Here is a 41,971-nt window from a genome sequence, read left to right on the forward strand (position 1 = left end):
GAGCTCGCTGGTTTCCAGCACGAACCCCATGTTACTGGAGGTGGTAAAGCAGCTGTAGAGCATCCATCCTTCAAATGGGTCAATATAATACTTGGTAACTTAAAAAATGCGCTCAAAGGTACTTATCATGCAATTAATCGCAAGCATGTTCCGCGGTACCTGGCAGAATTTCAGTACAGATTCAATCGCCGATATGATCTGCCGTCCATGATTCACAGACTGATTTATGTTGCTCTTAGGACTCCACCCATGCCATCAACCATGCTTTCTATGGCTGAAGCAGAGTGGTAATCAGAAAAAATATTGTTTGAAGTCTAAATCATCCCTTGCTTTTTTCTTGAACAGCCACTGCCACGGCTAATTGATAGGCATAAAGAGCATAATATCTTTTCTTTGAGAAAAAAATGGTGTACTTTGGGTAGCTGATAATGAATGGCTTTTATTATATAACTATTTAAAATTTATACTAATAATGGCGGAAGTGCATGGGAATCGAACCCACCCGGGACGGTTTTAACGCCCCACACCGGATTTGAAGTCCGGGAGCCCCACCAGTGAGCTGTGCACTTCCATATGAGAAGTATGGATATCCTTAAGAAGTGGCTATTAAGGTTATTTCCTTTTTTTGTCAATTCATTTTAGTTTTTTATGACTCATAAAGGTGAATGATGATAAATGCAGAAAGATTGTGCAGGGTCTTTGAAGAACTTGTTGTTATCGACAGCCCTTCAATGGAAGAGGGAGCTGTCTGTTTAAGGCTTCAGACCATTTTTTCAGAACTTGGCGCCCAGGTGTACGTCGATGAGACAAGAGAAAAAACCGGCAGCCAGACAGGTAATCTCATAGCTTTTTTCATGGGAGATGTTGATGCTGAACCAATTATGCTTAGCGGCCATATGGATACAGTTGAGCCGGGCAGGGGGATAAATCCGGTTTTAAGGGATGGTGTTTATGTAAGCGCCGGAGAAACAATCCTTGGAGCTGATGATAAGAGTGCTATTGCTATTATTATTGAAGTTATGAGGACTGTCAGGGAGAAAAATCTTAAGATTTGTCCGGTGGAAGTTGTTTTGACCACCTGTGAGGAAAAAGGACTCCTTGGGGCTAAGGCACTTGATATTTCAAAGCTCAGAAGCAGGTTCGGCTTAATTCTGGACTCGACTGATGTTGAAGGAATCGTGACAAAGGCCCCGGCCGCGAACCGTTTTACATTCAGGATATATGGCAAGGCGGCACATGCTGGCGCCCAGCCTGAAAAAGGGTTAAGTGCGATCCAGGTCGCCTCTTCTGCTATTTCTGCAATTAAGCTTGGAAGAATTGATGATGAAACAACATGTAACATCGGTATTTTTCATGCTGGAACCGCCACCAATATTATTCCTGACCTAGCATTGATTGAAGGTGAGGTCAGAAGCCACAATCTCGCAAGGCTTGAAGAAGTGACTCTTGAAATAGTTAGTGCATTTGAAAGATCTGTTAAGACAGCAAGAGATTCATCTCCTGATCCGGATTTTCCGTTTTTTGAGAAAGAATTGATAAGAGATTTCCCTAATACAGATATCAAACATGATCATCGTGTCGTAAAACTGGTTCAGAAGGCTGCGTATAATCAGAATAGAAGTATGGATACTGTCACTGTTGGAGGCGGATCTGATGCCAATATTTTTTTTGAAAAGGGTATAGCAGCAGGAGTCATAGGTACAGGCATGAAGGATCTGCACACCACCTCAGAAAATGTTAGTATATCTGACATGGTCTCGGCCGCAGAATTAATTATTGAGGTGTTGAAAATACATTCATCAGGTGAGCCCTTGTATTGATTATGAGTAATTATGGAAAAGGGTCATGACTGACGACGTGGTTTAATGAAATTGAAAAAATAAAAAACTGGCAGGTACATGACCTGCCAGTTTTGATATAAAAAAAAGAAGTAATTCTTTGGCGAACTTATTTCCCGCCGCGCTTTGAAGCCTTGAGAGGGTTGACTTTCTTGCCCTGGCCCTTATCAGTGCTTTCTGTTACAATATGTGTACCCATATTGCATGATCCTATTTTCCATTTACTTTCAGGATCAGGACTTACAGAGCAGAATCTTCCGGTCGGATATTCTGAAATTTTAGCGCATCCTTCACATTTATCTATAACAGAGAGGCATGAACCATCTTTATAGGAACAGCCGTTTTTTGTCATAAACATGCATTCTTCATTTTGTCTTACGGTAGTGCAAATCATTTCGACACCTCTTTAATTAAGCTATTTTCATCACCACAGGGTGAAATCTATACAAACAAACTTTATAAATATATTTAAATTGATTTATTTTGTCAAATTAAATTGCTTGGAATTATTTGTGTCTAATATTTATAATATGATAAATTAAGAATATTATAGAGTTTTAGTATCAAGATTAAATGCTTGCACCGTTTTTTGCGGTGATCTTCAAAATTCTGCTGGCAAGATCTGAAAGCCTGTAAGGTTTCTGGATAAAACCTGAGTAGCCGGTGTTTTTGAATTTTGCTTCAAGTTCGTATTCCGAATACCCGCTTGAAAGAACAACCACGGCATCTTTTTTAATATTTTTAATTCTTTCAAAAGCTTCTGCACCGTCCATCTTCGGCATTGCGTGATCCAGCAGAATACATTGGATTTCATCCTTGAAATTACTAAACAAATCTATTGCCTCTCGGCCATCACAGGCTGTAATTACTCTGAAGCCTATTGTTTCAAGCATTTCTTTGGCGACAGCCAGAACGTTTTCGTCATCATCCACAAGTAGAACCATACCTTTTCCGGCTTTATGGAGCAGATGAGCCTGCCTTGAGTTGCCCTTATCATCTGTTATGTCAATGTATTTGGGGAAATATATTATAACAGTCGTCCCTTTATTAACTTCGCTTATTAATTTTATTCCCCCATTGTGAGCCTTCACAATTCCTAATAAAGCAGCCAGCCCCAGTCCCCGCCCTGCAAATTTTGTTGAAAAAAAAGGATCAAAGATTCGTTTTTTCGTATCTTCATCCATGCCGCAGCCATTGTCATTAATCTTGAGATATACATATTCTCCCGGAGCGATCGTGTCTCCAAGCCAAATATCCTCAAGATCCATGATTGCCAGTTCTACGGTTCCAACTTCTATGCATATCAGTCCTGGTGAGTCGCCAATCGCCTCGGATGAATTTACCACCAGATTCATGATAATCTGTTTAATTTGACTTGAATCAGCGTCAATTATGGCGCTGCTCTCGTTTAAATCGTGAATAACCCTTATTTTTTTTGAAACAGCTGCATCTATCATCATTGCCATATCACTTACAGTGTTGCTAAGATTTAAGGCATGAGCAACCATCTTGCCCTTACCGGCGTAAGCAAGCATCTGATTACATAGCTCACCTGCCCGCAACGAAGCTTTTTCAATTTCAAGGAGATTTTTCATAATATGAGAATCTGCTGGCAGCTTTGCCATTGCAAGTCCTGCATGACCAATGATTGCCATCAGAAGATTATTGAAATCATGCGCTATCCCTCCGGCTAGGACGCCTAAGCTTTCAAGCTTTTGCATGTTCTGGATTCTTATCTCAAGCTTTTGTCTGTCAGCTTCCTCCTTTTTCTTTTCAATTATGTCTATTACAACATCAAGTCTTGCATAGACCTCCCCGGAGTGGTCATATAAGGGATAGCTTGTCAGAAGACACGGGACGTTTTCTCCTGATTTTCTGGCCATTGAGATTTCAATTTTGCGTTCTTTCCCCTGGTTGTTCGAATACAGCTTTTCGTAAATCAAATTTTTGCCGGATTTGCATTCCTGATGACTGTATAATTTTGAGACAGGCATACCTATCATTTCTGATCTGCTATAACCAAAAATGATTTCTGCCCCAAGGCTGAGGTCTATTATATTATGAGAAGAGTCTGTTAAATCACTAATGATAAAGGCAATTCCGGTTGCTGCTTCAAAAACAGTTTTAAGGAGATTTTCCCTTTCCTTGATTTCAACCCTCATTTCTATAAGAGTATTTTCATTCTCTATCTCCTTCAGAACCCTCGTTGTTACGGCAGGAAGCATATCAAAAAACAAATAATCCTTTATGATGTAATCCCTCGCGTTTTTTTTCATCATTTCAACAGCAATTTTTTCATCTCCAGCTCCGGTAGTAACTATGAACGGAGGTACATCATCAAATTGTTTATGGATTTCATCGACGAGGTCTCCGGCTGTCATGTCAGGAAGTGAATAATCAAGTATCATCAGGGTCGGATAGTTGGACTTTATTCTTTCTATAGCCGCTGTTCCGCAGTCAATGTGGGTTACATTCAATCCCATCGTTGATAATGATTCAAGCATGAGATCCGCTATCCCTGGGTCATCTTCAACAACCAGTATTTCTTTATTGTAAATAGAATGATTGTTCATTGGGTTTCCCCGCCGTTATTTATTCCAGCCACTTCTATAACCATGATAAACAATCCAAGCCGTCTTAAGATTTCGGAAAATTTTATAAAATCGACTGGTTTGGTAATATAGAAATTACAGCCTAGTCTGTAACATTCTTCTATTTCGACTGGATCGTCAGTGGTTGTCAGCATTATTACCGGAATTTTTTTTAAATTCTGGTCAGACTTGATTCGTTTAAGCACTTCGATCCCGTCCAGCCTTGGCATTCTGATATCAAGAAGAAGAAGGAAAGGCTTGTTTTTATCCATTTTTTCGTTCTGATTTTCACCCGAAATAAAATCCCAGACTTCCTTGCCGTCTTTGAATCTGATTTGCCTGTTCATTACACCAGCATCAACCAGATGTTCATTAATTAGCTCCGCATGTCCATCGTCATCTTCTGCAATGAGAATAGTCACTTCGTTTTTATAATCAGAATCGGACATATTTCCTCGCTGGATTGAATAATTTCAGGGATCAGATTGATTTATAAAGAGTATCTATCTGCTATAATTATATTTTTTAGGTTAAATATAGCATGTAATAGCAGTCTATTTCCATTGATAAAATGCAAAAAATTCAGGCTGCCCATCACCAGACTCCAAAAAATCTTGACAGCCCACCCATTAATTCAGTAATTCCTTACCTAATGCTATAACTTATCAATTTTTCCGGGGTTAAAACCGGCTTGTCTTATTTGCTGTATATTGCATTTTAGTGTTAAAGTAATTCAGAAAAAATCCCACAATATAGATATTCCTAAGAAGGAGGAAGAGCCATGAATAAAGGGGACCTTGTTAATGAAGTTGCCAAAGTTCTTAGTACAAAAAAAGATGCCCAGGCTGCAGTTGATGCGGTTCTTCAGGCTATCACATCGGCGCTTACAAGTGGCGATGCTGTTACCCTGGTAGGCTTTGGCACTTTCAAAACGGTTGAGCGTCAGGCGAGAAAAGGCAGAAACCCGCAGACAGGAGCAGAAATGGAAATTGCAGGGAAAAAAGTCCCTAAGTTTATTGCAGGCAAAAATCTTAAAGACGCAATTGGCGGATAGAGATAGCATCCTATGAAGTGGAGGAATTTCACTTCATACATTTCTTTCCCGTAATTATCGTATTCCAAATTAAGAAGGGACTTTTCCCTTCTTTTTTTGTTTGCATATATTTTCAAATCCCTGTCTATATAAATATCAATTGACCGCATCCCAGGTTCCCATAGAAATCATGTTTTGGCAAAGTCGCAAAAAGTCCGATTACTGTCATTATGGCGAAGGCCGGAATCAGGAAGTATCTTAAAATACAAAGATACCTGATCAAGTCCGGCATGATGCCGAACCCTTTTTGACTTTTTGCGGACAATCATGTTCTTATGTCTTATTTCCTAATCATTTTTGTGGATTTTTTTTAAGCGGCTTGCCGGGGCAAAAGTTAACCATTCATTTAGATGATTTTGGCATATGATTCCGGCGAAACTCAAAATATCAGTGGTGCAGAATGGACAATAAAAGAATTATATCCAAGGCGATATATTCAGCCAAAAAAATTTGGCTTCATATGACAGCAGGTATTATTTGGAGCGCAGTTTTAATTTTTTTATACCAGGATTTCAAAAAAGATTCCCTCGATGATTATTCCCATCTGTTTTTAAATAGTGCATGGATTGCTGAAAACTTGATTGATTATGAAATATCAAAAATAAATGATGCAATAGGATCGTCAAAAAGGTTTTTTGAGTCTTCTGAGTCCGTAACAAAAGAAGAATTTATGAAGTTCATTGGTCCTATGATAACGGAAAATCAGAATATCATTTCAGCCTCTTGGATCCCTGAAATAGATATTAGGAATAAAGAACTTTTTGAAAGAAAAGCCCTGGAATATGGCCTCAATGATTTTATTTTAAGTGAGATTAGCTCAACAGGAGAATATGCTCCTGCCAAAATAAGACAAAAATACTATCCCGTTTTTTACTCAGAAGGCCTTACCCCGAATCAGGGCAAGGTTGGTTTGGATCTTGGAAGCAGAGCAGATCTCGCAAAATTGATTGAAAAGGCAATATCGTCCGGGCAAACATCCTCCGGCAGCATTTTCAGGATGAATGAACCTCAAAAAATTCATGGTGAAAACGGCTTAAATATTTTCTCTCCTGTCTATAAAACAAACAAAAACTCTGATGAAAACCTGTCCGCAAAAGGTCTTCTGTATTTTATTATAAAAATAGAAGATATTATAAAATCGGCTAAAATCCACGCAGACCAGGAAGGACTTTTATTTTCGTTCACTGAGATTGATCCCCAAAATGATGCCGATAATAATTCAAAATCAGCTCATGGGACATACTCTAAAAGATCTTATCAATCCTCTTCATTTTACAATTCAGGTGAACTGACCCATACCCACGAAGTTATCTTTGCTGATAAAAAGTATATTTTTACTTTTTCATCGACCTCGGCAAATGTTTCATCTCATATGCAGAAGAAGTTTTTGCTGATCAGTCTTCTTGGAATTACAGGATTTTTATTGTTCTTTTTTTACATAAAAAGTGTTCTTTCAGGAATGCACAAAAAAGATGAATTCGAATATCGGAAAGCTGCTGAAAATTTACGGGCAAAAAGTCTTATCAGGTCAATAATCGACTCTATTCCCCAGGGCATATGCTGGAAAGATGTGGAACTGACTTATCTTGGCTGCAATTATTCGTTTGCAGTCTCAGCTAATTTAGAATCTCCTGATGAAATTCTCCTGATGAAAAATTCAGAAATAGAACTCTTGTTTGATATATCAGACTCTGAACAGATCGAAAAAAATATACTCCTGACCGGTAAGCCTGTCCTGCATGAAAAAGTTGAAACCTGTCTGCCCAATGGTGATTCAAAATGGATTGATATATGCAGGATCCCAATAATAGCCGAAGACAATTCCATTACCGGAATTCTTTGTATATATGATGACATAACAAATGCAAAAACAGCAGAGAAAGAGTTGTCTCGAACCAGATTGCTATTGGAAGCTGCTTTTGATCAGAACCCGGCAGGTATGATTCTTATCACTTCAGGGGATAACAGGGTTAAACTTACAAATAAATCGGCTTTCAGATTTTTAGGTTTTAATGACGAAGACGCTGTGGATTCTTTAAAGAAGCATGATTATGTCATAGAATTAAACAAAATGCTGAAAACATATGACCGGAATGGCAGCCAGTTAGACACTGATGATGGCACTCCTTTGTTCAGGGCTTTGCATGGTGAAAAGATAATCAATGAGGAGCGCAGGGTAATAAAGAAAAATGGAGAGGTTGCATGGTGCATTATTAACGGGACTCCAATATACGACGAAAAAGGCAAAGTCGTTGCCGCGCTTGTTGTTTTTCCTGATATTACATCAAGAAAGGAAATGGAGGACAGACTAAAAATCAATGAAGAAAAATACAGGGCTCTTTTTGAACAATCAGGTATGGGTGTTTTTCTTTATAATCACCAATTTGAGATTATTGACTGCAATGAACAGTTCGCACTCACCATAGGCGCACCAAAAGAAAGAATGATAGGGTTGGCATTAAGAAAACTCAAAGACCAAAGAGTGATGCCTGTACTTGAAAAAGCCATGCTCGGAGAAAAAGCTTATTATGAAGGTGATTATGTCACCACAACCAGCGGTTTATGTATCAGGGTTTCATTTGTAGCTCTTCCGATAATGAATTCAATAAACGAAATAGCTTTTGGTTGCGCAGTTGTTGAAAATATCACTGAAAAATGGCTGATCCAAAAAGCGCTGCTTGAGAAAAATGAAGAATTGGACAAGTTCTTTTCAAATAGCCTGGATCTCCTTTGCATAGCAGGATTTGACGGCCATTTTAAGAGGCTTAACCCTCAGTGGACTATTACCCTCGGATATTCGATGGAACACCTGATCGGAAAATCATTCTGGGATTTTGTTCATCCTGAAGATATCGTGAGCACCAAAGAAGCAGTTTCAAAGCTTGTCACATCAAAAAAAGTCGTTGATTTTGTAAACAGATACAGATGTAGTGACGGATCATATAAGTGGATAGAATGGAGATCCTATCCCTCGGGAAATACAATATATGCAGCGGCCAGAGATATTACGGCAAGAAAAAATACTGAAGATGAAATCCGCATGAGGGAGGAGCTTTTCAGGACTCTAAGTGAAATGGCCCCTGTTGGGATTTTTCTGGCCAATGAAATTGGCGAAATTATTCTCACGAACAGAAAATGGATTGAAATTACAGGTGTCACAGCAGAAGAAACACTTGGAAATGGGTGGATAAGGTATGTCTATCATGACGATGCTGCCCTGATTAATAGTGTTCTGGATAATTCGATCCGCTCGATATGTGATACAGAAACTGTATTCAGATTCGTCCGACCTGATGGGAAGATGAAAAATATAATGATTAAGGCTACGCCAATAATAAAGGAAGATGGTTTCCTGAACGGTTTTGTCGGAACAATAGAAGACATAACCGAAAGGAAAAAAAATGAATCGGAAAGAGAACATCTTCTTTATGAAATCAGTCAGAAGAATACTGAGCTTGAGGGAATTGTTTACGCGGCGTCCCATGATCTCAGAGCGCCATTGGTAAATATTCAGGGATTCAGTATTAGAATTGAAAAACTTACGGACGAGCTTTCCCGTCTGATAAAAATAGAATCAGATAAAGAAAAATGTATTGAGATAATTGAATCAAAAATTCCTAATGCGACCAATTATATAAAAATAAGTGCATCAAAAATGGACACGCTTATAAAAGGTTTGTTGCAGGTCGCAAGAATTGGAAGGCGTCCACTGATTTCAGAGACTATAGACATGAATGTCATGATAGAGAATATATTGCAGACAATGGCATTTCAGATCCAGGAATCAGGGGCTAAAATCACCTGTCATAAGCTTCCTGAGTGTAAAGGAGATATATCCCAGCTTAATCAAGCTTTCTCAAACATTATTGATAATGCTTTGAAATATCAGAATCCTGAAAAAAAGCTTGAAATAATTATTTCAGGTTTCAGAAAAGAAGACAAAAATATTTATACTGTTGAAGACACCGGAATTGGAATAAGTGAAGGCCAGAAGGATAAAATATGGACCATGTTTTACAGATTGTCGCCGTCAGGACCAGTATCCGGAGAGGGCTTAGGGCTTACAGTTGTTAAAAAAATAATTGAGATGCACGGAGGAAAGGTCTGGGCGGAGCCTGGTAAGGATGGTTCTATATTTTTTATTGAACTGAAGGGCGCATATTGAATTCGGTTTCATGATCCTGGGAAAGCATGTGGGCATCTATTGGGTATCTGGTTAATGATCCAATTCAACCGGGAATTGGCACAATGATCATTTTAATGGTTTTTCTATTTTGATGGACTTGCAAAAAGTCCGATTGCCATCATTCCTGCGGAGCCTGTCCCGGTGAAAACCGGGAGCCGGAATCCAGAAGTGTTTGAAAATACAAAGATGCCGGATCGAGTCCGGCATGACGCCGCCGATTTTTTTGACTTTTTGCGACCTTGTCTATTTTAAATGCAGTGGAGAGTTAAGTTCAATAAAATCAACTCCTGAACTTTTCAGGTCTTTCAAAGTTTCAATATATTGGGTGATATTTTTCAGTTTATTGATTTTTTTACATATCTCCGAACCGTTTTTTAATGAAATGCAGAAATATCTCCATAAACCCTTCATTTTGTCCAGTAGATGAGCCGGCCCATGAAATTTTTCACTGTAAGCCGTGTAAAGCTCATCATGAAATCTGAAAAATCTTTTTTGGGCGTTTTCAGGAACAGGCGAATTATTCAGGATCATTTCTGGGAGAAAAGGATTGGATATGGCTGCTCGTCCGATCATCCATCTGTCAATATCAGGAATTTTGATTTTGAGATCATTGAAAAAAGAACGACCGCAGATGTCTCCATTATAAACAAGCTTGTGACCGGAAAGCTCAACAACCTTAATAAAGGCATCAATGCTTGCCCTGCCCGAGTACATCTGACTTGCTACCCTCGGATGAATTATAAGTTCTGACATTGGATAACGATTATAAATTTCTACAAGCTTAAGTATTTCAGAGGGATTTTCAAAACCTATCCTGGTTTTTATGGAAAGACGGATATTAATTTTCGTAAAAATATCATCAAGAAGCCGGTCAAGATTGTCAGTATCCCTCAGAAGACCTGCTCCCCGGTTTTTTTTAGTAACCATGGGATATGGGCAGCCAAGGTTAAGGTTAGCTTCTTCATAACCCAATTCCTTCATGGCATTAGCCGTTCCGATGATAGATGTGGCTGAATTACCAAGTATCTGTGGGATCACCTTGTTCCCTGCGTTGTTTTCAGGAAGAATATCCTTAAAAAGTTTTCTGCTGACTTTTTCCTCAGCGACAGCACTCACAAAAGGTGCCATGCAGCAATCAATACCAGCGAAGCTGGAGCAGTAAATATTCCTGAAACTACTGTCAGTAATGCCTTGTATAGGCGCAAGATAAAAAAACAAACTTCCTCCTGACAAAATCATAAAATGAACATGGCATAAAAACTGGCTGATATTATGGGCAGTATTTTAAACGGTTAAAAAGATCAATTAATATTAATGGCTATGTACTATTTTCAGTATGATTGTCTGGTCTGAAAAAAGTGATTTACAAAAATATCGAAAGTATTGTTTTCCAAGCATCTGACATAATCATAAAGTTTTTGCGGAGCTTTTTACAAAAGCGACTCGCCGAAGGCGCTCAAGCTGAAAATAAGACAGAGCCACATTAATATTTGCATATTGATTGACAAGGTCGCAAAAAGTCAAAAAAATGCGTCGGCGTCATGCCGGAGTCGATCCTCCATCTTTGTATTTTCAGATACTTCTGGATTTCGGCTTCCGGTTTTCACTGGGACAGGCTCCGCAGGAATGACGGTAATCGGACTTTTTGAGAGACCATCTTGATTGAAGTCTTGATGAAGCAGAAAAAGGCGGATAGATTCTGTCTGAGCTATAGTTCCATAAGATGAAGTAAGCAATCACCTGATTTGACTGTGGCTGATGGTTGATGATTGGCAGTTGGCTCTTAAGTCAAGCTGAGTAAAACGGTCTTTTTTCATCGGCAATTGCCGCTTTTTGGCTTCCAAGACTATTGAAGTATGCGCTAAAGCCTGATATGGAATTTAAAAAACCGATCAGCTTGGCATGTCTATGCTTTCATTTGTTTTCTTCAGATTTCTTCTTTGGGATATTCAGTATGAGCGAGCTTCACGGAAAGTATAACGAAATTATTTCAGCCCTTGTTGGCGAAGGGATTTTGACAGATGAGAAGGTCCATTATGCTGAGAGGGTATTGTCCAAACTTAAAGGTGAGTACAAGCTGCTGGATGTGCTGAAAAAGCTTCAGTATATAACAGATGATGATATCTGGAATGCTGTACAGAAAAAGAGGGTTTCAACAAGGCTTGGAAATCTTCTTGTAGAACTTGGATATATTTCACAGCAGCAGCTTGAGTCCGCAATCGAAGTCCAGAAAAAGGAACGTGAGAATAAGATCGCAGTAAGTCTCGTAAGCGGCTATGAAAATATTTCGGAATTTGAGTTTGCCCAGTCCAAGGCTCTTGAACTTGGATATCAGTACATGGAACCTGATTTTGATTCAATTCCTCCTGAACTCATAACCAAATGCAGGCCTGAATGGTATGAGACTCACAGGTTTTTTCCAGTATCCATTGACGGAAAAATAATTACTGTTGGATTTACTGACCCGTCTGAGCCTAATTGTCTTGATGCGGCAAAAGAATTTTTTGGCGAAGACCTGTCGCCTGTTCTTGTACGCTCTGATTTTATCCATAATTTTATTTCAAGATATAAATCCTTTGTTCAGTCAGGAACAATTTTTACAGGGTCAGTGTCGGTTGGCAAGGGTACTTTCCAGTCAATTATTTCTGAAGCCATAGAACGAGAAGGCGTTACAGATATTTATATAGAGCCTATGAGAGACAGGCTATTAATCAAATTCAGGCAACACTGTGCTGTAAGGAAACATCAGGAACTGCCTCCACAGATCAAATCATCACTCTTTAATTATATTCGCGAATCATGTCTCGATGATTTTGAGGCGGATGGCTTAAAAATCAGCCATGAGTTTCATCATGAAAAAGGGCTGTTTGTTTTATCAGGAAGAATACTTCATACAAGATTTGGTGATTCCGCAATAATCAGTTTAAGAAAACAGGAGGCAGATCCCGTTAGCCTGATTGACATGCCAATCAGCAAATATGTTGCGGAGCGTCTGAGAAATGATATTGTCGATAATAATCTGGGGCTTTTTTTGATCTGCGGAACAGAATCGTCTGCCAAAACCTCACTCCTTTTTTCTCTTTTGAAGCATAAAAAGAGAACCCAACCTGATTCAAGAATAGCCGTGCTTGAGGATAAACCTTCTTTTTATCTGGATGATGCCGCATTTTTTCAAGCAGACCCAATTGGATATGAGCATCAAATTAAGGCAATTTCAGATTTTGCTCCTGACATTATGGGCATATCAGGAGTTACTCCTGGGAAAGCCTGCTTTGCGTTGCTTGATTCAGTCGCAAAAGGCATTCAAACCATAGCGACCCAGAGATGCACAGGTATAACCGAGGCTCTCCATTTTTTCATGGATTCCGGAACCGCATCTCTCCTTGCTTCTTCCCTGTCCGGAGTAATTGTGCAGAAAGTAATGAGACGCATATGTCCTATTTGCGTTACTCCAATATCTTTGCAGATAGAACTTGTCAGGAAGATTGGCCTGAGTCCAAACGATCTTGCCGGTCTTAAGCCTATGAAGGGAGTTGGATGCAAGGCCTGCGGCAATACCGGCTATAATGGCCAGCTGATTGCAACAGAACTTTTGATTGCAGATGAAAGATTGAGGGATGCCATCTGCGAAGTTAGATCATCCTATGCTTTAAAAAGATATATTACGGCCACGCCGGGCTTTATTAATCTTGTTGAGGACGCTATAATCTGGGCAGGTGATGGTCAGACCACTATAGATGAGATTGCCAGGGTTTTTCCAAAGAATAACAAAACCAGGCCTTTTTCCGAGCTTCAAAAAATCAGGGGGGCATAACTATGGATTTGGTTGCTCAGCTTACCCAGCTGATCAATGAAAATATTGGTACAGGCAGAACTTCTCTTCCTGTATTTAATAAGATAGCCCTGAAGCTTCAGCAGGAACTATCTAAATCAGAGCCTGATCAACATATTATCAAAAAAATGATAAGTAATGATCCGTCTTTGACCGGGCAGCTTCTTAAGGTCGCCAATTCGGCATATTACAAGGGCATGGAAGATGTGACCACTGTCCAGGAGGCAATTTTCCGTCTTGGAACAGCTGAAGTTGGTAATATTGTTCTTCTTATAACCCAGAAATCCAATTTCCAGTCCAAAGATGCTTATATCCAGGAAATCATGAACAGGCTTTGGAAACATTCTGTCGGATGTGCCATCGGAGCAAAGTGGGTCGCAAACAAGTGCGGGTGTTCTGATCTTTCAAATCAGGCATTTACTGCCGGTCTGCTTCATGATGTTGGGAAACTTTTCATCCTCACCGTTATTGATTCCCTTGTCTTGTCCGGGCATGAGGAAATCAAGGCTCCTTTAAAAACTCTTAACAGAATTATGGCCGAGCTTCATCTTGTTCACGGATATTCCCTTATGAAGATATGGGCATTGCCAGAGATATATTGTGAGGTGGTGAGGGATCATCACAAGGAAAAAATAGATTCGAAGAACATTTTACTTCCGATAATCAAGCTGGTTGATATGGTTTGCAACAAAATCGGTCTTGGTATTGCTCCTGACAGCGGATATGTACCTGAAGAGACCGGCGAGGCAAAGATTCTGGGACTTGGCGATATAGATATCGCCGAGCTTGAAATTAAGCTTGAAGATGCGAAGTTTTTATTTTAAGACTGTCATCAATATGGTGGATATTAAGTGAAATACTATTCAATCCATTTCTTGGCGGATGTTTTTTTTAGCTTCTTATATTTGATGGTCTCGCAAAAATCCGGAAAATGGCATCAGTGTCATGCCGGACTTGACCCGGCATCTTTCGTATTATCAAATACTTCTGGATTCCGGCCTGCGCCGGAATGACGGCAACCGGACTTTTTGCGACTTTGTCATATTTAATGTATTGTTCAGATATTTGTAAAATCTTAAAAGAAGCAGCTTTTTTGTCAGGAGACCTAAACCACGGAGCTTTTTGTCTCGTCCATCGTTATTCATTGATGACAATTTTCTGTCCTGATTTAAAGCGTTTGTTGTCAGTAATTGAATCCAGAAGCTTTATGAAAAGCATATGCAACTATTCACCAAGCGTGCAAAGCAGGCCGTCTGCACTGTAAAGCCTCTTTTTTGAAAAAAGCTCCTCAAAAACTTTTCAGTGATATAAATTAAGATGGCCCGCAAAAATTAAGAAAATGGCTTCATTATCATGCCTGACTTGATCCGGCATCCGTGTATTTTTAATTATTTCTGGATTCCGGCTCCCGGTTTTCATAGGGACAGGCCTTCGCCGGAATGACTGAAATTGGGCTTTTGTGACCTTGTCATTCCTATATAAAAGCCTTTGACCCGCGTCTTTAAGAATTTTCAAAAATTCAGCGGGACTTTTTTCTATTTTTTTTCTCACCCCGGAGTTTTTTGTATTCATGGAAGACCATGTTTTGGAATCTCAATTTAGAATTGAAAGAATAAAACATCTTTATTCCTATGGGCCGATGCTTTTTGCGGCAAATATTTTTGTCGGAGTTACTTTCATAGTATTCCAGAAGCCCTTTTATGGACTGACAGAGCTTTTGACCTGGTTTGCAGGTCTTCTGGTTGTTAATCTCTGGCGTTTTAAATGCTATAAGGATTCTCTTTTCGAAGGAATAAATGAAATAAATGTTGGCGGCTATGAAAAGAAAAATCTTGTAGGAATAGTTTCCACTTCTTTTTTCTGGGGCATCGCAGGGATTTTCTTTTTCTCTTCACAAGCGCCTCTGTCGCAGCTGATGACTTGTCTGACAGTTGCAGGTGTGATTTCATCCGCTGTAGTTACTTTGTCCTCAAACCTTTTTTTCATGATTTCATTTATACTTATAGGATCTGTGCCTCTGGTCGTAAACTCGGCAATAATGAGTAATTATTATATAACAGTAATCGTTTGTCTTTATATATCAGGGCTTTTAATGGCTGGCAGAAAAGCCGGAATCCTGGTCAGGGAAACTCTCTGGCTCAGAATCAGGCTTATGAAGAATGAATACGAACTTAGAAATACGGAAGAAAAATACAGATCCCTTGTAGAGAATATGCCTATTGCCATGTTTCGCAGCTCGATCAGCGACGGAAGCCCTATTGTCATGATTAACCCTGCCATGAAGCGTATGCTTGAGCTTGATGACTCAGATTTCCACAATTCACGGTTAGAGGATTTTTTCTGTGATACAGCCGAAGGCAAGGATTTTTTACTGAAAATATTCAGATATGGCAATGCGTCCGGTGATGATATTCGTCTGAAAACAATGCATGGGCGGGAAATATGGGGCAGTATGAGTGCCCGTCTCAATAGATGCGATGGCTCATCAGATATTTACATCGACGGAATGATAGAAGATATAACAGAAAAAAAGAGTGTTCAAAAAGCATTGGGCGAAAGCGACGAAAAATTCAGGAACCTTGCTGAAACTTCTCCGATGGGTATTTTTTTGTATCAGGATGACGTCATGATTTACGTTAATCCTGCCGGGGAAAAAATTACAGGGTATGATCGGGACGAGCTTTTTCAAATAAGACCGCTGTGGAATATTGTTCACCCTGATTACGTGGATGACATGAGCAAAAGGGCGCAGGCCAGGCAGAGTGGTGACGGCACAATCAAACAAAGCGAATGCCTTATCATTACAAAGCAAAAAACTGAAAAATGGGTGGTTCTGGCAGGAACCTCCATTGTTGTAAACGGGAAGCCAGCCGGTATTATTTCGGCAATGGATATAACGGATATTAAAAATGCTGAAGCCACCCTGCATCAGGCAAAAGAGACCGCCGAGACTGCAAATAGGGCAAAAAGCGAATTTTTAGCCAATATGAGTCATGAAATAAGAACTCCGATGAATGGAATTATCGGAATGACAGAACTCATTCTCGATACTGAGCTTACAAAGGATCAGAGAGATTTTGCCGAAACAATAAGAAATAGCTCGGAGGCACTTCTGTCACTCATAAATGACATACTTGATGTTTCCAAGATAGAGGCAGGGAAACTACAGCTTGAAAATATTTCATTTGATATTAACGAGCTTGTTGAAAATGTTGCAAGTCTTATTTCAATCAGATCAAGGGAAAAAGGTGTTGAAATAGTCTGCCTTATTGACCCCGGAATACCTGCTTTTCTTAATGGCGATCCATTGAGGATAAGACAGATTCTTTTGAATCTTATGGGGAATGCAGTTAAATTTACCCCCAAAGGTTTTGTCGAGCTCAGGCTTGAGCTTGTTGAGAGAACGATGGGGCAGTGTCTGATTGGCTTTGAGGTTATTGATACTGGTATAGGAATAAATGAAGCAGAGCACGAAAACCTCTTTGCCCCTTTTATGCAGGCTGACGGTTCCATCACAAGAAAATTCGGTGGCACAGGCCTTGGTCTGACCATTTCGAAAAGACTGGTTGAAATGATGGGCGGGGAAATAGGTTTCAGAAGTCGTGAGGGCGGAGGCACAGTTTTTTGGTTCCGGGCAAAATTTGGTGAAGTCCCTTCTGATGAGATCATCGCAGTGAATGAAGGAGGCGAACAGTCTGTGTTTTATGACCTTACTGATCTCAGAGTTCTTATCGTTGATGATAATCCGGTAAACCTTCATGTCCTTGAAGGCATGCTTAATACATGGAAGTGTCTTGTTAGCCGTGCCGGATCAGCTGTGGACGCACTTGAAAAAATAGAATCATCCATTAATATGGGCCATGGTTTTGATCTTGCCATCCTGGACATGCAGATGCCTGAAACAGATGGGTTGACTCTCGCCAAGAAAATTGTGTCAGATGAAAGGTTTGCGGGGATAAAACTTCTTTTGCTGACGTCCTCTCCCATTGACAAAGATCAGAAGAGTGACATGGATTCTGTTTTTAATGCCTGCCTTGAGAAGCCGGTTCGAAAAGCAAGGCTCTATAAAAGTATCGCAGGCATGTTCGGCAAACCATATACTTTTATGTCTGCTGACGATCAATCTGTTTTTTCAAGAATTCCGAAGCTTAAAAATGCTGGGAGCAGAACGATTCTTGTTGTTGAGGATAATCCTGTCAATCAGCAGGTCATAATCAAATTCCTTGAGAAAATGGGACTCGGCAGTGAAGTGGCTGGCAGTGGTCTTGAGGCTGTTTCAAAACTGGAAAAAAGTTCATACGATATCATACTTATGGATATTCAGATGCCGGAACTTGACGGCTATACTTTAACAAATATGATAAGAAACTGGAAAAATGGACCGTTGGATAATGATGTGAGTAATATCATGAGGAAAAAGGCTGCCGACACTCCAGTCATAGCGCTTACGGCTCATGCCATGCCTGGTGACAGGGAGAAATGCCTTGCCTCAGGTATGGATGATTATGTTGTCAAGCCGATCAGGCCCGTTGACCTGTCCTTGGTTGTAGGGAAATGGCTTGAAAGAGATCATTTCCATATGATGTGAGGACAATATGAACAGTATTTTTGAAAAAATAATCAGTCAGGTCGGTCAGGTCATTTATGGAAAAGACGAGGAGATAAAGCTTTGTCTTACCTGCCTTTTTGCTAGGGGCCATCTGCTGATAGAAGATATTCCCGGAATTGGTAAAACCACACTTGCCAAAACCCTTTCAAGATGTCTTGGCCTGAATTTCAGGAGAATTCAGTGCACCAATGATATGCTTCCAGGAGATATTCTGGGCATTTCTGTTTTTGATCTGCAGAGCGGTTCTTTTACCTTTCATCCAGGCCCTGTTTTCACAAATATTCTTTTATCAGATGAAATAAACAGATCAACACCAAAGACCCAGAGCGCCCTGCTTGAATCCATGGAGGAGCAACAGGTGACTGTCGAGGGATATTCCAGAACCCTTGATAAACCTTTTTTTGTGATTGCCACCCAGAACCCGCTCGAGCAGGCCGGCACATTCCCTTTGCCAGAATCCCAGCTTGACAGGTTTTTGATGAGAATAAGTATTGGGTATCCTGACAGAAAGGCCGAAATGAGTCTTCTTAAAACAGGAGATACTTCAAAGGCCGCCGATTCCTTTGAACCCTTGATGGATACAGAAAGGGTGCTCAGGATTCAGGGAATGGTCGATAATGTTTTCATATCTGACGCTTTAATTGAGTATGTTCAGGATATACTTGTTTTTACACGCAGATCTCCTTCATTTTATACTGGCCTTTCACCAAGGGCAGGTCTTTCGATAATAAGGGCCGCAAAGTCATGGGCATTTATCCACGGCCGTGACTATGGACTTCCGGAAGACATAAAAAAGGTTATCATTCCTGTTGCTGCGCACAGGTTAAGGGCTTCATCGGGATATAAAGAGCTTTCAGCAGCAGAATTATGGGAGCTTCTGAAAGAAGTTCATGTTCCATAATGTGGGATATGAATCTTTCTTTAATCGTTAAAAATTTTATAAAGAAAAAATTTATTCTGAAAAGAAAACAGGATAGTTTTCCCGTAATCATATTGTCAAAACGTTTATATATTTTCCCCAACGGATTTGGCCTCTTTTTTTTATTCATCCTTCTTGTAATGCTTGCTGGATCTGTGAATTATCACAATAACCTCGGATATATGATGAGTTTTCTTCTTGGAGGAATATATCTGATGTCATTTCACCTTACCCATCGCAACCTCAGAGGTCTTAAAATTTCTGATGTTGAGATCAAACCCGTTTTTGCAGGAGATGATCTTGTTATAGCTGTCAGCGTTTATAATCCTGATATGGTCAGAAATAATGTCGTTTTTGAGGTGGATGGGTTTGGAGAATATAACGCTCAGAATGTTGAAAAAGGGTATTCAGTTTATAAAATCAGAGTCAAAACTGAGAAAAGGGGAATAACAAGAATAAGGGATATTAGCATTTCAAGTGATTATCCAATTGGTTTGACAAGAACATGGACATATATAATTCCTGAGAATCTTGAAATAATAATATATCCAAGACCAATTGTTGCTAATGAAAGTCCTTTTGTTTCAATTGAGTCTGGAAACGAGAACGGCGGTTCCGAAAAATCAAAAACAGGAGCCGATGATTTCAGTGAGCTAAAGAATTATATACTTGGAGATCCTATTCAGAGAATAGCGTGGAAAAGTCTTTCAAAGGGGCATGGCCTTATGACAAAGTATTTTGAGGGCAGTAGTGCGCCAATAGCATTTATCGTTGACTGGAAGCTTCTTTCAAATGATTCAAATGAAAAAAAGCTTGGTAAGATAGCCCATCTTATAATTGATTCAGAAAAGAAAAATAAGAGATATGGTTTGACTTTGCCTGGAAAAACTATCGCGCCTTCAAGGGGGGCTTCTCACATGCATGAATGTCTGAGGATTCTTGCCGGCTATGTCTGAATAAGCAGGTATGAACGTCTCTAAGATGATTTTCAGGCAGAAATATCTATGGTTTCGCCCTTTGAATAATAAGATGTATTTTCATAGAGCTTTGACCCATTAACCCTTGTCCCGCTGTCTTTGCCCTCTTTTTCAGGAGCTGTCTGGGTTTGAAGAAGTTCTGCCTGGGCTAAACCCATAGTTCTTGAGGCTGCTCCGGCAACTGCTCTATCCTGGGATGAAGGGTCTGCAGGAGCCAACGCTGCATTTCTAACCACCATCATCTTCGCTATTGTAGCCTGAGGGTTATTGGCAATAGGTGAAAGATCTATTCCAACCTCACCGCCAATAGCATACATTGTCCCATCAGGGCCTTTCTGATATGTGAAATTTACACCGCTTGTGACATATTGACCACCAGCAGAGACATGAGCCATTTCGTGTGCTCTTACCTGATGATCCCTTGACTGAAGTTTTTCAATTACTGCAAGTTGTGCTGCTGTGAGTCCTATCTGAGGGCTGGTTTCAGTGGTCTGGGGGGTGTCTTTATTCCCTTGATCGCTTCCGGCAACAGAATCTGAATTTCGGTTTATACGCCTTGAATAGGCAGCCGAATTCAGAAATATATACTCAGGTGATATAGTACTTATTTTTTCCATAGCCGAACCTTAAAATCGTTAAATCATATAGTTAAATATGATACTGCGAGACAGAGATTTCAAGATTTATTTTAATAATTTGGGGCTTTACATAATAATAGTGATTATTGATATGTATTCAAGGACGATTTGTAGATACATAATTACGGTAACAGAGCCAAATCTTAATTGCTTTGACCGGATGTTGACTTAATGCGATCTCTAAAAAAGGCATTTTTGCTCGTTAACTGCGTCAGCGTCGTACTATAATCCTCATTTATACCGCAAAAATCAGGTTATAAACGTGAAGCTGTTGATTCACTTGGGCTACCACACATCAACAATCTAAAATGGCTATGTAATATTTTCAGTATGATTGTCTGGTTTTAAAAAAGTGATTTACAAAAATATCGAAAGTACTGTTTTCCAAGCATCTGACATAATCATAAAGCTTTTGCGGAGCTTTTTACAAAAAGCGACTCGCCGAAGGGGCTCATAACTGAAAATAAGACAGAGCCACAAAATCTAATTGTTAGAGGCCCCTTTAGCTTGATGCGTATCTGAATTGGAATTGATTTGAAATTGTAAATGCTCGCATTCAATATAATGGGCAGGAGTTTCACCTGCCCAATATAGTTATTATTGCGCCGGATAATTGATCTCTTTCAACACTTTCAGTATATCAGCCTCAGTCGCAGGCTCAATGAACTCTATATCCATCGTTTTCTGGGAAGGATCTCCTTCGGCTGATTTAATTCCTTTCATATCAAGGAGCTCGTTTTTTATTGCATTAACGCAGTGACCGCATGAAATATTGGGTATTTTAAGAGTGATTTTGTTCATAAATTTTTCCTTTATATCTTATAAACTCCGACTATTCATTGTCGGATAGATCACCACCAAGCTTTAGAATGTTTTCAAGTGCAAAGGTTATTTTAGGGTCAATTTCAAGAGCCTTTTTATAGTAGCGTATTGCATTATCCCTGTCTCCAAGTTCACGATAGTTGGAGCCAATATTTGCATAATCTATTGCAGAAGATGGATCGAGCTTTATTAGTTTTTCAAATGATTCTATGGCTTTTTCATGTCTTTTAAGTTTGAACTGACAGAATCCCATTAGATTGAGTATGTCTGTTCTTTCATCATCACTTTCCATTCCTTTTTCCAGAATCTCAAGCGCTTCATGATATTTTTCCTGTTCTTTGAGGCACTGAGCCATGTATGAATAGATACTCGCTTCGTCCTGACTGTTTGGCCCAAGCTCCATTGCCTTTTTGAAAAAAGCCAGCGCCTCTTCATATTCTTCAAGCGTGTAAAGACACATGCCTGCATAGAATTTAAGATAATAACGATCCTGAAGTTTTTTATCCATCTGCATAATGATTGGCAAAGCCATGTCTGCAGGGAATTTTTCAATGATCAGCTTTGCGCAGAACATGGCAAGTGTTGTGTTTAAAGCTCTTTCCCTGAATCTTGCACCCGGAATTATCGTATAAAATGCAGGAATGCCAAGATCTTTGTGTGTCGTTTCAATAAGAATGATTTCCATTCCAAGTTTGTCAAGGCAGCTGATGGCATTTTCAATTTCTATCCTGATGTTATTGTCTGAAATATCCGGGAGATCTTCAATGTCGACTGATTTTCCTGATTTTCTTATGAAATCAGTCTGATCAAGGCTCGTAAGTTTTGGCAGGCCAGATGCCAGATAATTCGATCCTGTGTTGAAATCACCTGCAAGCTGGGCAATTTCAGTGAGCGCTCTGCTGAGGGCCTTTACAGGATCAGGCGCAGTTCCCGCTGTCCAGACAATTTCACTTTTTTCCGGAAAGGTTGATGGATCATAAGCAAGAACACCTACTGTGGGTATGCCGGTATCAAGGGAGAAATCTGAAATAAAGAGTTCAATGCCAGCTTTTTTGTATTTTTCGAGCATGCCGCAGACTATCTCATCTTTTACAGATTCAGGCCTTATTAAAGGTACAGAAAGCTTTTTTTCACTGATTATTGAGCATACGTGTCTTTCAATAATTTCACTTATGCCCTGCATGATGGCTTCTTCCTTGCAATTTCCGGCAGAAGGCCCATTGAATTCATTGATTGCATAAAACCAGTCAAATGGAACCAATACTGGAGCTTTTTTTGTAATGTTATACCCCTCAGTCCATTCAAAAGACAGTAGATTGAAAAACTCTTTTGCTTCCTCTGCATTTTTAGCATCTTCATGAACAGATGCAGCAATAAGATCGAATGGAATGGCGATTTTTTCAAAATCAGGAAAAGCGCCGTCTTTAAAATTTGCCTGATTCTTTTTGAAGCTGAAGAAGCTGAAACGTTCGGCAAGTTCCATTACAGCGCTTGCTTCTGACTGTACTGGAGTCGCACCTTTACCCATCTGCTTGTTGGTGCCGGTTATTTTTCTTGCATCTTTGCCGCAAACGCTGAAATAAACGGGGATGTCCAGGCGTCCGTTGTCTATTCTTTTCGTATATTCAAGTATCTGCATATTCAGTTTTGCAGTTTTTTTCTTGAAATTTCTGACAGTTTCTTCAGGAGTCATGATTTTATCCTGATCCAGGGTAAACTGTTTTATTGCATCTGAAAGCTCTATGATTCCGGACATCTTTTGTTTCTCCAGCTATTTCTTACTGTTCTTGTTTTTTAATTGACCGCTTAAAGCGCGGCTGATAACTATATTGATCCTGATTTAAAAGGTAAAAGGCCCTTTTTTTGAAAAGGTTTTTATTCCATATTTTTAGACATTTAACAATGGTTTTGATTCTTAATGGCAAAAACAGCTGCAATACTAAGAGAAACAGGTGAAACCAGAATAAAACTCTCCATCGATCTTGAGGGGTCTGGTAAAAGAAAAATAAGCACTGGCATACCTTTTTTTAATCACATGCTTGATCTTTTCAGTGCCCACGGTTTTTTCGATCTTGAGATTGATGCAACCGGCGACATTGAAGTCGATTTTCATCATACTGTAGAAGATGTCGGAATAGTTCTCGGAGATGCAGTAAATTCTGCACTCGGTGACAAAAAAGGCATAAAAAGATACGGCCATGCAGTAACTCCTATGGACGAGACTCTTACTTCCGTTTCCATGGATGTTTCAAACAGACCTTTTCTTGTTTTTAATGTCCCTGAAAAAATATATGTAAAAGGCCCTTTTGACGTGTATCTTGCAAAAGAGTTCTTCCGTGCTTTTGCTGGCAGGGCAGGTATCACCCTTCATATAAATGTTCATTACGGTGAGAATGAGCATCATATCATAGAATCGATTTTTAAAGCCTGCGGACGTGCGCTTTCCGAGGCGTCTTCAAAAGATGACAGGATTTCAGGTGTAAGATCCACAAAAGGCGTTATCTGATTTTTTCAAAGTCTTGGTTTCTCAAAAAGCTGGTTGACGTCCCATATGTTTTGGTATAACTATCAAAAGTTGTGTTTCAAAAAGGCATATATTTAAGAGTGCCTTAGATCAATCTTAATAACTACAGGGGAGTTCGCTGTAAAAGCGCTTCCCCTTTTCGTTTGCGGAAAATCATGATTGTAATTCCTGCTGTTGATATAAAGAATGGTAAATGTGTCCGCCTTTTACATGGCAATATGGATGCAGAAACAGTTTTTTCCGATGATCCCCTTGCGATGGCGCTTCGCTGGCAGAATGAAGGCGGCAAAAGACTTCATATTGTCGATCTTGACGGAGCCATCGAAAAACGCCCCAAAAATCTTGATCTGATTAAATCCATGGTTGAAAAACTTGATATCCCAGTTCAGGTTGGTGGTGGAATCAGGGATCTTGAAACCATAGACATGTATTTTTCTATAGGTGTCAAGTGGGTGATTATTGGAACTGCCGCAATTAAAAATCCTGACATGGTCAAGTCTGCATGCAAAAAGTATCCCGGGCAAATAATAGTAGGGATAGATGCCCGTGAAGGCAAAGTGGCCGTGGAAGGATGGGTTGAAACCACAGAAGTAACCGCCGTGGATCTAGCCAGGCAGTATGAAGGCTGGGGGGTCTCTGCCATAAATTTCACTGATATTCATAGGGACGGAGCTCACTCCGGCCCAAATATCGAGCAGACCAAGGGGCTTGCAGAAGCTGTTTCAATCCCGGTTGTGGCGTCAGGGGGGGTATCAACAATCAAGGATATTGAAAATCTCAAGAAAATTGAGTCGTCTGGCATTGTCGGTGTCATTACTGGCAGGGCTCTTTATGACGGAACACTTGATCTCAGAGAAGCAATCAAGATTGCAGAGCGCGCCTCACTTTGACAATAAGCCATAAAATATTATCATTATTAAAGATTTGTTAATGGCGTTAATTGTCTCTGTGTCTGATATTTACCTGGATCTAACGTGGAAATAAGAATCCCCGAAGAAAAGATATCAGAAATCAGGGTTGCATCCAATATTCTGGATGTGATTTCTGAGCGGGTTCTGCTTAAAAAAACGGGTAAAAACTGGACAGGACTTTGTCCGTTCCATTCGGAGAAAACCCCGTCATTTACTGTAAGCCCGGACAAGCAGATATATTACTGTTTCGGATGTGGTGCGGGTGGTAATGTATTCAGCTTTCTCATGAAACTGGACGGGCTTTCCTTTGTCGAGGTCTTAAAGACCCTTGCATCAAGATACAGAATTGACATACCGGAAAAAGAACTTACACCTTCACAGAAAAGGCGGATCTCGGAACGTGAAAAATTCTTCGAGATAAACAGTCTTGCGTGTTCTTTTTTCAGGAGTAATCTTTTTTCAGATTCAACTGAAGCAGGCAATGCCCGGGGGTATCTTGAAAAAAGATCGATAAACAGCGCAAATATCAATGCTTTTGGTATAGGTTATGCTTCGGATTCATGGGATTCGCTCCTAAGGTTTCTTAAAAGCAGGAATATAAGCCCTGAGATTGCGGAAAGAATCGGTCTTGCCGTTAAAAACAAGAACGGCGGCTTCTACGACAGATTCAGGAACAGGATAGTGTTTCCGATTTCAGATGTTTCAGGAAGGATTACCGGCTTTGGCGGAAGGGTACTTGATGATTCAAAGCCCAAATATTTGAATTCGCCTGAAACAGCTTTATATCATAAAGGAAAGAGTCTTTATGCCCTTAATCTTGCCAAGGAAAAAAGCAGGGAAGAAGGGGTTGTTTATATATCAGAAGGTTATCTTGATATTGTGTCCCTTCATCAGTTCGGGATAACAAATTCTGTAGCCACGCTTGGAACAGCGCTCACTTCTGATCAGGTCAGGATCTTAAAGGGGTATGCGACAAGCATGGTACTTGTCTATGATTCTGACGAGGCGGGCAGATCCGCAGCTGTAAGAAGTGCAGAAGTTTTTATAAGGGAAGGCGTGGACGCTTATGTCCTTCTTCTGCCTGAAGGGCATGATCCTGATTCTTTTGTAAGGGAAAAAGGCCTTGATGGTTTTAAGCATGCTGCAGAATCTAAAAAATCCATAATGGATTTTTTCATAGATGAAGGCATAAGAATGCACGGCGTTTCAGTTGCTGGAAGGGTCAAGGTCGTTGAAAATGTGTGTTCTGTTCTGGCCCTTGTAAATGACAGGGTTGAACGATCTCTTTACGCAAAGCAGGCTTCTTTGAGGCTTGGGATAGATCCCGGCGCCTTTCTTGAAAAGCTTGAGAAAAAAAATACTCAGGAACCCACCCCTGTTAACAGGGTTCGTCCGGTTCCTAAGACTATTGAAGCAGACAGTCTCAGGATGGAGAGAATGATTGTTTCCATGATGCTCCAGTTTCCTGATGCTGATGTGATTGCGGAAATAAAAAAAAGAAACCTGGTTGATCTCTTCAGTGATGAAAAATTGAAGTTTTCAGCCTTGACTATTTTAGAAACATATAGCGAAAAATCCGGTTCGGATCTCGCGTCAGATGTTCTTGGCAGAATTGATGAAGGGCTGAAAAGTTTTATTGCAGAACTTGGAGTTTGCGAGCATCCCTGGACAATAGAGGGCTGCATGGGGCTGATCAATCAGTTCCAGTCAAAGCGCAGGCGCGGAGAAAAGGATCTGCTGGAAAGAATCAAGGAGGCCGAGATGTCCAATGACCATGGTCTGCTTTTAAAGCTTTTAAAAGAAAAGCAGGAAATGGTAAGGCGGAATCGGACTTAGAAACCACTCTTTCGGGAGGCTTAATTAGTATGGCGAAAAAACCGGCTATGAACAGAACCGCAATAGCTGCCCAGAAGGAAGGGATCAGGATCCTCATTGCGAGAGGAAAAAAAGAAGGCTCACTCACTTATGATGAGATTAACGATGCCCTTCCTGATGATCTTCCTCCTGAGCAGATAGAAGAGATTCTGGCTGTATTTACTGATCTTGGCATAGAAGTTGTTGATTCTGACAAGAGTGATGCCCCGGCTAAAAAAACAAAATTAAGAACTTCCGAGGACGATGAAGAAACCGAGGAAGAAGAGCTTGAGCCCATAGACGGAGAAGCAATCTTTCAGCCTGAAGAGGCTGCCGAGGAGGAAAAACCTGAAGTCGATGATTCTGATTTCGGGGCTGTGACCGATCCAGTAAAGATGTATCTCAGGGAAATGGGGCAGGTTACGCTCCTGAGCCGTGAAGGTGAAATAGAGATTGCCAAAAAGATTGAAGAGGGCGAGAGGGAAGTCCTTAAGGCAATGCTTGAAACAACCGTGGCTGTTGATATGATTCTTCAGCTTGGAGACAAGATCACAAATGGAGTCTTGAGGCCAAAGCATGTGCTTCGTGATATCGATGAAGGCGACAGCGGCATGGAAGAAGCCGGTCAAGTTCAGAAATTCATTGAGACAATTATAGCTATACGTGAAATAGATGGTGAAAACACTGAGTTGCGTAAAAAAATCTCTCTCCTTGAGAAAGAATCTGAAGAACATAGAAAGATTAAGAAGTCCATTTCGAGACGCAGCCAGAGAATATACGAGCTTCTTAAGGAGTGGCGATTCGAAGGCAGTATAATAGATAAGATAGAAAAGCAAATCCGCAGTTATATTGAGTGGAACGACATAATGAATTCTCTCATGACAAAATGCGGGGAAACTTTTGGTGCACCTATTCAGGAGTTTAGAAACAGTCTTGCAACTGAAGCATTGTTTTTGACCTGGGCAATGCAGAGATGTGATCATGATGCTGATAAACTTTCCGGAATTTATGCTGACTTTTTAGCAATACAGAAACAGATTGATGAGCGTGAATCCACAATAAGAGCAAATAATAAAACTCTTAAAAGAATTGTTTCAAGCGTTGACGAAGGTCGTCTTAAAGCCAAGCTTGCGAAAGGCGATCTTATAAAGGCAAATCTGCGTCTTGTTGTCAGCATTGCAAAAAAATACACAAACCGCGGACTCCAGTTTCTTGACCTGATTCAGGAAGGCAACATCGGCCTTATGAAGGCTGTTGATAAGTTTGAATACAGGAGAGGTTATAAGTTCAGTACATATGCTACCTGGTGGATACGTCAGGCAATTACAAGGGCTATAGCGGATCAGGCCAGAACGATACGTATTCCAGTGCATATGATTGAGACTATAAACAAATTGATAAGGACATCCCGCTATCTTGTCCAAGAGCTTGGCAGGGAGCCTGTTCCTGAAGAAATTGCCGAAAAGATGGAGATCCCCCTTGATAAGGTCAGAAGGGTTCTTAAGATCGCAAGGGAGCCTATTTCCCTTGAGACACCGATCGGAGAGGAGGAAGATAGCCATCTGGGAGATTTTATCGAGGATAAGAAGTTTATGCTTCCTTCTGATGCTGCCATAAATATGAATCTGTCGGAGCAGACCAGAAAAGTACTGGCAACCCTTACTCCTCGTGAGGAAAAAGTCCTTAGAATGAGATTCGGTATCGGAGAAAAGGCTGATCACACTCTTGAAGAGGTTGGTAAAGATTTTGCAGTTACAAGAGAGCGTATCAGGCAGATTGAGGCAAAGGCTTTAAGAAAGCTCCGGCATCCGACCAGAAGCAAAAAACTAAAAAGTTTTATAGAAATATAAAACAAAATATCAAACTGGGCTTGACAAATTTTTCATAACGGAGTAAAAGCTTTCTACTATTTCATGTGCGTGGGCCTGTAGCTCAGCCTGGTAGAGCCACCGGCTCATAACCGGTCGGTCCCTGGTTCGAATCCAGGCGGGCCCACCAATTTAATGATAATTATTTCAGAAAGGCCGCGTTATTATAGACCGTGCCATATGATGAAAATACGAAATTCTATAGAATGCTGATTGAAAGGCGTGGCTGAAGGCCGCGCCTTTTTGTTTTTGGGGGGGGTGGAGTATGAAAACACTTGTAAGGGACGTATTAGATGCAATTGATTCCATAGCTCCCTGGGATCTTGCGGAATCCTGGGATAATTCAGGGCTTCAGGTCGGAGATCCTTATTCTGTCGTCCATAGGCTGGGTGTCTCCCTGGATATTACCCCCGATATTGTGGACGAAGCAATATCCGCAAAAATAGATTGTCTGCTAACCCACCATCCATTTCTTTTCAAGCCTATAAAAACCATAGATTTTTCTTCAATTGAAGGTAGCATCGTTTATAAGCTCGCCAGATCCGGTCTTTCAATTGTATCTGCTCATACTAACTATGACAGCGCAAGAAACGGCCTTAATGATGTGCTTGCTGAAAGAATTGGGCTTTGCGATTTGGCCCCGATGCTGGGCTTAAAAGGCAGATTTGAAAAAGACTCATCGGTTGGCATCGGACGGATCGGGCTTCTTCCTGAAGAAATAACACTTTCAGAGTTCGCCATGCAGGTAAAGACAAAACTTGGGCTTTCCCATGTCAGATTTGTCGGACAGCCTGAAAAAAAAATAAGAAAGATTTCTATCTGTACAGGCAGCGGAGGCAGTCTTATCAATGATTTTTTTGAAAACGGGTCTGACTTATATGTTTCAGGTGATCTTAAATATCATGAGGCAAGGGATACTGAGGCAAGGGGGAAGGCATTTCTGGACATAGGTCATTTCGGATCAGAGATACTCATGGTTGAAGCTTTATCCAAAAGACTCCGGGAGTTTTTCAGAGATTCAGGCCGCAAAATCGAAATAATTGAAATGAGATCTGAAAAGGAACCTTTTGTTTTTTTATAAATTTCTGATATACGCATATGAAAATCGCATCATAGGGAACAAATATGAAAAAAATTTGCTGTGACCAGATCGGCGCGCTTATTCAAATTCAGGAAACTGATTCTGAAATAATAAGAATAAATGCTGCGCTTGCTCTTGTTGAAGGGCGTATAGATGAGCTGAATGTTAAATTAAAGAGTTTTTCAGACTCCATCAGCGCTAAAGATTCTGAAATCGAAGTGCTGAAGAAAAAACTAAAGGATTATGAACTCGAAATTCTGGAGTGTGAAAGAAGAATAGATCGGGGCCAGTCTCATATAAAGAGCATAACAACAAACAAAGAGTATCAGGCTGTCCAGCGTGAAATGGATGACGCCAGAAAGCGTAAATCAATGCTTGAGGACAGGCAGCTTGAGCTCATGGAATCCATGGAAAAGCTGGAAGCAGAGATGGACAGTCTCCGCAAGGATTATGTCCAGCTCGAGAGTTTTATCGAGTCACAGAAACAGGAAATATTGGATTCATCGATATCCGAGCGCAATGAGCTTGATGGCCTCAGCTCCATAAGGCAGAACGCCGCCAGAGTTGTCGAGCCTCCTCTTTTGTCAAGATACGACAGGATTCTCAAACTTGTGGGCGGAAGGGCAGTGGCTCCTGTCGAGCGTTCCATATGTGGTGGCTGCCATATGAATATCCCTCCTCAGATGTTTATTGAGCTTCAGAGATGCAAGGAAATAATGTATTGCCCGAGATGTCACAGGATAATATACTGGGCAGGATGTTTCAAAGATGATAATGACTGATTCCAAATAGTTTTTAATGCAATGGATTAACAGTTTTTTTTGATCAGAGTAGAGCGGGTGGTCGCTGGATCTTTTTGATCCGGAGGAAAGTCCGAACACCATAGAGCAGGGCGCTCCATAACGTGGAGGCGTGGCGACGCGACGGAAAGTGCAACAGAAAGTAAACCGCCTGCTTATGCAGGTAAGGGTGAAACGGTGCGGTAAGAGCGCACCAGTCTTTCGGGTGACCGGAAGAGCTTGGTAAACCCCGCCCGGTGCAAGACCAAATAGGGAAGCGTTTGAGGGCTGCTCGCCTGAAGCTTTCGGGTAGGTCGCTAGAGGTGTCGGGCAATCGGCATCCCAGACGAATGGCCACCATCCCGGTTAAGTCCGGGAAACAGAATTCGGCTTATGCTCTGCTCTGATCATTTTTATAAACTCTCCATTTAACTAAATGATTCCCTTGGAGAAAACATTGGTTGAACAGAATTACTGTGACATATCATATCTCGAAAAGGTAAGGATTTATTCCCAGGAATACCTGAAGTGCTGTGCTTATATAGATCAGTATGGCTCTTCAGACTATATGTTCACGAAAAGACTCTATTCCAAGCTGATTTCAGCATCCCATCTTCTTGAAGACTTTCTGGATTATCACGGCGCAAAAAATAACAGTCAATGGTTTTTTTACAGGGAATTGACCGCTAGCATCAGGCATCTTTCACTTGGCGGATATGCACAACAGCACATTGTCAGCCGAATTGCTTTTTACGGTCTGGGCGATGTTTCAGAATTCGTTGCAGAAGGCCATAAAACCCTGGCTTTCATCAGGTCAAGCCTTTTGAGTCTCGCCCCCTCTATCCTCACAGAAGCCAGACATCTTAATATCCCACTTCCAGATGTTCTTCACGGACAGTATGATTTTGCTTCTTATCTGACAGGCGAAAGGCTTCAGTCTGATATTGATGCTGAAGATAAGGATCGCCAGAAAGATCATATTGTAAAAATTACAAGTGAGTTTTTTAAAATAGCCCAGGAAATCGATAAATTAGTTTTTTATGAGCCACTGACTAATGAAGAAATATTGGAACTTGTTCCTTCAAAGATCAACGAGGTCATGATCAGAAGCTATGAATTCAGGGTTCATAATCTCCAGTCTTATTTCGATACCTATGTCGTTCAGAGCGGTTATCATGAAATAGCCGGAAAACTGAAAGTCCTGCGCGGATATTTCAGTGTGGTTTATCATCTCTTTCAGGTAATGGGCAGGCTTCTGCATTATTATGAGCGCCACCTTCATGAGGTAAGTTTCAAGAAAGCTTATATGACTGTGAGGGAAAAACTTGCCGGAATGGTCGATCCGGCCCAGCTTCTCGACAGGACTATCAATTATGCCTTTTATTATGTTTGTTATTTTCTTTCTGAAGGGCAGAGCATTGCCGTCGAGATAATGAATGAAAATCTTGAGAAAGGCTCCGTGACTCTTCCAATTCCGAGAAACAGAGGATTTCACCAGAGACCAAGCCTTATGGTTGCAAAGCTTGTTGCCCATTTCGGAGGCAAGGTCGAAATGAGGCTTGGTGAAAAGAGATTCGACGCGAGCAGTGTGCTTGATCTGCAATGGGCCGGTGGAGAGATTAACAAAGAAGGCATTACAAAGGTTGTGTTTGAAGGGGATATGAGGGCTCTTAATGACCTTGAGATCCTGGCAAGCGTTAATTATGGAGAAGATATCATGGGCAGGGGGACTCCTTTGCCTGAATCACTCAGCTATCTCAGAATAACAGAATCATCCATAGGCTGAAGATATTATGGCTTCAGTCGTAATAGTGGCTGCCGGAAGCGGCCTCAGAATGAAATCAGAGAAGCGTAAACAGTATCTGGGTATTTCCGGCTTAAGTATTATTTCAAGAACAATAAAAAGATTCGACTCATGTCCTTATATAGATTCTATGGTTCTGGTTGTTCCCCTGAACGATATTGAATTCTGCTCTTCAGTCATAATCAATGAAGCATCTCCAATAAAGCCCGTACATATTGTCCCTGGAGGCAGGGAAAGACATGAATCTGTCAGATTTGGGCTTGCTGCTATACCTGAAAAAATGGGAGTGGTTCTGATTCATGACGGAGTGCGGCCTTTTGTTTCGGATGAAATAATCAAATCGTGTATTGATGGTGCCATGGAAGATGGCGCATGCATCCCCGCAATCCAGGTGTCTGATACGGTCAAACATTCTGAAGACGGAATATTTGCCACGCGAACCATTTCCCGATCAAGTCTGTGGCTTGCCCAGACCCCCCAGGCATTTGATTTTAATCTGATTTTTAATGCCCACATGGAAGCACTTCAGAAAAATATCCTGTTTACAGATGACGCGTCCCTTATAGAGGAAATAGGTCATAAAGTAAGGATCACACAGGGCAGCAGGTTTAATATTAAAATAACAACTCCTGAAGACCTTGTGGTCGCAGAGGCCATTTTGCCTCTTTTTTGCAATTCAGAGTTTTGACAGGACGATCCTGTCGAGTAATCGTTTGCATATTTATATTTCACCAGATTTGATGGGCTATCAAAAAGTCAGAAAAGGGCTTCAATGTCATGCCGGACTTGCCCCGGCATCTTTGTATTTTCAATTACTTCTGGATTACGGTCTTCGCCGGAATGTCGGGAATCGGATTTTGTGCAACCTTGCCAGATTTTATTTTATGGAAAATCCATTTGTTGGTATACAGGCTTTAATTTGCTGAGTCACATTGCCTCCCCTGAGGCCATCAAAATCAATGAACTTTTGATTTCGAATTGGAATTAAGCAAAACTATGAGATTTTTTTGAATATTACTCCTGTTTGAGGGTATAATCTTTACAAAACAATGATCTCTATGTTATCGATTTAACTTAAGTTTGACGGACTGGTAAAAAGGTAGATATAAGCGTCATCGTCTCAGGCCTTCGCCGGGATAGGGGAAGTCGGGCTTTTTGCGACCTGTCATGTTGAAAAGGGAAGAAGATCTTCATGTAAGGCATCAGACGTTTTTTTGCATGTCTTTATATCATTAAACAAGTAAGCCATGATTCGTATTCAAATTCAGCCGTCCATATATGTGGTCAGCCTCTTCTGATGTAGTATTGAATTCGAAACCGACTTATATCATATCAAAAGTCAACTCCATTCAAAGTATTTATATGAAGAAATGTCTTTTTCCTTCTTTTTATCAGCTTTTTATCTTTTTTTAGTCAATTTTCTTTGATTCGGACTTGAAAAAAACTTTTCAGGGCAAATTATATAGAAACCTAAACAAGGCACATCCTAAGTCTTCACAGACGATCAGGGTCTAAACAAAAGTATCAGGAGCGGCTTATGAGCTATATCAAAATAAGATTTGGCAACACGCTGGATAATCTTGGGAGTGGAATCAACAGATCTATGGAAGAGATACTTGGTCCTTTCAGTCCCATATTTGCCCTGTCAGAGAGAAAATGGAAGCCTTTTATGGATATTTATGAGTCCGAGAACGAGATTATTGTCCTTGCCGAGATCGCTGGCATCGACAAGGATGATCTTGAGCTTGAGATCAGTAATAAGGCCATAAGAATAAGCGGAGAAAGAAAAAGCACTCAGTTCGATGGAGGCCCGACATATCGTTTGGCTGAGATTCAGTATGGGCAATTTGAAAGAATTCTTTATCTGCCGGCTCCCATCGATGTGGACAAAGTTTCCGCATCATATACGAATGGGCTGCTTAAGATTTTCATGGCAAAGCTGGCCCTCGACAAGGTTCAGAAGATTCAGATCGAGGGTGATTAATCCTAATTTCAGTCGCTAATATATTTCCATTTCAAATCAAGTTGAAGCTTTAGCAGCCATCGCTTTGATTCTGAGTCTGGAATAACATATCTATCATTATAAGATGATAGGGGAGGTTTACATGAGCGAACAACAAGTGGTGCAGGATAATAGTGGAGTCGAGAAGCTGCCCGATAATTTGCCTATATTGCCACTGCATGAAGTTGTCCTTTTTCCTAAAATGGTACTGCCCCTTGCGGTTCAGCAGGTTGAATCCGTTAAGCTTATTGACGAAGCAATGGCAAAGGACAGAATCATCGGTTTTGTGGTTGCCAAGGACTCAGGTAAAGTAACTTTTTCACCAGATGATTTATATGAGGTCGGAACTGCAGCTGTTATCATCAAAATGGCCAAAACCAGTGATAATAAAGCTCAGATAATGGTTCAGGGAATAAGCCGGTTTAAAATAAAGGATTTTTCATCTGTTTCTCCTTATTTTCACGCAAGGGTTGAACCCATAATTGAAAAGGATGTTCACGACAAGGAAACCGAAGCCATGATGGCCAACATCCTTGAGCTTTATGAAAAATTCGTGAAGCTGTCTCCGTCTCTTCCACCTGAAATAGGATCTCTTGCAAAAACAATCGAAGAGCCTGGTGTTCTTGCTGATATGGTGACGTCAACCATAAATTCCTCGATAGAAGAAAAGCAGAAGGTTCTTGAAATCCAGGGTGTAAAGAAAAGACTTAAAAAAGTAACCCAGCTTCTGAACTATCAGATTGAGATCCTTGAGATTGGCAGCAAGATCCAGACCCAGGTCAAGGAAGACATGAACCAGAAGCAGCGGGAGTATTTTCTTAGACAGCAGCTTAAGGCTATCAGGGATGAGCTTGGTGAATCAGATGATACAAATACCGAAGTTGTCGAATACAGGAAGAAAGTAACAGACGCTAATCTTCCTGAAGAAGCCCAGAAAGAGGCAGACAGGGAGCTTGGCCGTCTTGCTCGCATGCATCCTTCTTCTTCTGAATATACTGTCGCCACGACCTATCTTGACTGGCTTGTTAATCTCCCGTGGAATAAATCCACTGAAGATAACCTGGATATTGAAAGGGCAAGCAAGATTCTTGAGGAGGACCATTTCGGTCTTGAAAAAGCAAAAAAGAGAATTCTCGAATATCTTGCGGTGCGCAAGCTCAAGGCAGACTCCAAAGGCCCGATAGTTTGCTTTGTTGGGCCTCCTGGAACAGGTAAAACATCTCTTGGAAGATCAATAGCCAAGGCCCTTGGCCGTAAATTCGTACGCATGGCTCTGGGCGGTGTTCGTGACGAGGCAGAAATAAGAGGTCACAGACGGACATATGTTGGAGCTCTTCCTGGCCGTATTATTCAGGCCATTAGAAGATCTGAGAGCAGCAATCCTGTCTTTATTCTTGATGAGATTGATAAGCTCGGAAACGATTTCAGAGGCGATCCGTCTTCGGCTCTTCTTGAAGTTCTTGATCCTGAGCAGAATCATTCCTTTGTCGACCATTACCTTGATGTTCAGTTTGACTTAAGCAAGGTGATGTTCATTACAACTGCGAATGTTCTTCATACAATTCCGCCTGCGCTTCGGGATCGTATGGAAGTAATCGAGCTTCTCGGCTACACAGAAGATGAAAAGATAAAGATTGCAAATAAATATCTTATCCCAAGGCAGAGAAAAGAGAATGGTCTTAAGGGCAAGGATATAAAGTTCACCCAGGGTGCCATAAAGCAGATAATTTCCGGCTATACCAGGGAGTCAGGCTTAAGAAACCTTGAAAGAGAGATTGCCAATGTCTGCCGAGGTGTTGCCAGTAGAATAGCTACGGGTGAAAGCGGAAATATCCTGATAAATGCCCAGGCTGTTTCCCGTTATCTTGGGCCCCAGAAAATAGAAAACGAGATAAATACAAGAATAACGACCCCAGGAGTGGCAATTGGTCTTGCCTGGACTCCTGTGGGAGGTGATCTGCTTTTCATTGAAACTACTGCCATGCCTGGAAAAGGCGGGCTTATTCTCACAGGTCAGCTTGGCGACGTAATGAAGGAATCTGTCAGTGCAGCAATGAGCTTTATAAAGTCACATTCAAAGCAGATTGGTACTCCTCCCGACTTTTTTGATAAACATGATATACATATTCATGTTCCGGCTGGGGCAATCCCAAAAGATGGGCCTTCTGCTGGTGTAACAATGCTTACAGCGATTACTTCGCTGATTAAAGGCAGGATTATTGCCAAGGATCTTGCGATGACAGGCGAGATTACTCTTAGGGGCCAGGTTCTTCCTGTTGGCGGAATAAAGGAAAAAGTTCTTGCTGCACACAGAGCTGGCATCAAAACCCTTATTCTTCCAAAATGGAATGAAAAAGATCTTGAAGAAATCCCTAAAAAGGTTCAGAAATCCATAGAGTTCCATTTTGTGGAAAAGATGACGGATGTTCTTAAGCTTGCCCTTGAAAGAAGAGAAACTCCGGAAGACCGTAGAAAGATTCCTGGAGAACCGCCTGAGGGTTCGGAGAGAAGGACAGTTGAAGACAGAAGAAAGGATGAAGTACCAACACTATAGCCCCTTTGGCGTGATAATGCTGATAATGAATAATAAAAGCCCTGCCATTGCGTCAGGGCTTTTTCGACGACTTTTTTCCTTCAGCATCTTGTTTGCCGTTTGCGCTGTTATAATTTCTGGCTGTGCCGGTACTGAGCCAGCCAGAAAGCAAAAAGCATATCCTTCAGGAAAAACGCCTGCCACACAGCGACCTTATCAGATAGACGGTATCTGGTATTATCCCGTTCCTGACGCAGAAGGTTACAGGGAAAAAGGCATTGCCTCGTGGTACGGCCCTGGTTTTGATGGCAAAAAGACTTCAAATGGCGAGACATACGATATGTATGCCATGACAGCCGCACATAAAACCCTGCCAATGGGAACACATCTCGAAGTAAGAAATATTGATAACGGCAAGAAGACAGTGGTAAGAATTAACGATCGTGGGCCGTTTGTCAGAAAAAGAATAATAGACCTTTCTTATACAGCCGCAAAAACAATTGGGATTTCAGGCCTTGGCAATGTGGAGATTTCTTCTCTGGGCATGGACAAGCCCCCTCCAAAAGGGCAGGGGCCTATAGATTTTACGCGGGGTAATTTTTCAATTCAGGTGGGAGCCTTCCAGAACAGGGCAAATGCCGAGCGCCTTAAGAAAAATCTGTCTTCAAAATATGAGAATGCCCATATCACCGAGTATGACAGGGGGGACATTCATTTTTTCAGGGTCAGGGTCGGTAAATATGTCAATCTGAAAGATGCCCAGAATGCGGAAAAAAACTTCATGAAAACTGGTTTCCCTGATGCAATGGCTGTTGCAGAGTAATAGCCTACATCTCTTTTTTCAAAAAATTCCAACAAAAGAGCTGTTTTTTTTCAATTATAAAACTCCCTTTTAGGCCAATTTAGCTAAAAAGGCCGATTCGTAGGTCGTTCAAGCTCTAATGCTTGCGCACCAAGCGCGTGGCCGGCGAGTCGCTTTTGGGAAAAAGCCCAGCAAAATTTTTTAGTATTCTTTACAACTATTTGATAAATATAAAAAACATAGAATAACATAAGTTTTTTCAGGGCTTTATAGATTCTGCTTTTGCTTTACAAAATCAAAGAATTTCTTGTCCTGGTGCATGATGTGTTCAATTACCCAATCATAAACAAACTTTTTGAATCTTAATAGATCCTCATCGTTTTTAAAAGGTGAAGCGGTAATTTCATTGAGCTGGGTTATAAGATCATTATGCAGACTCATATGCTCCACAGCACAAGGGAATTTTTCATCGTTCATCAGAAGTTCTTCTGCGCTGAAATGCTTCAGTATATATTTATAAAGAGCCATTACTGTTTTTTTGACAGAACCATCTTCGATTGATTCAGGCAAAGAGTTCGCAAGCTCAAACATATATTTATGCTGGTTATCTATTTCCTCATTCCCTACAGAATATTTTTCGTCCCATGAAAAGCTGACGCTCATTGTTTTTTTTCCTTGATGGAGAATAATGCGTTCCTCATTTTTAGGGTTATATTCAAGTAAATATTGCTACTTTATATAACCATTCGACTTTGATCTTTCATATATATAATAGTTATCATGAACGCAAAATGGAAATATATTTACAGCTTCCTTTCTTTCCAGATCAGGTAAATGGCAGGATAAATGACAAGCTCAAGTATTGTTGAGGTAATTACCCCGCCCACCATTGGAGCAGCTATTCTTTTCATTACATCTGCCCCAGTGCCGCTTGCGAACATTATGGGAATAAGACCAGCAAGTATAACGCTTACAGTCATGACCTTTGGTCTGAGGCGTTTTACAGCTCCGTGGATTATGCATTCCTTAAGATCATTAATGGTTTTGAGTTTGCCTTTCTTTTCCCATTCGTCGTGGGCAAGGTCAAGGTACAGAAGCATGACAACTCCAGTTTCTGCATCAAGGCCAGCGAGTGCTATCAGCCCTACCCAGACAGCAATGCTCATATTGTAGTCCAGATAATAAAGAAACCAGAATGAGCCGACGAGTGAGAATGGAACCGCAAGGAAAACAATGGCCGTCTTGATTGCAGATCGTGTATTTATATAAATCAGGAAAAAAATGATCATGACTGTCAAAGGAATTACGAGCTTCAGCCTTTGATGTGTTTTAAGTAAATATTCATATTCTCCGCTCCATTCGAGCCTGTAACCTTCAGGTATTTTAACTTTTGCAGCCATTTTTTTTGCTTCATCGACATATCCGCCAACATCCCTTCCTGAAAAATCAATATAGACATAGGCTGTCAGAAGCCCTTCCTCGCTTTTTATGGCAGTAGGCCCTTTGACTGTCTTAATATCCACAAGATCTCCAAGCGGAACCTGGAGGATTTTCGACCCTGATGAAGAAGAAGGCTGGGCTGATCCCATTCCTCCTGATTGCGTGCTGCTGTCCATCATTACCGGGACAAGAATCCTCTTCAGTTTTTCAACGTCACCCCTCAGTTCCCTCATATACCTTATGTTTACAGGATAACGCTCTCTTCCTTCAACCGTGGTGGTTATGTTCATGCCTCCAATGGCAGATTTCACAACTTCAAGAACATCATCAATTGCAAGGCCGTATCTGGCAGCCTCTGTTCTTTTCACCTCAAGATCCAGAAAATAACCAGTATTGACTCTCTCTGCGTAAACGCTTCTTGTGCCAGGAACCGGCATTATAGCCTTTTCAAGTTCGAGTCCTATTGTTTCGATCTGGTCCAGATTATTGCCAAGAACTTTGATGCCAACAGGAGTTCTTATGCCTGTAGCCAGCATGTCGGTTCGTGCCTTTATGGGCATGGTGAATGAATTTACAACTCCTGGGATATCAAGGGCGTCATTCATTTCATCCTTGATTTTGTCCACAGTCATCCCGGGACGCCATTCAGATTCAGGTTTAAGATTGATGATGGTCTCAAACATTTCAGGAGGAGCCGGATCTGTCGGTGTTTCAGCACGTCCTGCCTTTCCGAATACCTGGGCGACCTCAGGAATCTTTTTCAGAAGTTTGTCCTGCATCTGAAGAAGCTTGCTTACGCCTGCTATTGAAGCGCCTGGAGCAGTAACCGGCATATAAAAAAGTGAGCCTTCATACAGCGGAGGCATGAATTCAGATCCGAGTTTGTAAATAGGGTAGGCCGTCAATGCCAATAGAACGATTGCCGCCAGAATGACACTTTTTTTGAATCTCAGGGCTATCTTAACAAAAGGCTCATAAAGAATATGAAGAACCTTGCTTATAGGGTTTTTTTCCTCGGGCGTGATTTTTCCTCTTATGAACATAAGCATGAAAACTGGTGTGGCAGTGACTGCAAGGAATGATGAGAACAGCATTGCAAAGGTTTTTGTGTATGCAAGAGGTGTGAAAAGCCTCCCTGCCTGGGCCTGGAGGGTGAATACAGGCAGGAATCCTGCTGTTATGACAAGAAGGGAAAAGAAAAGTGACGGCCCAACTTCTTTGGCAGCGTGGATTATGACCTCGTTTCTATTAAAATCCATTCCGGTGTGATGGGCTTCCTCAAGCCTTTTGTGAGCATTTTCCACCATGATTATCGAGGCATCGACCATTGCGCCTATTGCAATCGCAATACCGCTCAAGCTCATGATGTTGGATGTCACGCCTATATAATGCATGCAGATGAATGAGAAAATTATGGCAAAGGGCAGGGTTAGAATTACAACCAGAGCGCTTGGAATATGAAACAGAAAAATCATACAGACAACGCTGACCGCTATGGCAAGCTTGATTATCTCTTCCTTGAGTGTGCCAATAGATCTGTGGATTAGATCAGATCTGTCATAGGTCGTTACAATTTTAACTCCTTTTGGCAGGCTTGGCTGAATGCTGGATTCAATTTTTCCCTTTACCCTTTCAATCACGTTAAGGACATTCTCACCGAACCTGACAATGACAATGCCTCCTGCGACCTCGCCCTTGCCGTCAATATCAGCCACTCCTCTCCTTATTTCAGGGCCTATCTGGACCGTTGCAATATCTTTAATCAGTACAGGTGAACCTCCAGATGTCGAACCCACAGGGATGTTTTCAATGTCAGAGATGTTTTTGATATAGCCCCGCCCTCTGATCATGTATTCAATACCTGAAAATTCAAGGAGTTTTCCTTCAACATCCTGATTGCTTTTTCTGACTGAATCCATGATTTTAGCCAGAGGGATATTGTAGGCAAGGAGTCTGTTCGGATCGAGGGATATTTGATATTGGCGGACAAAACCACCTATACTTGCCACCTGTGAAACACCTTTAACGCTTTCGAGCGCAAGTTTTATATTGTAATCCTGCATGGAGCGCAGCTCTGAAAGATCATGGCCTCCGCTTTCATCAACAAGGGCATATGAAAAACCCCATCCAAGACTTGTTGCGTCAGGTCCGATCACAGGATTCACATCAGCCGGAATTTTATTTTTAACAGCCTGGAGATATTCGATAATTCTGCTGCGCGCCCAGTATATGTCAGTGCCTTCTTCAAAAATGACATATATGAAACTGGTGCCGAAGAAAGAAAACCCTCTTACTGCTTGAACTTTGGGGGCTGCAAGAAGCGTGGATGTTATTGGATATGTGATCTGATCTTCAATAAGGTCTGGGCTTCGTCCCATCCATTCTGTGTAGATGATGACCTGGGTATCGCTTAAGTCTGGTATGGCGTCAAGGGGCGTATTTTTTAGCGCCCAGTATCCCCATGAAGACATGAATACAAGCATGATGAAAACGATCAGCTTGTTGCGCGCACTATATTCAATCAGTTTGGCTATCATTAGGGCTTGCCTCCGGCGGGGCCGCTTTTTTGAAAAAAAGCTCCGCAAAAAACTTAATCTGATTACCACTCTGCTTCAGCCATAGAAAGCATGGTTGATGGCATGGGTGGAGTCCTAAGAGCAACATAAATCAGTCTGTGAATCATGGACGGCAGATCATATCGGCGATTGAATCTGTACTGAAATTCTGCCAGGTACCGCGGAACATGCTTGCGATTAATTGCATGATAAGTACCTTTGAGCGCATTTTTTAAGTTACCAAGTATTATATTGACCCATTTGAAGGATGGATGCTCTACAGCTGCTTTACCACCTCCAGTAACATGGGGTT

Annotated in this window: 30 protein-coding genes, 2 tRNA genes and 1 other RNA gene; 22 read left to right on the top strand and 11 right to left on the bottom strand. The window is 41.1% G+C overall.

The features are described 5' to 3' along the window. Window positions 1–291 (top strand): transposase (locus K245_RS24185; RefSeq protein WP_035276808.1); only part of this gene is annotated, 291 nt, incomplete at its 5' end. 182 nt (window positions 292–473) lie between these two features. Here the strand turns inward: K245_RS24185 and K245_RS0111955 are convergent. Next, a tRNA-Sec gene (locus K245_RS0111955) sits at window positions 474–571 on the bottom strand. Between the two features lie 94 nt (window positions 572–665). On the opposite strand from K245_RS0111955, the gene K245_RS0111960 reads away from it, so the two are divergent. Beyond that, window positions 666–1,820, top strand: a complete 1,155-nt coding sequence (locus K245_RS0111960) for a M20/M25/M40 family metallo-hydrolase (RefSeq protein ID WP_232223821.1) — start codon at window positions 666–668, stop codon at window positions 1,818–1,820. A 127-nt stretch (window positions 1,821–1,947) separates the two neighbouring features. Here the strand turns inward: K245_RS0111960 and K245_RS0111965 are convergent, their stop codons facing one another. The 3 genes from K245_RS0111965 to K245_RS0111975 all read right to left on the bottom strand — a co-directional run bounded on the left by K245_RS0111965 (window position 1,948) and on the right by K245_RS0111975 (window position 4,878). Continuing rightward, a complete protein-coding gene (locus K245_RS0111965; protein ID WP_027359467.1) occupies window positions 1,948–2,232 on the bottom strand; it encodes a PxxKW family cysteine-rich protein in 285 nt (94 codons plus the stop codon). 175 nt (window positions 2,233–2,407) lie between these two features. Beyond that, on the bottom strand, window positions 2,408–4,411 hold the full coding sequence (locus K245_RS26615; protein WP_051284074.1) for a hybrid sensor histidine kinase/response regulator: 2,004 nt from the start codon (window positions 4,409–4,411) through the stop codon (window positions 2,408–2,410). Next, on the bottom strand, window positions 4,408–4,878 hold the full coding sequence (locus K245_RS0111975; protein ID WP_027359468.1) for a response regulator: 471 nt from the start codon (window positions 4,876–4,878) through the stop codon (window positions 4,408–4,410). The genes K245_RS26615 and K245_RS0111975 overlap by 4 nt, the downstream gene beginning before the upstream one ends. 332 nt (window positions 4,879–5,210) lie before the next feature. On the opposite strand from K245_RS0111975, the gene K245_RS0111980 reads away from it, so the two are divergent. Then, complete coding sequence (locus K245_RS0111980) at window positions 5,211–5,483, top strand: HU family DNA-binding protein (protein WP_027359469.1); 273 nt, start codon at window positions 5,211–5,213, stop codon at window positions 5,481–5,483. 499 nt (window positions 5,484–5,982) lie between these two features. Then, window positions 5,983–9,687: a PAS domain S-box protein gene (locus K245_RS26620; protein ID WP_198013885.1), complete on the top strand. Its 3,705-nt coding sequence runs from the start codon at window positions 5,983–5,985 to the stop codon at window positions 9,685–9,687. A 264-nt stretch (window positions 9,688–9,951) separates the two neighbouring features. Here the strand turns inward: K245_RS26620 and K245_RS24200 are convergent, their stop codons facing one another. Beyond that, on the bottom strand, window positions 9,952–10,926 hold the full coding sequence (locus K245_RS24200) for a tRNA dihydrouridine synthase (RefSeq protein WP_051284076.1): 975 nt from the start codon (window positions 10,924–10,926) through the stop codon (window positions 9,952–9,954). Between the two features lie 736 nt (window positions 10,927–11,662). Between K245_RS24200 and K245_RS0112000 the strand changes: the two genes are divergently transcribed. The 5 genes from K245_RS0112000 to K245_RS0112030 all read left to right on the top strand — a co-directional run bounded on the left by K245_RS0112000 (window position 11,663) and on the right by K245_RS0112030 (window position 20,024). Further along, entirely contained in the window at window positions 11,663–13,522 is a 1,860-nt protein-coding gene (locus K245_RS0112000; protein WP_027359471.1) for a GspE/PulE family protein, read from the top strand. A 2-nt stretch (window positions 13,523–13,524) separates the two neighbouring features. Continuing rightward, on the top strand, window positions 13,525–14,364 hold the full coding sequence (locus tag K245_RS0112005) for an HDOD domain-containing protein (protein WP_035277100.1): 840 nt from the start codon (window positions 13,525–13,527) through the stop codon (window positions 14,362–14,364). A 761-nt stretch (window positions 14,365–15,125) separates the two neighbouring features. After that, the gene (locus K245_RS26625; protein WP_198013886.1) at window positions 15,126–18,128 is read left to right on the top strand and encodes a response regulator; all 3,003 of its coding nucleotides are present in this window, start codon (window positions 15,126–15,128) and stop codon (window positions 18,126–18,128) included. A gap of 7 nt (window positions 18,129–18,135) precedes the next feature. Beyond that, entirely contained in the window at window positions 18,136–19,050 is a 915-nt protein-coding gene (locus K245_RS0112025; protein ID WP_027359474.1) for an AAA family ATPase, read from the top strand. Beyond that, window positions 19,017–20,024 (top strand): DUF58 domain-containing protein, encoded by a 1,008-nt coding sequence (locus K245_RS0112030; protein ID WP_027359475.1) that lies wholly within the window; start codon window positions 19,017–19,019, stop codon window positions 20,022–20,024. Before K245_RS0112025 ends, K245_RS0112030 begins: the two co-directional genes overlap by 34 nt. A gap of 32 nt (window positions 20,025–20,056) precedes the next feature. On the opposite strand, the gene K245_RS24210 is transcribed toward K245_RS0112030, so the two are convergent. The 3 genes from K245_RS24210 to K245_RS0112045 form a co-directional block, all read right to left on the bottom strand. After that, window positions 20,057–20,662 (bottom strand): putative metalloprotease CJM1_0395 family protein, encoded by a 606-nt coding sequence (locus tag K245_RS24210; protein ID WP_051284078.1) that lies wholly within the window; start codon window positions 20,660–20,662, stop codon window positions 20,057–20,059. Between the two features lie 618 nt (window positions 20,663–21,280). Further along, a complete protein-coding gene (locus tag K245_RS0112040) occupies window positions 21,281–21,484 on the bottom strand; it encodes a heavy-metal-associated domain-containing protein (protein WP_027359476.1) in 204 nt (67 codons plus the stop codon). Window positions 21,485–21,515: 31 nt separating this feature from the next. Further along, on the bottom strand, window positions 21,516–23,261 hold the full coding sequence (locus K245_RS0112045) for a YcaO-like family protein (protein ID WP_027359477.1): 1,746 nt from the start codon (window positions 23,259–23,261) through the stop codon (window positions 21,516–21,518). 162 nt (window positions 23,262–23,423) lie between these two features. On the opposite strand from K245_RS0112045, the gene hisB reads away from it, so the two are divergent. The 13 genes from hisB to K245_RS0112105 all read left to right on the top strand — a co-directional run bounded on the left by hisB (window position 23,424) and on the right by K245_RS0112105 (window position 37,684). Next, entirely contained in the window at window positions 23,424–24,011 is a 588-nt protein-coding gene (gene hisB, locus K245_RS0112050; RefSeq protein WP_027359478.1) for an imidazoleglycerol-phosphate dehydratase HisB, read from the top strand. Window positions 24,012–24,184: 173 nt separating this feature from the next. Then, window positions 24,185–24,919: a 1-(5-phosphoribosyl)-5-[(5-phosphoribosylamino)methylideneamino]imidazole-4-carboxamide isomerase gene (gene hisA, locus K245_RS0112055; RefSeq protein WP_027359479.1), complete on the top strand. Its 735-nt coding sequence runs from the start codon at window positions 24,185–24,187 to the stop codon at window positions 24,917–24,919. Between the two features lie 84 nt (window positions 24,920–25,003). Beyond that, complete coding sequence (gene dnaG, locus K245_RS24215; RefSeq protein WP_051284079.1) at window positions 25,004–26,776, top strand: DNA primase; 1,773 nt, start codon at window positions 25,004–25,006, stop codon at window positions 26,774–26,776. Window positions 26,777–26,805: 29 nt separating this feature from the next. Then, window positions 26,806–28,644 carry an RNA polymerase sigma factor RpoD gene (gene rpoD / locus K245_RS0112065; RefSeq protein ID WP_027359481.1) on the top strand — a complete coding sequence of 613 codons (1,839 nt, stop codon included), beginning with the start codon at window positions 26,806–26,808 and terminating at the stop codon, window positions 28,642–28,644. A 71-nt stretch (window positions 28,645–28,715) separates the two neighbouring features. Beyond that, a tRNA-Ile gene (locus K245_RS0112070) sits at window positions 28,716–28,792 on the top strand. Window positions 28,793–28,927: 135 nt separating this feature from the next. Then, window positions 28,928–29,743 carry a Nif3-like dinuclear metal center hexameric protein gene (locus K245_RS0112075; protein ID WP_027359482.1) on the top strand — a complete coding sequence of 272 codons (816 nt, stop codon included), beginning with the start codon at window positions 28,928–28,930 and terminating at the stop codon, window positions 29,741–29,743. Window positions 29,744–29,787: 44 nt separating this feature from the next. Then, on the top strand, window positions 29,788–30,525 hold the full coding sequence (locus tag K245_RS26630) for a zinc ribbon domain-containing protein (protein ID WP_051284080.1): 738 nt from the start codon (window positions 29,788–29,790) through the stop codon (window positions 30,523–30,525). A gap of 45 nt (window positions 30,526–30,570) precedes the next feature. Next, an RNA gene (gene rnpB, locus K245_RS26635) (RNase P RNA component class A) lies at window positions 30,571–30,931 on the top strand. Window positions 30,932–30,979: 48 nt separating this feature from the next. After that, complete coding sequence (locus K245_RS0112085; protein ID WP_035277101.1) at window positions 30,980–32,308, top strand: HPr family phosphocarrier protein; 1,329 nt, start codon at window positions 30,980–30,982, stop codon at window positions 32,306–32,308. A 7-nt stretch (window positions 32,309–32,315) separates the two neighbouring features. Further along, a complete protein-coding gene (gene ispD, locus K245_RS0112090) occupies window positions 32,316–33,014 on the top strand; it encodes a 2-C-methyl-D-erythritol 4-phosphate cytidylyltransferase (protein ID WP_027359484.1) in 699 nt (232 codons plus the stop codon). Window positions 33,015–33,863: 849 nt separating this feature from the next. Next, complete coding sequence (locus tag K245_RS0112095; protein ID WP_027359485.1) at window positions 33,864–34,310, top strand: Hsp20/alpha crystallin family protein; 447 nt, start codon at window positions 33,864–33,866, stop codon at window positions 34,308–34,310. A gap of 121 nt (window positions 34,311–34,431) precedes the next feature. After that, complete coding sequence (gene lon / locus K245_RS24225) at window positions 34,432–36,882, top strand: endopeptidase La (protein ID WP_051284082.1); 2,451 nt, start codon at window positions 34,432–34,434, stop codon at window positions 36,880–36,882. Continuing rightward, window positions 36,845–37,684: a septal ring lytic transglycosylase RlpA family protein gene (locus tag K245_RS0112105; protein WP_232223822.1), complete on the top strand. Its 840-nt coding sequence runs from the start codon at window positions 36,845–36,847 to the stop codon at window positions 37,682–37,684. Before lon ends, K245_RS0112105 begins: the two co-directional genes overlap by 38 nt. Before the next feature lie 246 nt (window positions 37,685–37,930). On the opposite strand, the gene K245_RS0112110 is transcribed toward K245_RS0112105, so the two are convergent. From K245_RS0112110 to K245_RS0112120, 3 genes are all read right to left on the bottom strand, one after another. Next, window positions 37,931–38,326 (bottom strand): bacteriohemerythrin, encoded by a 396-nt coding sequence (locus K245_RS0112110; protein ID WP_027359487.1) that lies wholly within the window; start codon window positions 38,324–38,326, stop codon window positions 37,931–37,933. A 140-nt stretch (window positions 38,327–38,466) separates the two neighbouring features. Further along, window positions 38,467–41,640: an efflux RND transporter permease subunit gene (locus K245_RS0112115; RefSeq protein WP_027359488.1), complete on the bottom strand. Its 3,174-nt coding sequence runs from the start codon at window positions 41,638–41,640 to the stop codon at window positions 38,467–38,469. A gap of 62 nt (window positions 41,641–41,702) precedes the next feature. Then, a partial coding sequence (locus tag K245_RS0112120; RefSeq protein ID WP_027359489.1) for a transposase occupies window positions 41,703–41,971 on the bottom strand: 269 nt, incomplete at its 5' end.

The sequence above is a fragment of the Desulforegula conservatrix Mb1Pa genome, from assembly GCF_000426225.1.
GTDB lineage: Bacteria > Desulfobacterota > Desulfobacteria > Desulfobacterales > Desulforegulaceae > Desulforegula > Desulforegula conservatrix.

Coding starts and splice junctions, on each gene's coding strand:
- K245_RS26630 (WP_051284080.1), top strand. CDS start 29,788: ATGAAAAAAATTTGCTGTGACCAGATCGGCGCGCTTATTCAAATTCAG.
- hisA (WP_027359479.1), top strand. CDS start 24,185: ATGATTGTAATTCCTGCTGTTGATATAAAGAATGGTAAATGTGTCCGC.
- ispD (WP_027359484.1), top strand. CDS start 32,316: ATGGCTTCAGTCGTAATAGTGGCTGCCGGAAGCGGCCTCAGAATGAAA.
- K245_RS0112045 (WP_027359477.1), bottom strand. CDS start 23,261: ATGTCCGGAATCATAGAGCTTTCAGATGCAATAAAACAGTTTACCCTG.
- K245_RS26620 (WP_198013885.1), top strand. CDS start 5,983: ATGACAGCAGGTATTATTTGGAGCGCAGTTTTAATTTTTTTATACCAG.
- lon (WP_051284082.1), top strand. CDS start 34,432: ATGAGCGAACAACAAGTGGTGCAGGATAATAGTGGAGTCGAGAAGCTG.
- K245_RS0112115 (WP_027359488.1), bottom strand. CDS start 41,640: ATGATAGCCAAACTGATTGAATATAGTGCGCGCAACAAGCTGATCGTT.
- K245_RS0112075 (WP_027359482.1), top strand. CDS start 28,928: ATGAAAACACTTGTAAGGGACGTATTAGATGCAATTGATTCCATAGCT.
- K245_RS0112005 (WP_035277100.1), top strand. CDS start 13,525: ATGGATTTGGTTGCTCAGCTTACCCAGCTGATCAATGAAAATATTGGT.
- K245_RS0111980 (WP_027359469.1), top strand. CDS start 5,211: ATGAATAAAGGGGACCTTGTTAATGAAGTTGCCAAAGTTCTTAGTACA.
- K245_RS0112025 (WP_027359474.1), top strand. CDS start 18,136: ATGAACAGTATTTTTGAAAAAATAATCAGTCAGGTCGGTCAGGTCATT.
- rpoD (WP_027359481.1), top strand. CDS start 26,806: ATGGCGAAAAAACCGGCTATGAACAGAACCGCAATAGCTGCCCAGAAG.
- hisB (WP_027359478.1), top strand. CDS start 23,424: ATGGCAAAAACAGCTGCAATACTAAGAGAAACAGGTGAAACCAGAATA.
- K245_RS24210 (WP_051284078.1), bottom strand. CDS start 20,662: ATGGAAAAAATAAGTACTATATCACCTGAGTATATATTTCTGAATTCG.
- K245_RS0112110 (WP_027359487.1), bottom strand. CDS start 38,326: ATGAGCGTCAGCTTTTCATGGGACGAAAAATATTCTGTAGGGAATGAG.
- K245_RS26615 (WP_051284074.1), bottom strand. CDS start 4,411: ATGAACAATCATTCTATTTACAATAAAGAAATACTGGTTGTTGAAGAT.
- K245_RS0112095 (WP_027359485.1), top strand. CDS start 33,864: ATGAGCTATATCAAAATAAGATTTGGCAACACGCTGGATAATCTTGGG.
- K245_RS0111960 (WP_232223821.1), top strand. CDS start 666: ATGATGATAAATGCAGAAAGATTGTGCAGGGTCTTTGAAGAACTTGTT.
- K245_RS0112040 (WP_027359476.1), bottom strand. CDS start 21,484: ATGAACAAAATCACTCTTAAAATACCCAATATTTCATGCGGTCACTGC.
- K245_RS0112000 (WP_027359471.1), top strand. CDS start 11,663: ATGAGCGAGCTTCACGGAAAGTATAACGAAATTATTTCAGCCCTTGTT.
- K245_RS0111975 (WP_027359468.1), bottom strand. CDS start 4,878: ATGTCCGATTCTGATTATAAAAACGAAGTGACTATTCTCATTGCAGAA.
- K245_RS0111965 (WP_027359467.1), bottom strand. CDS start 2,232: ATGATTTGCACTACCGTAAGACAAAATGAAGAATGCATGTTTATGACA.
- K245_RS0112030 (WP_027359475.1), top strand. CDS start 19,017: ATGGGAGCTTCTGAAAGAAGTTCATGTTCCATAATGTGGGATATGAAT.